This is a genomic window from Cupriavidus sp. KK10 (assembly GCF_018223725.1).
Classification (GTDB): Bacteria; Pseudomonadota; Gammaproteobacteria; order Burkholderiales; family Burkholderiaceae; genus Cupriavidus; species Cupriavidus necator.
Genome location: NZ_CP073677.1, coordinates 1006152 through 1062480 on the forward strand (window position 1 = coordinate 1006152; position 56329 = coordinate 1062480).

Annotated in this window: 50 protein-coding genes and 1 riboswitch (1 of these 51 running past the window's edge); of the genes, 22 read left to right on the top strand and 28 right to left on the bottom strand. The window is 66.3% G+C overall.

Going from position 1 to position 56329, the window contains the following annotated elements:
- Positions 1-119: 119 nt before the first annotated feature.
- The gene (locus KB879_RS04960) at positions 120-1136 is read right to left on the bottom strand and encodes a class 1 fructose-bisphosphatase (protein ID WP_013955968.1); all 1017 of its coding nucleotides are present in this window, start codon (positions 1134-1136) and stop codon (positions 120-122) included.
- 97 nt (positions 1137-1233) lie between these two features.
- Positions 1234-3930 (bottom strand): aminopeptidase N, encoded by a 2697-nt coding sequence (gene pepN, locus KB879_RS04965; RefSeq protein ID WP_211980855.1) that lies wholly within the window; start codon positions 3928-3930, stop codon positions 1234-1236.
- A gap of 270 nt (positions 3931-4200) precedes the next feature.
- Between pepN and KB879_RS04970 the strand changes: the two genes are divergently transcribed.
- The gene (locus KB879_RS04970; RefSeq protein WP_211982124.1) at positions 4201-4824 is read left to right on the top strand and encodes a DUF4136 domain-containing protein; all 624 of its coding nucleotides are present in this window, start codon (positions 4201-4203) and stop codon (positions 4822-4824) included.
- A gap of 342 nt (positions 4825-5166) precedes the next feature.
- Entirely contained in the window at positions 5167-7488 is a 2322-nt protein-coding gene (locus tag KB879_RS04975) for an NADP-dependent malic enzyme (RefSeq protein ID WP_013955971.1), read from the top strand.
- Positions 7489-7598: 110 nt separating this feature from the next.
- Here KB879_RS04975 and KB879_RS04980 read toward each other — a convergent pair whose 3' ends face one another.
- The 6 genes from KB879_RS04980 to KB879_RS05005 all read right to left on the bottom strand — a co-directional run bounded on the left by KB879_RS04980 (position 7599) and on the right by KB879_RS05005 (position 13283).
- Entirely contained in the window at positions 7599-7844 is a 246-nt protein-coding gene (locus KB879_RS04980) for a hypothetical protein (RefSeq protein ID WP_013955972.1), read from the bottom strand.
- A 240-nt stretch (positions 7845-8084) separates the two neighbouring features.
- Positions 8085-9152 carry a porin gene (locus tag KB879_RS04985; protein WP_153956841.1) on the bottom strand — a complete coding sequence of 356 codons (1068 nt, stop codon included), beginning with the start codon at positions 9150-9152 and terminating at the stop codon, positions 8085-8087.
- Positions 9153-9335: 183 nt separating this feature from the next.
- Positions 9336-9854 carry a 2-oxo-4-hydroxy-4-carboxy-5-ureidoimidazoline decarboxylase gene (gene uraD / locus KB879_RS04990; protein WP_211980856.1) on the bottom strand — a complete coding sequence of 173 codons (519 nt, stop codon included), beginning with the start codon at positions 9852-9854 and terminating at the stop codon, positions 9336-9338.
- On the bottom strand, positions 9851-10801 hold the full coding sequence (gene puuE / locus KB879_RS04995; protein WP_211980857.1) for an allantoinase PuuE: 951 nt from the start codon (positions 10799-10801) through the stop codon (positions 9851-9853). The genes uraD and puuE overlap by 4 nt, the downstream gene beginning before the upstream one ends.
- Positions 10802-10926: 125 nt before the next feature.
- The gene (locus tag KB879_RS05000; RefSeq protein WP_013955976.1) at positions 10927-12333 is read right to left on the bottom strand and encodes a nucleobase:cation symporter-2 family protein; all 1407 of its coding nucleotides are present in this window, start codon (positions 12331-12333) and stop codon (positions 10927-10929) included.
- Positions 12334-12512: 179 nt separating this feature from the next.
- Entirely contained in the window at positions 12513-13283 is a 771-nt protein-coding gene (locus KB879_RS05005) for a GntR family transcriptional regulator (protein WP_013955977.1), read from the bottom strand.
- Between the two features lie 297 nt (positions 13284-13580).
- Between KB879_RS05005 and uraH the strand changes: the two genes are divergently transcribed.
- Both uraH and KB879_RS05015 read left to right on the top strand, forming a co-directional pair.
- Positions 13581-13934 (top strand): hydroxyisourate hydrolase, encoded by a 354-nt coding sequence (uraH, locus tag KB879_RS05010; RefSeq protein ID WP_010809171.1) that lies wholly within the window; start codon positions 13581-13583, stop codon positions 13932-13934.
- Between the two features lie 31 nt (positions 13935-13965).
- Complete coding sequence (locus KB879_RS05015) at positions 13966-15177, top strand: urate hydroxylase PuuD (protein WP_211980858.1); 1212 nt, start codon at positions 13966-13968, stop codon at positions 15175-15177.
- A gap of 162 nt (positions 15178-15339) precedes the next feature.
- On the opposite strand, the gene KB879_RS05020 is transcribed toward KB879_RS05015, so the two are convergent.
- The 7 genes from KB879_RS05020 to xdhA form a co-directional block, all read right to left on the bottom strand.
- Positions 15340-15915 carry a TMEM165/GDT1 family protein gene (locus tag KB879_RS05020; RefSeq protein WP_035819898.1) on the bottom strand — a complete coding sequence of 192 codons (576 nt, stop codon included), beginning with the start codon at positions 15913-15915 and terminating at the stop codon, positions 15340-15342.
- Between the two features lie 65 nt (positions 15916-15980).
- A riboswitch (yybP-ykoY riboswitch) is annotated at positions 15981-16190 on the bottom strand.
- A gap of 49 nt (positions 16191-16239) precedes the next feature.
- Complete coding sequence (locus KB879_RS05025) at positions 16240-17415, bottom strand: fatty acid desaturase (RefSeq protein WP_211980859.1); 1176 nt, start codon at positions 17413-17415, stop codon at positions 16240-16242.
- Positions 17416-17600: 185 nt separating this feature from the next.
- On the bottom strand, positions 17601-18923 hold the full coding sequence (gene guaD / locus KB879_RS05030) for a guanine deaminase (RefSeq protein WP_153955085.1): 1323 nt from the start codon (positions 18921-18923) through the stop codon (positions 17601-17603).
- 76 nt (positions 18924-18999) lie between these two features.
- The gene (locus KB879_RS05035; protein ID WP_013955983.1) at positions 19000-20055 is read right to left on the bottom strand and encodes an adenosine deaminase; all 1056 of its coding nucleotides are present in this window, start codon (positions 20053-20055) and stop codon (positions 19000-19002) included.
- A gap of 55 nt (positions 20056-20110) precedes the next feature.
- Positions 20111-21100: a xanthine dehydrogenase accessory protein XdhC gene (xdhC, locus tag KB879_RS05040; RefSeq protein WP_153955108.1), complete on the bottom strand. Its 990-nt coding sequence runs from the start codon at positions 21098-21100 to the stop codon at positions 20111-20113.
- 181 nt (positions 21101-21281) lie between these two features.
- Positions 21282-23630 carry a xanthine dehydrogenase molybdopterin binding subunit gene (xdhB, locus tag KB879_RS05045; protein ID WP_211980860.1) on the bottom strand — a complete coding sequence of 783 codons (2349 nt, stop codon included), beginning with the start codon at positions 23628-23630 and terminating at the stop codon, positions 21282-21284.
- Between the two features lie 25 nt (positions 23631-23655).
- On the bottom strand, positions 23656-25158 hold the full coding sequence (gene xdhA / locus KB879_RS05050) for a xanthine dehydrogenase small subunit (RefSeq protein WP_211980861.1): 1503 nt from the start codon (positions 25156-25158) through the stop codon (positions 23656-23658).
- 232 nt (positions 25159-25390) lie between these two features.
- On the opposite strand from xdhA, the gene KB879_RS05055 reads away from it, so the two are divergent.
- Positions 25391-26338 (top strand): LysR substrate-binding domain-containing protein, encoded by a 948-nt coding sequence (locus KB879_RS05055; RefSeq protein ID WP_010809162.1) that lies wholly within the window; start codon positions 25391-25393, stop codon positions 26336-26338.
- Positions 26339-26364: 26 nt separating this feature from the next.
- On the opposite strand, the gene KB879_RS05060 is transcribed toward KB879_RS05055, so the two are convergent.
- On the bottom strand, positions 26365-27414 hold the full coding sequence (locus KB879_RS05060) for an RNA-guided endonuclease TnpB family protein (RefSeq protein ID WP_211982126.1): 1050 nt from the start codon (positions 27412-27414) through the stop codon (positions 26365-26367).
- Positions 27415-27503: 89 nt separating this feature from the next.
- On the opposite strand from KB879_RS05060, the gene KB879_RS05065 reads away from it, so the two are divergent.
- Positions 27504-28025, top strand: coding sequence for a GrpB family protein (locus tag KB879_RS05065; protein ID WP_211980862.1), 522 nt, complete (start codon positions 27504-27506; stop codon positions 28023-28025).
- A gap of 5 nt (positions 28026-28030) precedes the next feature.
- Here the strand turns inward: KB879_RS05065 and KB879_RS05070 are convergent, their stop codons facing one another.
- Positions 28031-28864, bottom strand: coding sequence for a substrate-binding domain-containing protein (locus KB879_RS05070; RefSeq protein WP_211980863.1), 834 nt, complete (start codon positions 28862-28864; stop codon positions 28031-28033).
- Between the two features lie 145 nt (positions 28865-29009).
- On the opposite strand from KB879_RS05070, the gene KB879_RS05075 reads away from it, so the two are divergent.
- The 5 genes from KB879_RS05075 (at position 29010) to KB879_RS05095 (ending at position 34595) form a co-directional block, all read left to right on the top strand.
- Positions 29010-30107, top strand: coding sequence for a substrate-binding domain-containing protein (locus KB879_RS05075; protein ID WP_211980864.1), 1098 nt, complete (start codon positions 29010-29012; stop codon positions 30105-30107).
- A gap of 121 nt (positions 30108-30228) precedes the next feature.
- Positions 30229-30831: a DUF4126 domain-containing protein gene (locus KB879_RS05080; RefSeq protein WP_013955989.1), complete on the top strand. Its 603-nt coding sequence runs from the start codon at positions 30229-30231 to the stop codon at positions 30829-30831.
- A 76-nt stretch (positions 30832-30907) separates the two neighbouring features.
- A complete protein-coding gene (locus KB879_RS05085) occupies positions 30908-33514 on the top strand; it encodes an ABC transporter permease (RefSeq protein WP_211980865.1) in 2607 nt (868 codons plus the stop codon).
- Between the two features lie 24 nt (positions 33515-33538).
- A complete protein-coding gene (locus tag KB879_RS05090; protein ID WP_010809157.1) occupies positions 33539-33955 on the top strand; it encodes a group II truncated hemoglobin in 417 nt (138 codons plus the stop codon).
- A gap of 43 nt (positions 33956-33998) precedes the next feature.
- Complete coding sequence (locus tag KB879_RS05095; RefSeq protein WP_211980866.1) at positions 33999-34595, top strand: DUF924 family protein; 597 nt, start codon at positions 33999-34001, stop codon at positions 34593-34595.
- Between the two features lie 24 nt (positions 34596-34619).
- Here the strand turns inward: KB879_RS05095 and KB879_RS05100 are convergent, their stop codons facing one another.
- The 10 genes from KB879_RS05100 to KB879_RS05145 all read right to left on the bottom strand — a co-directional run bounded on the left by KB879_RS05100 (position 34620) and on the right by KB879_RS05145 (position 42103).
- Positions 34620-35204, bottom strand: a complete 585-nt coding sequence (locus KB879_RS05100) for a TIGR00730 family Rossman fold protein (RefSeq protein WP_211980867.1) — start codon at positions 35202-35204, stop codon at positions 34620-34622.
- Positions 35201-35902: a TetR/AcrR family transcriptional regulator gene (locus KB879_RS05105; RefSeq protein WP_013955993.1), complete on the bottom strand. Its 702-nt coding sequence runs from the start codon at positions 35900-35902 to the stop codon at positions 35201-35203. Before KB879_RS05105 ends, KB879_RS05100 begins: the two co-directional genes overlap by 4 nt.
- Positions 35903-36004: 102 nt before the next feature.
- The gene (locus KB879_RS05110) at positions 36005-36490 is read right to left on the bottom strand and encodes a diacylglycerol kinase (protein WP_153955088.1); all 486 of its coding nucleotides are present in this window, start codon (positions 36488-36490) and stop codon (positions 36005-36007) included.
- Positions 36417-37538: a glycosyltransferase family 1 protein gene (locus tag KB879_RS05115; RefSeq protein WP_153955089.1), complete on the bottom strand. Its 1122-nt coding sequence runs from the start codon at positions 37536-37538 to the stop codon at positions 36417-36419. Before KB879_RS05115 ends, KB879_RS05110 begins: the two co-directional genes overlap by 74 nt.
- Before the next feature lie 61 nt (positions 37539-37599).
- Positions 37600-38577, bottom strand: a complete 978-nt coding sequence (locus tag KB879_RS05120; protein ID WP_153955090.1) for a UDP-2,3-diacylglucosamine diphosphatase — start codon at positions 38575-38577, stop codon at positions 37600-37602.
- Positions 38578-38690: 113 nt separating this feature from the next.
- Positions 38691-39671, bottom strand: a complete 981-nt coding sequence (locus tag KB879_RS05125) for a triacylglycerol lipase (protein WP_013955997.1) — start codon at positions 39669-39671, stop codon at positions 38691-38693.
- Positions 39668-40204: an RDD family protein gene (locus KB879_RS05130; RefSeq protein WP_153955091.1), complete on the bottom strand. Its 537-nt coding sequence runs from the start codon at positions 40202-40204 to the stop codon at positions 39668-39670. The genes KB879_RS05125 and KB879_RS05130 overlap by 4 nt, the downstream gene beginning before the upstream one ends.
- A 120-nt stretch (positions 40205-40324) precedes the next feature.
- Entirely contained in the window at positions 40325-41107 is a 783-nt protein-coding gene (locus KB879_RS05135; RefSeq protein WP_013955999.1) for a DUF3106 domain-containing protein, read from the bottom strand.
- A gap of 1 nt (position 41108) precedes the next feature.
- On the bottom strand, positions 41109-41540 hold the full coding sequence (locus KB879_RS05140; protein ID WP_013956000.1) for a DUF3619 family protein: 432 nt from the start codon (positions 41538-41540) through the stop codon (positions 41109-41111).
- On the bottom strand, positions 41537-42103 hold the full coding sequence (locus KB879_RS05145) for an RNA polymerase sigma factor (protein WP_013956001.1): 567 nt from the start codon (positions 42101-42103) through the stop codon (positions 41537-41539). The genes KB879_RS05140 and KB879_RS05145 overlap by 4 nt, the downstream gene beginning before the upstream one ends.
- A gap of 379 nt (positions 42104-42482) precedes the next feature.
- Here KB879_RS05145 and KB879_RS05150 point away from each other — a divergent pair, with 379 nt between their 5' ends.
- The 7 genes from KB879_RS05150 (at position 42483) to KB879_RS05180 (ending at position 50201) form a co-directional block, all read left to right on the top strand.
- Entirely contained in the window at positions 42483-44246 is a 1764-nt protein-coding gene (locus tag KB879_RS05150) for an acetolactate synthase 3 catalytic subunit (RefSeq protein WP_013956002.1), read from the top strand.
- The gene (gene ilvN, locus KB879_RS05155) at positions 44246-44737 is read left to right on the top strand and encodes an acetolactate synthase small subunit (protein ID WP_010809144.1); all 492 of its coding nucleotides are present in this window, start codon (positions 44246-44248) and stop codon (positions 44735-44737) included. The genes KB879_RS05150 and ilvN overlap by 1 nt, the downstream gene beginning before the upstream one ends.
- 123 nt (positions 44738-44860) lie before the next feature.
- Positions 44861-45877 (top strand): ketol-acid reductoisomerase, encoded by a 1017-nt coding sequence (ilvC, locus tag KB879_RS05160; RefSeq protein WP_013956003.1) that lies wholly within the window; start codon positions 44861-44863, stop codon positions 45875-45877.
- Between the two features lie 245 nt (positions 45878-46122).
- Positions 46123-46773, top strand: coding sequence for a phosphatidylserine decarboxylase (locus tag KB879_RS05165; protein WP_153955093.1), 651 nt, complete (start codon positions 46123-46125; stop codon positions 46771-46773).
- 25 nt (positions 46774-46798) lie between these two features.
- Complete coding sequence (gene pssA / locus KB879_RS05170; protein WP_013956005.1) at positions 46799-47698, top strand: CDP-diacylglycerol--serine O-phosphatidyltransferase; 900 nt, start codon at positions 46799-46801, stop codon at positions 47696-47698.
- A 124-nt stretch (positions 47699-47822) separates the two neighbouring features.
- Complete coding sequence (lysM, locus tag KB879_RS05175; RefSeq protein WP_010809140.1) at positions 47823-48326, top strand: peptidoglycan-binding protein LysM; 504 nt, start codon at positions 47823-47825, stop codon at positions 48324-48326.
- Between the two features lie 333 nt (positions 48327-48659).
- Complete coding sequence (locus KB879_RS05180; RefSeq protein ID WP_013956006.1) at positions 48660-50201, top strand: 2-isopropylmalate synthase; 1542 nt, start codon at positions 48660-48662, stop codon at positions 50199-50201.
- Positions 50202-50300: 99 nt separating this feature from the next.
- Here the strand turns inward: KB879_RS05180 and KB879_RS05185 are convergent, their stop codons facing one another.
- Positions 50301-50828 (bottom strand): hypothetical protein, encoded by a 528-nt coding sequence (locus KB879_RS05185; protein WP_013956007.1) that lies wholly within the window; start codon positions 50826-50828, stop codon positions 50301-50303.
- A 204-nt stretch (positions 50829-51032) separates the two neighbouring features.
- On the opposite strand from KB879_RS05185, the gene KB879_RS05190 reads away from it, so the two are divergent.
- From KB879_RS05190 to KB879_RS05205, 4 genes are all read left to right on the top strand, one after another.
- Positions 51033-52289: a branched-chain amino acid ABC transporter substrate-binding protein gene (locus KB879_RS05190; RefSeq protein ID WP_013956008.1), complete on the top strand. Its 1257-nt coding sequence runs from the start codon at positions 51033-51035 to the stop codon at positions 52287-52289.
- A gap of 173 nt (positions 52290-52462) precedes the next feature.
- Positions 52463-52732 (top strand): 30S ribosomal protein S15, encoded by a 270-nt coding sequence (gene rpsO, locus KB879_RS05195; protein WP_010809136.1) that lies wholly within the window; start codon positions 52463-52465, stop codon positions 52730-52732.
- 450 nt (positions 52733-53182) lie between these two features.
- A complete protein-coding gene (pnp, locus tag KB879_RS05200) occupies positions 53183-55354 on the top strand; it encodes a polyribonucleotide nucleotidyltransferase (RefSeq protein WP_013956009.1) in 2172 nt (723 codons plus the stop codon).
- A gap of 184 nt (positions 55355-55538) precedes the next feature.
- A protein-coding gene (locus tag KB879_RS05205; RefSeq protein WP_153955094.1) for an NAD(P)H-quinone oxidoreductase crosses the window boundary here: on the top strand, positions 55539-56329 show its 5' portion. 214 nt of this gene lie beyond the right edge of the window; the window shows 791 of its 1005 coding nt (coding positions 1-791); the start codon lies at positions 55539-55541; its stop codon lies off the right edge, out of view.

The following is a 56329-nucleotide window of genomic DNA, read 5'->3' on the forward strand; positions in this document are numbered from 1 at the left end:
ATAGTAGCAGCGTTTTTCCGCCTTGTGAACCCCTTTTGTGTCGCCCGTGCCATCCGGCCGGGGCCGAAAGAAAACGGGGCGCCACCTGGGCGCCCCGTCCTGTTGCCGCGCGGCCGGAATCAGGCCTTGCCTTCGGCTTCCAGGTGGTAGCGGGTGACGCGTTCCACTTCGTTCTTGGAGCCCAGGATCACGGAGACGCGCTGGTGCAGTTTTTCGGGCTGCACGTCCATGATGCGCTGGTGGCCGTTGGTGGCGGCGCCGCCGGCCTGTTCGACCAGCATGGCCATCGGGTTGGCTTCGTACATCAGGCGCAGCTTGCCCGGTTTTTCCGGCTCGCGCTTGTCCCACGGGTACATGAAGACGCCGCCGCGGGTCAGGATGCGGTGCACGTCCGCAACCATCGAGGCGACCCAGCGCATGTTGAAGTTCTTGCCGCGCGGGCCTTCTTCGCCGGCCAGGCATTCGTCGATATAGCGGCGCACGGGCGGGGCCCAGTGGCGCATGTTCGACATGTTGATGGCGAATTCCTTGGTGTCGTCCGGGATCGTCACGTTGGAGTGCGTCAGCACGAAGCTGCCTGCCTCGCGGTCGAGCGTGAACATGTGCACGCCGTTGCCGACGGTCAGCACCAGCGTGGTCTGCGGGCCGTATACGGCGTAGCCGGCGGCGACCTGGTGGGTGCCGGGCTGCATGAAGTCGGCCTCGGTCACGGTCTGGCCCGGCTTGGGCATGTGCAGCACCGAGAAGATGGTGCCGATCGAGACATTGACGTCAATGTTCGACGAGCCGTCCAGCGGGTCGAACATCAGCAGGTATTCGCCCTTCGGGTAGCGGTTGGGAATCTCGTAGAACGATTCCATTTCTTCCGACGCCATGGCGGCGAGGTGGCCGCCCCATTCGTTGGCGTCGAGCAGCACTTCATTGGCGATCACGTCCAGCTTCTGCTGGGTTTCGCCCTGGACGTTGCCGGTGCCGGCCGAGCCCAGCACGCCGGCGAGGGCGCCCTTGCTGACGGCGTTGGAAATGGCCTTGCAGGCGCGCGCGACCACTTCGATCAGCAGCCGCAGTTCGGGCTGGATCGTGTTGTGCTTGCGCTGCTCCTCGACCAGGTAGCGGGTGAGGCTGATGCGAGTCATGGTTGGTTCTCCTTGGATGGCCGCAATTCTACATGCCCGGCCGCGCTTGGCCGGGCAAAGGGGGCGTTGGCGGGCCTCCCTGTGTCGTTCCCGCCGCTCAGGCCGCGAGCGCCTTGCCGACGATCTCGCGCACGTCGCGCGACAGCGTGCTGCTGGCGGCGACGCGTTCCAGTTCGGCGCGCATGCGGTCGCGCAGCGCCAGTTCGTATTTCTGCCAGCGGTCCATCACCCGCGCCAGGCGCGCGGCCACTTGCGGGTTGATGGCATCGAGCGCCAGCACCTGGTCGGCCCAGAAACGGTAGCCCGAGCCGTCCTGGGCGTGGAACTGCGCCGGGTTGCCGGAGCAGAAGCTGAAGATGAGCGAACGCGCGCGGTTGGGGTTGCGCAGGTTGAAGGCGGGGTGCTCCATCAGCGCGAGCACGGTGTCGATGGTGCGCTTGCCGGCGTGCGGGCCGACTTCACCGCGCTGCATGCCTTGCAGCGAGAACCATTTGTCGATCACCAGCGGGTCGTCCTCGAAGCGCTCGTAGAAGTCCGCCAGCGCATGCTCGCGCCCGGGGGCGAAACTGTTGACCAGCGCCGACAGCGCGGCGAAGCGGTCAGTCATGTTGTCGGCGTTCTGGTACTGCTGCTCGGCCAGCGCCTGCATCGCGGCGTCGCCGCTGTCGGCCAGGTAGCCGAGCGCAAGGTTGCGCAGTGCGCGCCTGGCGGCGGATGTGGCATCGGGCGAGTAGTTGCCCGGCGTGGCGTTGCCCTCGTAGGCGGCGAGCCAGTCGGCCTGCAGCGCGCGCGCCAGGCCTTCGCGCATGAACTGGCGGGCGCGGTGGATGGCGGCGGGATCGGCCACGCCCATGCGCTCAGCCAGGTAGGCCTCGGCGGGCAGCACCAGCGCCTGTTCGCGGAAGGCGGGATTGAGCGTGTCGTCGGTCAGCACGGCGCCCATGGCCTGCACCAGCGCGGGCTCGAGCTTGAGCTCGCGCCCGGCCTGCACGTCTGCCACCATCTGCAGCAGCGCGCGCGTGGCCAGGCGCTGGCCGGCTTCCCAGCGGTTGAAGGCGTCGCTGTCGTGCGACAGCTGGAAGGTCAGCTGCGCGTCGGTGTACTCGGCATCGACGATCACCGGCGCCGAGAAGTTGCGCAGCAGCGAGGGCAGCGGGGCACTGGCGCCGCGCGGCAGGTTGATGAAGCGGAAGCGCTGCTCGGCCTGCGTGAAGTCGAGCACGCGCGTGGTCGCTCCGGGCGTGCTTTCGCCTTCGAGCTGCAGCGGCAGGTCCTTGCCGTCTGCGCCAAGCAGTCCGAGCGCGAACGGGATATGGAAGGGCTGCTTCTCGGGCGTGCCGGCGCGGGTCTCGATGCCGACCTTGGGGCAGCGCTGCGACAGCGTCAGCGTCAGGCTGCCGTCGTCGCCGTTCCAGTCCGTGCGCGCCGTCACCACCGGGGTGCCGGCCTGGCTGTACCACAGGCCGAACTGGCTCAGGTCGCGGCCGTTGGCATCGGCCATTGCCGCACGGAAGTCGTCGCAGGTGACGGCCTGGCCGTCATGGCGCTGGAAGTACAGGTCCATGCCCTTGCGGAAGCCCTCGCGGCCGAGCAGGGTCTGGTACATGCGCACGACTTCGGCGCCTTTCTCGTACACGGTGACCGTGTAGAAGTTGTTGATCTCTTCATAGCTGTCGGGGCGCACCGGGTGCGCCATCGGGCCGGCGTCCTCGGGGAACTGCACCTGGCGCAGCACGCGAACGTCCTCGATGCGCTTGACCGCGCGGCCGGATTCCGAGCCCATCATGTCGGCCGAGAACTCCTGGTCGCGGAACACCGTCAGGCCTTCCTTGAGCGAAAGCTGGAACCAGTCGCGGCAGGTCACGCGGTTGCCGGTCCAGTTGTGGAAGTACTCATGGCCGACCACCGCCTCGATATTGGCGAAGTCCGTGTCGGTGGCGGTCTGCGCGTTGGCCAGCACGTACTTGGTGTTGAAGATGTTCAGGCCCTTGTTCTCCATCGCGCCCATGTTGAAGTCGCCCACGGCGACGATCATGAAGCGATCCAGGTCAAGTTCCAGCCCGAAGCGGCGCTCGTCCCAGCGGATCGAATGGATCAGCGAATCCATAGCGTGGCGGGTCTTGTCGAGGTCGCGCGCCTCGACCCAGACCTGCAGCAGCTTGTCCTTGCCGGAGGCGGACTGGATCCGTTCCTCGATGCATTCGAGCTTGCCCGCGACCAGCGCGAACAGGTAGGCCGGCTTGCGGAAGGGGTCTTCCCACACGGCTTCGTGGCGGCCGTCGGGCAGTTCTCGCTGGCTCACCAGGTTGCCGTTGGACAGCAGCACCGGATAGGCGGCGCGGTCGGCGCGCAGCGTGACGCGGTAGGTCGCCATCACGTCGGGGCGGTCCAGGAAGTAGGTGATGCGGCGAAAGCCCTCGGCTTCGCACTGGGTGAAGAAGTTGCCGTTGGACACGTACAGGCCCGACAGCGTGGTATTGGCCGCGGGCTGGCACGCCGTGGTGATCTCCAGCGTGCCCTGCGCCGGCAGGCCGGGGATGGTCAGCGTGCCGGCATCCTGGGTCGCGTTGGCGACCGGCTTGCCCTCCAGGCTGACGCCGATCAGTTCGAGTTCCTCGCCGGCCAGCACCAGCGGTGCGTCGGGCGCGCCGGCCTGGCGCGCGAAGCGCAGCGTGCTGGTGACCACGGTGCGCTGGGGATCGAGGTCCAGCACCAGCTCGGCGTGGTCGATGGCGAACGGCGGCGGGGTATAGTCCTTGCGATAGACGGTAACGGGCGTGTCGGTGCGCAGCATGGAAAGATCCTGTCTTCGGAAGACCGTTAGGAAAGGGGGCGGGCCATGCGCGCGGCAGCGAAGCATGGCGCTGAAGTCCTCATTGTAGCCAAGGGGTCGGGGCGCGGCCCGGCGCAGCACGGCATCGGCATGCTGCGGGGAATTCCGCGCCGGCGGCGTGGTCTCAGAGACACGTGGGTATTCAGAGGAAAGCGAGGTAGCACTATGTGGCAGCGCGCAGGCGGTGTCGGCAATGCAGGAGCGGTGGGGCCGCGCAGGTGGTGGGGGGCGATGGCGTTGCTGGCGGCGCTGTTGCTGTCAGGGTGCGCCAGCACAGTGGTGACCGATGTCACGGCGTTCCGCCAGCCGGGCTGGCAGAACGATGCGCCGCGCACCTACAGCTTCGAGCGCAGCGCCGAGCAGGCGGCGCAGCTGGACCGCCAGACCTATGAGCAGTGGCTGGCCGCGGCGCTGGCGGGGATCGGCTTCGAGCAGGTGCCGGCGAAACAGGCGCGCTATCGCGTCAGCATGGACTTCGATGCCGCGCCCGGCATCGTGCGCGTGGCCGAGACCGTCTACTCGGACCCGTGGTACGGCCCGTGGGGCCCTTACTGGGGGCCCGGCTACTACCGCCCCTACGGGCCCTGGGGTCCGTGGGGCCCATGGGGGCCGGGCTACTGGCCGCCGCAGACCGTGGTGCGCGACGTGCCGGTGACGTTCTCCAGCCTGCGGGTGTATTTCAGGGATGCGGCCAGCGGCAAGCGGATCTACCAGGTCACCGCGCAGAACCAGACCGAAAACGGCAGCCTGCCGGCGGTCATGCCCTACCTGATCCGCAGCGCCTTTACCGACTTCCCGGCCGAGAGCGGCCGTCCGCGCAGGGTGACGCTGGAGGTCGAGAAAAACTCAAAGTAGGGCAGCCGGGGGCCGGCCGCGCGGTCCTGGCCAGGCGATGCGTGCGGATGCATGCAGGGGCATGCGTCTGCACCCGCATTGCATACGCAATGGTAAAAGCTGTTTAACTGGAATAATCCACTCAAAAAACGGCCTGCAGGCGGGCTGTGGTGGTACTTTGCGCGGACACGTGGGCTAGAATGGTTGCTCGATTTTTCCGGCCTGTCTGCCGGAATCGCCAGTTTCGCTGCCAGGCGTTGTCATTCGCTGCCGGCCCGTATCCTGAGACTTCTCGATCGGGCCCGAGCCGGTTCTTGGCGGGAGAGGGGCGCTTCCGGTCCGGGCCATTTTCCGGACGAGCCAATGAGCAGCAAGATTAGCGGTGATGCACCGCAACATGCCCCGAACAGTCCTGAAGCGCAGCTGCGCCTCGCTGCGCTGGAATACCACCGCAGCCCCACCAAGGGAAAGATCCAGGTAACCGCGACCAAGGCGCTGTCCAACCAGCGCGACCTGTCGCTGGCCTACTCGCCGGGCGTGGCCTATGCCTGCGAGGAAATCGCCAAGGACCCCGCCACCGCCGCCGAGTACACCTCGCGCGCCAACCTGGTGGCCGTGATCACCAACGGCACCGCCGTGCTGGGCCTGGGCGATATCGGCCCGCTGGCCGGCAAGCCGGTGATGGAGGGCAAGGGCTGCCTGTTCAAGAAGTTCGCCGGCATCGACGTGTTCGACATCGAGCTCGACGCGCGCGACCCGGACAAGATCGTCGAGATCGTTGCCGCGCTCGAGCCCACGCTGGGCGGCGTGAACCTGGAAGACATCAAGGCGCCGGAATGCTTCTACATCGAGCAGAAGCTGCGCGAGCGCATGAACATCCCCGTCTTCCACGACGACCAGCACGGCACCGCCATCATTTCGACCGCGGCGCTGCTCAATGGCCTGAAGGTGGTCGGCAAGGACGTCGGCAAGGTGAAACTGGCCGTGTCCGGCGCCGGCGCGGCTGCCATTGCCTGTCTGGACACCATGGTCAGCCTGGGCGTGAAGCGCGAGAACATCTCGGTGGTGGACTCCAAGGGCGTAATCTACGTTGGCCGCGACGTCAACATGGAAGCCAACAAGGCGCGCTACGCACAGGACACCTCGGCGCGCACGCTGGCTGACATCGTCAAGGACGCCGACGTCTTCCTGGGTTGCTCGACCGCCGGCGTGCTGACCGCCGAGATGGTCAAGACCATGGCCGACAAGCCCATCATCCTGGCGCTGGCCAACCCCGAGCCGGAAATCCGCCCGGAAGTGGCCAAGGCCGCGCGCCCGGACTGCATCATCGCCACCGGCCGTTCGGACTACCCGAACCAGGTCAACAACGTGCTGTGCTTCCCGTACATCTTCCGCGGCGCACTGGATTGCGGCGCGACCAAGATCACGGAAGCGATGAAACTGGCCTGCGTCAAGGCCATCGCCGAGCTGGCCGAGGCCGAGCTGAACGACGCCGTTGCCGCCGCCTACGGCGGCCGTGAGCTGAAGTTTGGCCCGGACTACATCATCCCGACCCCGTTCGACCAGCGCCTGATCGAGAAGATCGCGCCGGCGGTGGCCAAGGCCGCGGAGGAATCCGGCGTGGCCACGCGCCCGATCAAGGACCTCGAAGCGTATCGCCAGCAGCTGTCCACCTATGTCTATCACACCGGCCTGATCATGAAGCCGGTGTTCTCGGCCGCCAAGGCCGCGCCCAAGCGCGTGGCCTACGCCGAGGGCGAGGAAGAGCGCGTGCTGCGTGCCGTGCAGACCGTGGTGGACGAAGGGCTGGCGCGCCCCACCCTGATCGGCCGCCCGCACGTGATCCAGATGCGCATCGAGAAGGCCGGCCTGCGCCTCAAGGCCGGGGTGGACTTCGACCTGGTCAATCCGGAAGAAGACCCGCGCTACCGCGCCTACCACGAGGCCTACCACGCGCTGCGCGGTCGCGACGGCGTGACGCCGGACATGGCCAAGGTGGCGCTGCGCCGCTCCAACACGCTGATCGGCACGATGCTGATGCACATGGGCGATGCCGATGCGCTGCTGTGCGGCACGGTCGGCCGCTTCGAGGCTCACCTCGAGCACGTGCGTGACGTGATCGGCCTGGCGCCTGGCGCCAAGGTGTTCGCCGCGATGAACGCGCTGATGTTGGAGAAGCACACGCTGTTTATCACTGACACCTTCGTCAATGACGATCCCTCCGCCGAGGAACTGGCCGCGATCGCACAACTGGCCGCTGAGGAAATCGCGCGTTTCGGCCTGGTCCCCAAGGCCGCGTTGATGTCGCATTCGATGTTCGGTTCCTCGACCCGTCCGTCGGCGCGCAAGATGCGCGAGGCTGCGGCTATCCTGGCCAAGGTGGCACCGCACCTGGAAGTGGAAGGCGAGATGCAGGGCGACGCCGCACTGGACGAAGACGTGCGCCGCCACTTCCTGCCGTCGACCAAGCTGGCCGGCAGCGCCAACCTGCTGGTGATGCCGACGCTGGACGCGGCCAATATCGCCTTCAACCTGCTCAAGATCACGGGCGGGCAGGGCGTGACGGTGGGCCCGATCCTGCTGGGCGCGGCCAGGCCGGTGCACATCCTGAACCCGCAGGCGACCACACGCCGTATCGTCAACATGACGGCGGTGGCCGTGGCGGAGAGCGGCGCGGTGCGCTGATGCGCTGAAAACGAAGTCACCAAGAATGCAAAAAGCCGGGTCGTCTGACCCGGCTTTTTGTTTGATGCTGCCCCGCGGCAATCGCGGGGGGAAGGCACTTGACGTGGTTGCTATTGCAGCACGTTGTACTGCTCGCGCATCACGACGATGATCGACTTGGCCGCGGCCAACTGCGTGTCGAGGTTTTCAACATATTCCTGCGGGAAATCGACCTCGGCGCTCCAGTTGCATCCGGTATGGTCAGGCTGGTGCATTCGCACCGCGTGCAGTTCGCATTCGCCGCACTCGGGGTTGTTGTCGAGGCACTGGTTCAGGATGGCCATCAATTCGGAACGGGTCTTCGGGTAGCGCCGCATGAATCACCTCTCTCAATGTCGTTTTGAGGGTCCGGAACACCAATCTAGGAAGCGTGAAGGGGGGCTTCCAATTGAATCCATCTATGAAATGCTAGCTTTCGATCCGTATTGCCGGACGGCATGCGATGGCGCGGCGCAGCATTGCGGTGGCAGATTTCCGCGCAGTGTGATGCGAACGCGGCAATGAAAAAGCCCGCCGGAAGGGCGGGCTGCAGGACTGCCGGTGAGACGGTTACGTCATCAGAACTTGTGACGCACGCCCACGCCGAAGGTATCGCCGTGCTCGATGCCGGTGATCTTGTCGTAGTAGTAGGCGGCGTACACGTCGGTGCGCTTGGACAGGTTGTAGTCGTAGGCGACGGCAAACGTGTTGCGCTTGAAGTCACCGATTGCGTTCTCGGTCTTGCCATAGGCGTAGGACGCCAGCACGTTGCCGGCACCGATCGGCACCGAGGCCCCGACCTGACCGTTGGTGTGCTTGATGTCGCCGCTGGCGGCCGTGCTGGCCTTGGTCTTGATGTACTGGCCCTGGGCGAACAGCTTGACCACCTTGAAGTCGTATGTGATGCCGCCCAGGACGGCGTCCTGGCGGCTGAAGCCCGCGCTCGACAGGTCGTCGGGAACCGCGTTGAAGCGGACCTGCTGGTACGCGACGGTCGCGGCGAACGGCCCGTTGAAATACATCAGGTTGCCGCCCCACTTGTTCTGGCCCGCGGCACCTGCCTTCTCGCCTGCCGAGTAGATCAGGTTCGCGCTCAGGCCGCCGAAGTTCGGGGTGGAGTACAGCACCGAGTTGTTCCAGCCCGAGTCGCCGATGATGCCCGGGTCCACCACGCCATTGCTGGCGGCACCGAAGTAGGTGTGGAAGATGGTCGGCGAGAACACGTACGAGTCGACCAGCGGGTTGAACAGGATGGTCGAGATGAAGTACGGGGTCGTGTTGCGGCCCAGCTTCAACGTACCCAGCTTGTCATTCTGCAGGCCGACGTACGCATTGCGGCTGAACATCGAATCCCCGTTGAAGCGGCCGCTGTTGCCGCTGTCCGTGCGGAAGAACCCGTTCAGATCGAAGATGGCCTTGGTGCCGCCGCCCAGGTCTTCGGTGCCCTTGATGCCCCAGTAGGACGTCTGCATACCGCCCGAGTTGGCCACCCATGCGCGCTCGCCCGAACCCGGGCTCTTGACGCCGCCGACGAACATGTCAGCCTGGCCGTACAGCGTGACGCTGGACTGGGCCATGGCCGCGCCGGAAAAAAGGGTAGCCGCTACCACCGCCAGCTTTAGTGCCGGCTTGTACTGCTTCTGCATTGTTAGACCTCCGTGGTTTGATCGATCCTGCTTGGAACGTTGTGTACTGGGTCCCTGTCGGGTTCTTCTAATGTCTTGGTGCTTTTATTCGTGCCGCCTGGCCTGGCTCGGTGGTGGGTGGTACATGGGGTGCCGGCGGCATCGGGTACAGCGTTTTTTGTTATACAGGTGACGCTTTTTTGCTCAGGCGGATACTAAGTCGTCAAGCCGGAACTGCGCAATGCGATGGATCTGGTTGATGCAAGTTTGCAACTCGTGCTGCGGCGTGTTTTCCAGGCGGCGCGCGAACTCCGCGATGATCCCGTGGCGGTCGTAGCCGCGCACGGCCAGGATGAACGGGAAGCCGAATTTCTGGTTGTAGGCCGCGTTGAGCGACTGCAGGCGGTCGAACTCCTCGGGCGTGCACAGGTTCAGGCCGGCGCCGCTTTGCTCGCGCGTGGACTCGGCGGTCAGCTCGCCGCGCACGGCGGCCTTGCCGGCCAGCTCCGGGTGAGCGCGCACCAGCTTGAGCTGGGCCGCCTCGCCGGCTTCATCGACGGCCTTGCGCAGTGCCTGCGCCAGCGCGGCACCGTCGGCGAAGGGCCGTTGCGCGGCAGCGGCCTCGGCAAACCACGGCGAATGTTCGTAGATGCCGCCCAGCACCTGCACGAACTCCGCGACAGGCATGGTGTTGAGTTGGGCGATGGTGTAGGTCTGGCTCATGCTTGGTTCCGGGGGGTGTAGGGGTGGGTATCGGCCCAGTGGCGGGCGATGTCGACACGGCGGCAGATCCACACCTTGTCGTGTCCCTGCACATAGTCGAGGAAGCGCTGCAGCGCGCGGAAGCGGCCCGGGCGGCCGAGCAGGCGGCAGTGCATGCCGACCGACAGCATCTTGGGGCTGTCCTGTCCGCTCGGGTCGCCTTCCTCGTACAGCACGTCGAACGCGTCCTTGAGGTACTGGAAGAATTGTTCGCCGGTATTGAAGCCCTGCGGCGTGGCAAAGCGCATGTCGTTGGAGTCGAGCGTGTACGGCACCACCAGGTGCGGCTTCTTCTCGCCGCCGGTGACTTCGACTTCGGTCCAGAAGGGCAGGTCGTCGCCGTAGTAGTCCGAGTCGTACAGGAGGCCGCCGTGCTCCACCACCAGGCGGCGCGTGTTGGGGCTGTCGCGGCCGGTGTACCAGCCCAGCGGCAACTCGCCGGTCAGGTCCTTGATGATCTGCATGCCGATGCGCATGTGCTCGCGCTCGGTGGCTTCGTCGATGCCCTGGTAGTGGATCCAGCGCCAGCCGTGGCAGGCGATCTCATGGCCCAGTTCGACAAAGGCGCGGGTCAGTTCAGGATGGCGCTGCAGCGCCATCGACACGCCGAAGATGGTCAGCGGCAGGCCACGCTTCTCGAACTCGCGCAGCAGGCGCCAGACGCCGGCACGCGAGCCGTATTCGTAGATGCCCTCCATGCTCATGTGGCGGTCGGGGTAGGCCGCGGCGCCGACGATCTCGGAGAGGAACTGCTCGGAGGCGGCGTCGCCGTGTAGCACGCAGTTTTCGCCGCCTTCTTCGTAGTTGAGGACGAACTGCACCGCAACGCGCGCGCCGCCCGGCCAGCGGGCGTGCGGCGGCCGGGCACCGTATCCGATGAGATCGCGTGGATAGTTATCTTTGGTCATGTGTCTTTGCTTGCTTCAGGAAAACTTCCGGCACCGCCGCGCCGCCCGCAAGCGCCGACCATCACGCAATGTACGTGCCAGTCGTGCCGGCGGCGGTGCCGGATACTTCGATACCGTTGCTTCGGTTACTCGGTGCCGTGCGAGTTGGCGGCGGCGTTGCGCATGGCCTCCTCGCGCGACTGGATGCCGTTGTAGAACAGGTTCAGCGCCACGGCCACGATGGTGCCCAGCACGATGCCGCTGTGGGTGAACGGACCGGTCCACTTCGGCAGGTACTGGAAGAAGGTCGGTGCCAGCGTCGGGATCATGCCGGCGCCGATTGAGATGGCGACGATGAACAGGTTGTAACGGTTGCGGTTGAAATCGCACGAGCCCAGGATGCGGATGCCGGTGGCGGCCACCATGCCGAACATCACGATGCCGGCGCCGCCCAGCACGAACTGCGGCACCGAGGCCACCACGTGGGCCATCTTGGGGAACAGGCCGAACGCGATCAGGATGATGCCGCCGGCAGCCGCCACGTAGCGCGAGCGCACGCCGGTCACTGTCACCAGGCCTACGTTCTGCGAGAACGAGGTGTACGGGAAGGTGTTGAAGATGCCGCCGATCACGGTGCCCAGGCCGTCGGCGCGCAGGCCGCGGGTCAGGTCCTCGTTGCTCAGCTTCTTGCCGGTGATGTCCGACAGCGCCAGGAACATGCCGGTGGATTCCACCAGCGTGATCAGCATGACGATGCACATCGACAGGATGGCGGTCACTTCGAAGGTCGGGATGCCGAAGTGCAGCGGCGTGATGACAGCCATGAAGCTGGCTTCATCCAGGCCTTCGAAAGACACCTTGCCCATCGCCATCGCCACCAGCGTGCCGGCGATGATGCCCAGCAGCACTGCGCAGTTGGCCACCAGGCCGCGGCCGTACTTGGTCAGCAGCAGGATGATCAGCAGCGTCAGGCCGGCAATGCCGAGGTTGGCCAGGTCACCGTAGGCGAGGTTGGGCACCTCCTTGACCACGCCGTCGATCACGGCACGGGTGGTGGGCTGGCCGCCGGCCGCCCAGTTGATGCCCACGCGCATCAGCGACACGCCGATCAGCGTGATCACCGTCCCGGTCACCACCGGCGGGAACAGCCCCAGCATGCGCCCCATCATCGGCGCAATCAGGATGCCGAAAATCCCCGACGCAATCACCGCGCCATAGATGCCGAGCAGGCCGACATTGGGATCGGTGCCGATGGCGATCATCGGCGCCACCGAGGCGAAGGTCACGCCCATCATCACCGGCAGGCGGATGCCGAACTTCCAGAAACCAAAGGCCTGGATCAGCGTGGCCAGGCCCGCGGCGAACAGGTCGGCGTTGATCAGGAACGCCAGCTGGTCCTTGGGCAGCTTGAGCGCGCCACCCACGATCAGGGGCACGGCAACCGTGCCGGCGTACATCACCAGAACGTGCTGCAACCCGAGCGCGAGCAGGCGCCCGGAAGGCAAACGCTCGTTGGTGAGGTCCGTCGGGACCGTGGTGCTTGCGGAATTCATGGGTGCGTCTCCTCTCCTTTGGTTTGATGGGAACACCACTGCCATGGCCCCGGTTCTGGATCCCGGAAGGTCTCCGGACCGTTATCTGCCGGTCGTGTCAGCACTCTCGTCGGTGAGCCGGGTGCTGTTTGCCGACCGGGTCTGGCCTTGTATTTGGGGGCAGCGGCGGGAACACCGTGCTAGGTGGAGCGGCCTAGCACGCTGCGAAGATCAAAGTTGCCCGGCTCGTCCGGCTGCACGCGGTCGGCGCAGGCGCCAAGGTGGTGCGCCATGCGCGACTGGGCCAGCGCGGCATTGCCCTGTTCGAGTGCGTCGAGGATCTCTTCGTGTTCATCGAACGAGCAGGCGTTGTTGCCCGGGGCTTCCACGCTGGCGATCATCAGCGTGGTGCGCGACACCAGCCGGCGCATCATGTTGACGAGCAGCGCGTTGCCCGACAGTTCCGCCAGGGCCGTATGGAACTCGGCGGACAGGCGGATCCATTTGGGCCGGTCATGCGTGAGGAAGGCCTGGCGCTCGCTGGCCACCATCTGGCGCAGCGGCGCGATCACGGTCTTGACGTCGGGCATGCCGGCAAGCTTTTCCAGCACCGCGCGTTCCAGCATCTGGCGCAGCTCGAACATGTCGTGCGCTTCGTCGGTGGAGGGGCTGGCGATAAAGGCGCCGCGGTTGGGTTCGAGATCGACCATGCCGTCGGCGGCCAGGTGCGACAGCACCTTGCGCACCGTGTGTCGCGCGGTGGCATAGATCTCGCAAAGGGAATGCTCGGTCAGCTTGGTGCGCGGCGGCAGCCGGTGCTCCATGATCGCGTCGTAGATCTCGTGATACATGCGCTCTTCGACCGAGCCCTTGCGTGCGGGCTTGGCGGGCTTGCCCGCCTGGATTTCGGTCGGCTCGGCGTCGGCCTTGGTTTCGGCGTTGGCGGCAATCAGCTTCAGGCTCTTGGACATCGTGGCACCAGCAGTCAGGCGGGGCACCGCAAATCCTGGACATCAGGCAGCGGTGATCCAAAAATTGTTGACAATTATTTGGTTGCTGCTTCAATATTGTCAACAAAACCGACTCAGGTTTTCGACAACTCAGGGAAATCCCTGAATTGCCAACCGGGTAGTGCAGGCGCATTGTCGCCACGCACCACCCAGCGCCGGGATGCGTTACCAGACGTACCGAGCGGGCACCATTCCCACAAATGGTGCTAGTGAAGGCAGCGGCGCCCCTCACAACCCAATCGCCTAAGGAAAAACACGATGGGACGCTTGACCACACACGTACTCGACACCGCTGCCGGCACGCCCGGCAAGGGCATGTCGGTTACGCTTCATAAGATTGTCGACAATCGTCGCGAAACCCTGAAGACAGTCGTGACCAACCACGACGGCCGTTGCGACCAGCCGCTACTGGAAGGCGCGGACTTCGCCGTTGGCGTGTATGAGCTGGAATTCGCTGCGGGCGACTACTTCCGCGCGCAAGGCACGCAGCTGCCCGAGCCGGCTTTCCTGGACGTGGTGCCCCTGCGCTTCGGTATTGCCGATGTCAACGCGCACTACCACGTGCCCCTCCTGGTTTCGCCCTGGTCGTACTCGACCTACCGCGGCAGCTGAAGCGGTGGCATAGGGAAACAGGAGACAAGACATGGAAGGCTACATTCTCGACTGGGCCAATCTGCTGCTGCGCTGGGTGCACGTCATCACGGCGATCGCGTGGATCGGCTCCTCGTTTTATTTCGTCTGGCTTGACAACAGCCTGACCCGTCCCACCGATCCTGACCTGCAGGAGAAGGGTGTCGGCGGCGAGCTGTGGGCCGTGCACGGCGGCGGTTTCTACAACCCGCAGAAATACCTGACCGCGCCCAAGACGCTGCCTGAGAACCTGCACTGGTTCTACTGGGAGTCGTATTCCACCTGGATGACCGGCTTCGGCCTGCTGGTGGTGCTGTACCTGTTCAACGCCAGCACGTTCCTGATCGACAAGAACGTCTACGACATGTCGCCTGGCGCGGCGGTCGGCCTGGCGCTGTCCTACCTGGCCGCGGGCTGGGTGGTCTATGACGTGATCTGCCGCGTGTTCGGCAAGAGCGACAAGACCGTGGGCGTGCTGGTGGCGATCTACGTGGCCGTGGCTGCCTACGTGGCGTGCCACCTGTTCTCGGGCCGTGCGGCGTTCCTGCTGACCGGTGCGATGATCGCCACCATCATGAGCGCCAACGTGCTGGTATGGATCATCCCGGGCCAGCGCAAGGTGGTTGCCGCGCTGCGCGCAGGCCAGCCGGTCGATCCGGTCCATGGCAAGAACGCCAAGCAGCGCAGCGTGCACAACACGTACTTCACGCTGCCGGTGCTGTTCGCGATGCTGTCGAACCACTACAGCATGACCTACAGCTACAAGTACAACTGGGCCGCGCTGATCCTGATCATGCTGGCCGGTGTGCTGATCCGCCAGTTCTTCATCCTCAAGCACAAGGGCAAGATCAACGTGGCCTGGCCCGCAGCCGGCGTTGCCGTGCTGGCCGTGGTCGCCGTGCTGATCGCGCCGCAACCGCGCCCGGCCGTGGCCAAGGCAGAAGGCGGTGACGCCGCCGTTGCCACCGTCAGCTTTGCCAAGGTGCAGGAAGTGCTGAACGCGCGCTGCGTGCAGTGCCACGCCGCGCAGCCGAAGTTGATGCCGACCGCAGCCAAGGGCATCAAGCTCGACACCGCGGAAGACATCAAGGCCCACGCCCAGCTGATCTACCAGCAGGCCGTGCAGCAGAAGGCGATGCCGCTGGGCAACGTGACGCAGATCACCGACGACGAACGCGCCCTGCTGGGCCAGTGGTTCGAAGGCGGTGCCAAGACCACTAACTAAGGGTGGCTTGATCTGAAAAGCATCAGGGCCGGCGCGTGCAGCCGGCTCGCGAAATCCGAGCATCGGTGATCGACGGTCCGGAGGGTTGTGCAGTTGGCAACCGTCAGTACCGGACCGGCGAGGGTTTGAACGGGGCCTTGCGCCCCGTTTTTTTTCGACGACTTATCCGCCGATATTTAGCAACGCCAACACCCCCAGCACCAGGAAAATCCCTGCCGCGATCTTGTGCACCAGCGCGATCGGCATCTTGTTGGCAAACTTGTCACCAAGCAGGACCGCCGGCGCATTGGCGACCATCATGCCGAAGGTGGTGCCGGCCACCACGGCAATCACCGCATCGCTGAAGCGCGCGGCCAGCGCCACGGTGGCGATCTGGGTCTTGTCGCCCATCTCGGCAAAGAAGAACGCCACGATGGTGGTGCCGAGGATGCCGAGGGCGCCCTTGACCGGCTTGGCCTGTTCGGCGTCGTCGAGCTTGTCGGGGATCAGCATCCATCCCGCCATCGCGATAAAGCCCAGGCCCAGGATCCAGCGCAGCAGGCTTTCGCCCAGCACATGCGTGATCCAGCCGCCGAGCGCGCCGGCAAAGCCATGGTTGAACAGCGTGGCGATCAGGATGCCAAGGATGATGGGAACGGGCTTGCGGTAGCGCGCGGCCAGCACCAGCGACAGCAATTGCGTCTTGTCGCCCATTTCAGCGAGGGCGACGATGCCTGTGGAGACGAGGAAGGCTTCCATATTGGTCTTGTGGGGTAACCGGGCCGCAATGCATCGCGAGATGCCAATGACGCACACCTTTCCCGGCCCGGCCAGAAAGGTATGGTCATCGGTCTCGCCAGGCTGGACGCTGCCGGGTCCGTATCAGTACACGGCCGGGCGGGTCCGGAGCTGCGCACGCCATAACCGCAAGCGGTCAAGTCTGTTGACGTGCGCCCCTGTCCCCCGGAATCCGCATTGCGCGGCGCGGTAAGAGCAGGGCGGCTACTCCCCAATGGAAGCGCCAATTATAACGGCAGCGGGGGGCAGGCGTCCACCTGCCCCCCCGCCACATGGCCTGTATCCTCAGGCGGGTACAGGCGCGTTGTCGCTGGTCTGGCGGCCGCGGAAATCGGTCCAGCACAGGGCCTTGAAGTCATAGAGTTTGCAGCGGCGCGCGGTGTCGAAATACCAGCGCCAGGAGAAGTTCTCGATGATGATGCGGCCTGGCAGCGCATGCTCCAGCAGCGCCTGGGCGCGCTTGAGGCGGTACAGCGGCACGCTCATGTCGACGTGGTGCGCGGTGTGTTCCATGATGTGGTGCAGCGCGGCGCCGATGCCGTGGCGGAAGCGCAGGTGCACGGTGGTCGAAACAAAGGGCTGCGCCTTGGCCCACATGGCCTTGGTGTCATACCAGGCCACGCTGGTATGGGTGTGGTGCACGTACAGCACGAAGCCGACGGTGACGTTCCAGACCAGGAAGGGCAGCACGAAGCCGGCACCGATGAGCATCCAGACGGACTGGTCCGTGGCCAGTGCCAGGCCAGCCAGCGCGCCGATCCAGGCCAGCCCGAAGGCGGCTACCAGCACACAGTCGCCGGTGAAGATCGGGCGGCGCGTGGCCATCTGGCGCTTGCTCGGGAAGAACATCTTGCACCACCAGATTTCCACCAGGTAGTACAGGCCCGGGCCGAAGCCGGTGCGGTAGATGCGCTCCATCACGCGGCGCCAGCGCGGCAGCGCGTTGAATTCTTCCAGCGAGTAGGGCGCCCAGACGAAGTCGAAGCCCTTCAGGTTGGTGTAGCCGTGGTGCACCACGTTGTGGCCGACTTCCCACAGGCTGTAGGGCGTCAGCGAGGGCAGGAAGGTGAGCCGGCCCAGCCACTTGTTCAGGCCGCGGCGCGGGGTCAGGCTCTGGTGGCAGGCATCGTGGCCGATGATAAACAGGCGCGCGATGATCAGCCCGGCCAGCACGCCCAGCGCCAGCTTGGCGGCCCAGTGCTGCGCCAGCACCACGCCGGCCAGCACGGCGCCGAACAGCAGGTAGTCGAAGGCGAACAGCAGCAGTGCGCGCGGGGTACTGCGCTGGCCCAGCGGGATCAGCCAGCCGCGGATGATCTTGCGCGAGGGCAGCGGGGCGTCCGGTGCGATCGGCGCCGGAAGCGGGGCGTGGTTGGGCGCACCCTTGCGCGCGGCATAGGGCACGTCATGCGGGCCATGGGCGCGCTCAGGGGCGTGAGCGGCGGATTGGGATGCGGTCATGCAGAACCTTCTGATTGCGGTCGGATGGGTATGGGCGCACGGCACGCAGAACGGCCGCGGCGGAACCGCAAGGTTAGAAGGCTTTGTCGGAGACGGTCTTGACGCTCGTCAAGCCGGAGGCGGGGGCGAAGCGGTAAAAGCGCGCCCGCCGCATGGCGGCGGGCGGCTGCTGGCCAGGTGACGGATCAGGCGGCCGGCACGTGGGCGGCCTCGCCCATCACATAGACGCTGTCGATGAGGCGGTCGTCGCCCAGCATGGCAAAGGCGAACAGCTCCTCTTCCAGCGTTTCCGAGCGGTTGCTGCGGCGGGCGATCAGCGGCGTGGCCTTGGGGTCCAGCACGATGAAGTCGGCCTCGCAGCCAACGCCAAAGCTGCCGACGCGGTCGGTCCAGCCCAGCGCCTCGGCCGCGGCGCGCGTGGCCAGGTAGAACATGCGCAGGGCGGTCAGGTAGTAGCCGCCCATGCGCGCCACCTTGTGCGCGGCGTTCATGGTGCGGAACATCGAGAACGAAGTGCCGCCGCCGACGTCGGTGGCCAGCGTCACATTCAGGCGGTTGGCGTCGGACTGGTGGAAGTCATAGAAGCCGCTGCCCAGGAACAGGTTGGAGGTGGGGCAATGCGCCACCGCGGCACCGCTGTCGGCCAGGCGCCGGCGGTCGTCCTGGTCCAGGTAGATGGCGTGGCCGTACATCGCGCCCGGGCGCAGCAGGCCGTAGCGGTCGTACACGTCCAGGTAGCTGCGCGCGTCCGGGAACAGCTCGGCGACCCATTTGACCTCGTCGCGGTTCTCGGCCACGTGGGTCTGGATAAAGGCGTCCGGGTAGGCGCGCGCCAGCTCGCCGCAGGCGGCCAGCTGCGCCTCGGTCGAGGTCGGGGCAAAGCGCGGCGTGATGGCGTAGGCCAGGCGTCCCTTGTTATGCCAGCGCGACAGCAGGTCGGCGGAGTCCCGGGCTCCGGTCTCGGCCGTATCGCGCAGGAATTCCGGGCAGTTGCGGTCCATCATCACCTTGCCCGTGACCATGCGCAGGTTGCGCGCCTCGCTTTCGGCAAAGAGGGCCTCGGCCGAGGCCTTGTGCACCGTGCTCCAGACCACCGCGCTGGTGGTGCCGTTGCGCAGCAGTTCCTCGGTGAAGAAGCCGGCCACGCCGCGCGCGTAGTCGGGGTCGGCAAAGCGGCGCTCTTCGGGGAAGGTGTAGGTGTCGAGCCAGTGCAGCAGGCCCGGCGACGGCGACGCGATCATGTCAGTCTGCGGGTAGTGCACGTGGGTGTCGATAAAGCCGGGCACGATCAGCTTGCCGCGGTGGTCGACGATCTCGGCGTCGGCCGGAATGCGCGCAGCCAGCTGCGTGTAGTCGCCTGCGGCGGCGATGCGCCCGTTGGTGACGATCAGCACCCCGTCGTCCCAATACTGATACGCATCCTCATGGAATTGCGGATCGCGCAGGAAATGCAGCACGCGGCCGCGAATGGCACGGGTGAGGGAGTCAGTCTTGGGGTTGGTCGTCATGGTTTGTCTCTTGTGGCCGGCCCGCGCGGAACGGCATGGTTCAAGCAGCGGGCCGGGCTATTGGCATGCGCCGCGCTCAGGCCGCTGGGGCCGTTGCGGGCGGGGACTTGGGCGGGCTCGACCAGAATTGGTCGACTTCCGCCAGGAATTCGGCCTTCTGCATGGCAGGCAGGAAGGCCGCTTCAAAGCTGTTGCGGGCAAGCTTGTGGGCATCGGCCGCGTCCAGCGGCAGCGCGTCGAAGGTGGCTTCCCAGTTGGCGTTCATATAGCCGCCGAAGTAGGCCGGATCGTCCGAATGCAGCGTGATCACCACGCCGGCATCGAGCATGCGCTTGAGCGGGTGGTCGCGCAGGTCCGGGTAGACCTTGAGCTTGACGTTGGACAGCGGGCACACGGTCAGCGCCACGCGCTCGCGCGCCAGGCGTTCCACCAGCGCCGGATCGTCGATGGCGCGCACGCCGTGGTCGATGCGCTGCACCTTGAGGATGTCGAGGGCGTCGGTGACGTATTGCGCCGGACCTTCCTCGCCCGCGTGGGCCACCAGGTGCAGGCCCAGCTCGCGCGCCTTGGCGAATACGCGCGCGAACTTCTCGGGCGGATTGCCTTGCTCGGACGAATCCAGGCCCACGCCGACAAAGCGGTCGCGGTAGGGCAGCGCCGCTTCCAGCGTGGCGAAGGCGTCTTCCTCCGGCAGATGGCGCAGGAAGCACAGGATCAGGCTGCTGGAGAAGTCATATTCGGTGCGCGCCTGGGCCAGGGCATCGGCGATGCCGTCGATCACCACGCCGATGGGAACGCCGCGCGCGGTATGGGTCTGCGGATCGAAGAAGATCTCGGCGTGGCGGACGTTGTCGGCGACGGCGCGCTTGACGTAGTCCATGGTCATGTCGAAGAAATCTTCCTCGGTCAGCAGCACGCTGGCGCCGGCGTAGTAGATGTCCAGGAACGACTGCAGGTCGGTAAAGGCGTAGGCGGCGCGCAGCGCCTCGACGCTGGGGTAGGGCAGCGCCACCTGGTTGCGCTGCGCCAGCCGGAAGATCAGTTCCGGTTCAAGCGTGCCTTCGATATGCACATGCAGTTCGGCCTTGGGAGTGCGGCGGATCTGTTCCGCGAGCGCGGCATCGATGGTCATGGGGGCCTCGTTTCTGGGCATTTCTGTGCCTGCCGGCGGGGCCGGCGGCACGGGTTCAGGGATGCACCGCCTCCGGGCGGCCCAGACGCAGCGCGGCAAGGCGCTGTTCGCGGACCTGGAGCAGCTGGGCGACGATGGCTACCGCAATCATAGCCGGAGCCTTGTCGGTAATCCCGGGAACCCCCATGGGGCATGTCATTTCCGCAAACCGGGCCGGGTCGATGCCGTGCTCGGCCATGCGGTGTTCAAAGCGCGCGCGCTTGGTCTTGGAACCGATCAGCCCGAAGTAGGCGAAGTCGGTGCGCTTGAGGATTTCCTCGCACAGGGTCTGGTCCAGCGCGTGGCTGTGCGTCATGACCAGGAAGTAGCTGCCCGCGGGCGCCTGCGCCACTACCGCCTCGGGCGTGTCGCTGGCCTCGGCCTCGACATTGTCGGGCAGCCCGCCGGGGAAGAGCGTGTCGCGCTCGTCGACCCAGTGCACGCGGCACGGCAGCGTGGCCAGCACCTTGACCAGCGCATGACCGACATGGCCGGCGCCGAACAGCACCACGTGCATGGTGTCGGGCACCAGCGTATCGGTCCAGCTGCCGTCGGCGTGCAGCGTTACGCCGGGGATCATGGCATGGCTGTCGCCATGGGTGATCGCGCCGCTGGCCGGCACCTGCCGTTGCAGTGCCTTGCCGGCAGTGAAGTTGCGTTGGACCGCGTCAAGCCAGTGCAGGTCGGCTTTGCCAAGGACCTCGAACGCCAGCTGCACCACGCCGCCGCAGCACTGGCCCAGCGCCGGCCCGAGCGGAATGCGCTCGATCCGGCGTTGTTCACCGCGCACCAGCATCTCGCGCCCGATATCCATGCCGCGCCACTCCAGGTGGCCGCCGCCGATGGTGCCGACCAGGTCGTCGGCGCTGACCAGCATGCGGATGCCGGCCTCGCGCGGGGCCGAGCCCTTGACCTCGACGATGGTGACCATTGCCACCGGCACGCCGGCGCGCACCATGCGGGCGGCGTCGGCGAAGCGGAAGGGTTTGAGCGGTGCGTCCTGCATGTCGGGGGCCTTGTCGGTATTGCCTGGTTGCTGCTTGATGCTGTGGTGCTGCCTGCGCCATGTCATCGCAAGGGTGGCGCGCGCCTGCTTCTTCCACCGGCCCCTTGCCCGTCAATGCGGGCAAGGGGGGAAAGTCCGGGGGCGCCAGCAGGCGCGCGCTTCCTGCGATCGTTCAGCCAGCTCAGGCTGGCTGTGCCGCGGCTTCGCGCACGGCGTCGACGGCATCCAGGATCGCCTCGCTGGTGGCCGGGGCCTTCAGCGGCGGGTTGATGCGGTAGTCGCCAACGGCAGCCACGGCGTCGCGGATCGCGAAGAACACCGAGAACGGCAGCAGCAGCGGCGGCTCGCCCACGGCCTTGGAGCGGTGGATGCTGTCCTCGACGTTGCGGTTCTGGAACAGGCGCACGTTGAATTCCTCCGGGCAGTCGTTGACCGTCGGGATCTTGTACGTGGACGGGGCGTACGTCATCAGCTTGCCGTCCTTGTTCCACCACAGTTCCTCGGTGGTCAGCCAGCCCATTCCCTGGATAAAGGCGCCTTCGACCTGGCCGATGTCGATCGCCGGGTTCAGCGAGCGGCCGGCGTCGTGCAGCGCGTCGGCGCGCAGCAGCTTCCATTCGCCGGTGAGCGTGTCGACCAGCACCTCGGAGCACGCGGCACCGTAGGCGAAGTAGTAGAACGGGCGGCCTTGCAGCTTGCTCTGGTCCCAGTGCAGCTTGGGCGTGGTGTAGAAGCCGTCGGACCACAGCTGCACGCGCGCCACGTAGGCTTCGCGCGCCAGCTCGCCGAACGCCAGGCGCAGCTCGCCGGCGCTGACCAGGTCATCGTTGAAGCGCACCTCGGACGGCTCCACGCCGGCCTTGCGCGCGGCAAACACGGCCAGGCGCTCGCGGATCTGGCGGGCGGCGTCCTGCGCGGCCTTGCCGTTCAGGTCGGCACCGGTGGAAGCTGCGGTGGCCGAGGTATTGGCCACCTTGCTGGTATCGGTCGCGGTCACGCGCACGCGTTCCATGCGGATGCCCAGCTCATGCGCCACCACCATCGCCACCTTGGTGTTCAGGCCCTGGCCCATCTCGGTGCCGCCGTGGTTCACCAGCACCGAGCCGTCGTTGTAGACGTGCACCAGCGCGCCGGCCTGGTTGAAGTGGGCCACGTTGAACGAGATGCCGAACTTCACCGGGGTGATGGCGATGCCCTTCTTCAGTACCGGGCTGGTGGCGTTGAAGGCGCGCGTGGCTTCGCGGCGGGAGCGGTATTCGCTGCTGGCCACCAGTTCGTCGATCAGCTCGTGGATGACGTTGTCTTCAACGGTCTGGCCGTAGGGCGTGACGTTGTTCTCGGTCTTGCCGTAGAAATTGGCGCGGCGCACGTCGAGCGAATCCTTGCCGACCGTGCGGGCGACATTGTCCAGGATGTACTCGACCGCGAACGCGCCCTGCGGGCCGCCGAAGCCGCGGAAGGCGGTGTTGCTCTGCGTGTTGGTCTTGCCGCAGTAGCCGTCGATCTGCACGTTCGGCAGCCAGTAGGCATTGTCGAAGTGGCAGATGGCGCGGGTCATCACTGGGCCCGACAGGTCGGCCGAGAAGCCGGCGCGCGACACCATTTCGACCTTCACGCCCTCGATGTGGCCTTCGTCGTCGTGGCCCACGGTGTAGTCGAACACGAAGTCATGGCGCTTGCCGGTGATCATCATGTCGTCGTCTCGATCCGGGCGCAGCTTGACCGGGCACATCAGCTTCCAGGCGGCCAGCGCGGCGCAGCAGGCGAACAGCGCCGACTGCGACTCCTTGCCGCCGAAGCCGCCGCCCATGCGGCGGCATTCGACCAGCACCTGGTGCGCTTGCCAGCCGAGCATATGGCACACCGCGTGCTGCATCTCGGTCGGGTGCTGGGTCGAGCACCACACTTGCATGCCGTCGTTCTCGCGCGGTGCGGCGTACGAGATCTGGCCTTCCAGGTAGAACTGCTCCTGGCCGCCCAGGTGGATCTTGCCGCTGTCCTGGTGGGCCGCGCCGGCGATGCGCGCGGCGGGCTCGCCGCGCGTCAGGTGCATCGGCGGCAGCACATAGCTGCCGGCCTCGTGCGCCGCTTGCGGCGACAGCACCGGGGGCAGGTCTTCGTAGTCGATCGCGCCCAGGCGGGCTGCGCGGCGGGCGGCGTCATGCGAGGTCGCCACCACGATAAATATCGGCTGGCCGATGAACTGGACCACGTCGCGCGCCAGGATCGGGTCGTCGTGGATGATCGGGCCGCAGTCGTTGGTGCCCGGGATGTCGTCCACCGTCAGCACGTCGACCACGCCAGGCGCGGCGCGCACCTTGTCGAGCGAGACCGACTTGATGCGGGCGTGCGCGCGGGTGCTCATGCCGAGCGCGGCGTGCAGCGTGCCGGCCAGCTCGGGGATGTCATCCGTGTAGGTGGCGGTGCCGGCCACGTGCAGGTGGGCGGATTCATGCGGACGCGAGATGCCGACCTGCGGGACCTGTTCGGCGGTGGCGTCGAGCAGGAAGGGTTCGGTTTGCTTGTTCATGCCGATGCTTTCCTTTTTCTCTGGCTCAGGCCGTGGCGGTTTCAGTGGCGCCGGCGCCGATGGCGCGGACGTTGACGGCTGCCGCGGGTAGCGCTTCGGCGCGGGTCTCCAGCCAGAAGCGGTACAGCAGGTTGGCGGCACCGCGGCTGCGGTACGACGCGGTCGCGCGCATGTCGGACAGCGGCGTGTAGTCCTGCGCCAGCGCGGCCATGCCGGCGCGGGCGGTGGCTTCATTCCACGGCTGGCCGGTCAGGGCCGCCTCAGTGGCGGCGGCGCGCTTGGGCGTGGCGGCCATGCCGCCGAAGGCGATGCGGGCCTGCGTGACAATGCCGTCCTGCACGGTGATGCCGAATGCGGCACACACGGCGGAAATATCCTCATCAAAGCGTTTGGACAGCTTGTAGGTGCGGAAGTGCTGCGGGCCGGCCACCGGCACGCGCAGCGCGGCGACGAATTCGCCCGGCTGCATCGAGGTCTTCTGGTAGGCCAGGTACAGGTCTTCCAGCGGCAGCGTGCGGCGCGTTTCGCCGTGCTGCAGCACCACTTCCGTGCCCAGCGCGATCAGCGCCGGCATCGAATCGCCGATCGGCGAACCGTTGGCGATATTGCCGCCCAGCGTGCCGGCATTGCGGATCGGTAGCGAGGCAAAGCGCTTCCACATCTCTTCCAGCTCGGGGTGCGCGGTGTTGAGTGCGGCGTAGGCCTTTTCCAGCGTCACGGCGGCGCCAATCTCGACCATGCCGTCGCGCTCCTCAATGTGGTTCAGGTCTTCCACCTGGCCCACGTAGAGCAGGTTGCCCAGCTCGCGGAACTGCTTGGTCACCCACAGGCCCACGTCGGTGCTGCCGGCCAGGATACGGATATCGGGCTGTGCCGCCTTGATCGCGCCGAACTCGGCCGCGGTGCGCGGGGCAAAGAATTCCTGGCCCTGGGCGCGGTATCGGAAGGTCTCGCCGCGCTTGAGGTTGCGCAGGGTGTCGGCGATCTGCTTCGGGTTGAGCTTGTCCGCGGTGGGGGCGGGCAGGGCCATCATGCGCTCGCCGGCGTCGATGATCGGGCGATAGCCGGTGCAGCGGCACAGGTTGCCGGTCAGCGCGTCACAGATGGTCTGGCGCGGGGGCGCTTCGCCGCCCGGGGTGTGCTGCTGGTACAGGGCCCACAGCGACATCACGAAGCCGGGGGTGCAGAAGCCGCACTGCGAGCCGTGGCACTCGACCATGGCTTCCTGCACCGGGTGCAGGTTGCCGTCGGCCTGGCGCAGGTCTTCGACCGTGATCAGGGCCTTGCCGTCGAGCGTGGGCAGGAACTGGATGCAGGCGTTGACTGCCTTGAATTCGACATCGCCGCCGTCCTGCAGCTCGCCGACCACGACGGTGCAGGCGCCGCAGTCGCCTTCGGCGCAGCCTTCCTTGGTGCCGGTGCAGCGCGCGTCTTCACGCAGGTACTGCAGCACGGTGCGGGTAATGGGGGCGTCGGATACTTCCGTGACCTGGCCGCGGTGGAAAAAGCGGATGGTTTGCGTCTCCATGGTCTTCTCTCTTTTGGTGATGGCGGAAACATAGCACCCTGGGCTTTCATGCAATATTCGGCCCAGGTGATATGCCCCATCAGCGCGCGGCCCCGATTGGTGCCCCGCCGCACCGGCGGGCGCCCCCCTAGAGGAGGTGATTTGACCGTTTGTGGGGCGCCTGTCATACACTATGCGCCGTTCCCATCCCCCACGCCACCCATCCGGCCCCCGCCGGAGGGCCGCCATCGCCATGCACGGACGCGACCATCTCGATACTTATTTGCTGCGGGTGCTTCACACCCTGCTGACCGAGCAGAGCGTGACCCGCACGGCCGTGCGTTTAGGCCAGTCCCAGCCCGCCATCAGCAATACCCTGAAGCGCCTGCGGGAGATCACCGGCGATGCCATTTTGGTGCGGGGCAAAAACGGCATGGTGCCGACCGAGCGCGGCCGCGAACTGCTGGCGCTGGCCGAGCAGAGCCTGGCGGCGATGGACCGCATCGCGCGCCCGCCGCAGCAGTTCGACCCGGCCACCACTACACGCACCTTCCACCTGGGCGCGCCGGACTACCTGGATGCCTTCTTCCTGCCCAATATCGTCGAGCGCGTGCGCCGGCTGGCGCCGGGCGCCAAGCTGTTCGTGCATCCGATGACGTCGTCGTCGGACTTCCTGGACGACCTGGAGCAGGGGCAGCTGGATATCGTGGTCGGCAACTGGCTGTCGCCGCCGGAGCACCTGCATATCTCGCCGCTCTTCGACGACGAGGTGGTGTGCATGCTGGGCGCGCAGCATCCGCTGGCGCGCAAGGGGCTAACGCTCAAGCATTACCTGGAGATGCCGCACCTGGCCCCGGCGCCCTATGCGTCGATGCAGCGCAGCATGATCGACCAGGCGCTGGCCGAGCAGGGCTATAAGCGCAATATCCAGGTCACGCTGCCGTATTTCGGCTTGGTGCCGTATGTGCTGATGAAGACCGATATGGTCTTTACCACCGGCCGGCAGTTTGCCGCGCACTACGCGCAGTACCTGCCGATCCGCATGGTGCCGTCGCCGGTGTCGTTCCCGCGCATGCGCTTCTACCAGCTGTGGCATGAGCGCTGCCACGCGGCGCCGGATGTGATGTGGATCCGGCGGATGATCGCCGAGGTGGCGGCGGATCTGCCGCAGCTGCCACGGCTGGAGGCAGAGGCAGGGTGAGGCAACGCCTTTGACATCTCCCCTCCCTAAAGGGAGGAGATTCCCTCTGCAGGCGATCGATGTCCCGATCGGGCAAGGATATTTAACGCAGCGTTCACATCGCGATCATGTACGGCACCGCATTCACTGCATACCCACTGCCTTATTCCGAGGTCTGCGATACCTTTCGGCCTCCCCGGCGGCATCGCGTCGCACGAAGAACAAACCTGGGTGGTGAAACGTTCGTCGACTTCCTCATACCACGCGCCATGCGCAATCGCCTTGTACGCGAGCATTGTGCGGAAGGTCGACCAGCCCGCATCGAGGACGGACTTCGCCATGCTGGTTTTGGCGAGGCCGGCGGCGTTCACATGCCCCACCGCGATGTAGTCAAAGTCCCGCACGATGCGATGCGAGAGCTTGTGCAGGAAGTCACGCCTTGCGTTGGTGATGCGGGCGTGAAGGTTCGTCGCCTGTCGCCGCTTGCGCGCACGCTGCGCTTTGGCCAGCGCTTGCTCGAGTCGGCCAAGGTGGCGCGGATTCTCGACCTTCTCGCCGGTGGACAGCGTGGCAATGTCCTTCAAGCCCAGATCGATGCCGACGCCGCGTTCCGGGCAGCGGGCCTGGGTGTCGGCAACTTCAATCACGATGTTCAGGAACCAGTTGCCTCGCGCATCGCAGGAGAAATTTGTGCCGTCCTTGATCTTGCCTTCGGGAAAGGGGCGGGAGCTGAACACGCGAAACGTGTTGCCGGCAAAGCGGAATGCGTCGCCCGAGCGCTTGAGATCCCGGCCCTTGAGCGGCACCCAGCCAAGCGACTTGCGGCCGCGATAGCGCAGGTACGGCCGGCGGTGCTGGCTACGCGACTTGGCGTACTGCTCGCAAACCGCGTTGACGGTGCCGGAATGGATGCGCAGTTCCTTGCTGCTGCCGGTGGTCAACACGTTCAGATCGAAACCCGTGGGCCATTTCTTGCCCCACTTGAGTGCGTGCTTCTGCGTGTCGTTGCAGAAGTTCCAGACGTAGTTCACCGCGCGGCTCTGCTGATTGAGCAGGCCGTTCAGCGACTTCACCCGGTAGCGATAGACCAGAAGCATGCCGGTCATTCTAATATGGGATTGCTTGCTGCCGGCAGCACTCCTTTCACTCCCCGCCCTGAAGGGCGAGGTTTCTCGGAGCAAGTCTGATGAAGGATGGCACCACGGAGCGACTGGAACTCGCCTCCCCTGAACATGCAGTGGGGGCGGCGGAGCGCATGTTCCAGACGCTCCGGGCCGAGCTTGCCGCGATTCTGCCGTCCGATGCTGTCATTGAGCACGTGGGTGCTACGGCGGTCAGCGGATGCCTGACGAAAGGGGACCTCGACATTTCTGTCCAGGTAAGCCCGGAGGCATTTGCGGCAGCGGATCGGGCGTTGTCCAGGGTATTCGAGCGAAACCTGGGGTCGGTATGCACAGACCGCTTTTCCGCCTTCAAACGCGATCACATCCAGCCGCCGATCGGAGTCCAGTTAGTGGTGCGAGGTGCCCCGCTGGATGTATTCGTCCGATTCCGGGACCGTCTGCGGGAGGACCCGAAGCTGACCGAGCGATACAACGCCCTCAAGCGCTCTCATGAAGGCGCGGAAATGAATACGTATCGAGCTGCGAAATCAGCGTTCATTGCCTCGGTATTGGGCCTGCCTGGCGACGAGCCCGGCGCGGAATAGGCGTCTCACTTCGCCTTGTAGTCCGGGAAGAACAACTGTTCTCCCTCCACCTTGTACCCGGCAATCGCGTCCTGCCCTTCCTTTGACGTGATCCACTCCACCAGCTTCATCGCATCCGTATGGTTGATGCCCGGATGCCTGGCGGGGTTGACCGCGATGATCCCGTACGGGTTGAACATCTTCGGGTCGCCTTCGATGGCGATAGCCAGACCGGTCTTGGCGCGATACGCGCCGTAGGTGGCTCGGTCCGACAGCGTATAGGCCGGCATCTGCGCGGCCATGGTCAGCACCTCGCCCATACCCAGGCCGGCGTTGACGTACCACGGCTGCCCCTTGGGCTCGATGCCGAGCTGCTTCCAGTAGTCCTTCTCCATCACGTCGGTGCCGGAATTGTCGCCGCGCGAGATGAACTTGCTGCCGCTGCCGGCGAGCTTGCGAAACCCCGCCAGCACGTCCTTGCCGCCTTTGACACCTGCCGGGTCGCTGGCCGGGCCGACCACGATGAAGTCGTTGTACATCACGTCGCGGCGGTTCACGCCGTAGCCGGCCGCGACAAAAGCGTCTTCCATCTTGCGCGCGTGCACCAGCAGCACGTCGACGTCGCCCATCTCGCCCATCTTCATGGCCTTGCCCGAGCCGACCGCGATCACCTTGACGCTGACGCCTGCCTTTTGCTCGAAGCGCGGCAGCAGGTACTTCAGCAGGCCCGAGTTCTCGGTGCTGGTGGTGGTGGCCAGCTTCAGTTCCCCGCCATGGGCCGCCGACAGCAGGCCTACGCAGGCAATCGCGACGAGATGGCGCACAGGGCGGCGCAGACGTTGGGCAAGGCGAGGCGACATGCAGTGGGCTCCTTTGTATTATGTTCTGTTGGACATAATTGCTTTTGCCTTTGGATCTCATGGAGAATGCGGCAAAAGAACATAAAAATGGGGTATTCATTGTGGTCCAGCCGAGATCGACAAGTAAATATGCTGCGGAGGACATATGACCTTCCGCTTTGATCTGTTTCCCGTGATCGCGCCTGACGACAATCCGCGCGCCAACGGGAAGGTCTTCCAGTTGCTCAAGGCCGTGCGCGAGACCGGCTCGCTGCACCGCGCGGCGCGCGAGATCGGCCTGTCGTACCGGCACGCCTGGGGCGTGATGCGGACCTGGGAGGAAATGCTCGGGCGCAGCATGCTCGATATGGAGCGCGGCCGCGGCGCCTCGCTGACGCGCTTTGGCGAACGCCTGCTGCGCGCCGAACTGCGCCTGCGCGAATCGGTCGAGCCGGTGGTGCAGAAGGCCATGGCGGATTTCATTGCCGAGCTGGACGATGCCCAGCAGCCGCAGTCGCAAGTGCATTTCACCGGCAGCCATGACCCCGCGGTGGAGGTGCTGGCCGCCGCGCTGGGCGAGGCAAGAACTTCGCTGCAGCTCGATACGGTGTTTTGCGGCAGCGTGGAGGGGCTGATCTGCCTGCAGGAGCGGCAGTCGGAATTGGCCGGCTTCTATGTCTCGCCGGTGCAGACCGCGGGCTCGGTCGCGCATGTGACGCTGCGCAAGTGGCTGCGGCCGGCCGCGGTGCGGCTGCTGCGGCTGGCCTGGCGCGAGCAGGGCCTGATCCTGGCGCCGGAGGTGGCGCGCGAGGTGCATGACCTGCGCGACCTGGCGCGCACCCAGGCGCGCTTCGTCAACCGGCAGCGCAGTTCGGGCACGCGCATGCTGTTCGACCAGCTGCTGGCCGCGCAGGGCCTGTACCCGGACCAGATCGCCGGCTACGACGAGACCGAGTTCAGCAACGAGAAGGTGGCCGAGGCCGTGCACGGCGGCCGCGCTCAGGTGGGCTTCGGGCTGCGCATGAATGCCGAGGCCCACGGGCTCGCCTTCGTGCCGCTGACGCGCGAGGCCTACTATCTGGCGCTGCGCAAGAACGACCAGACCGCCGGCTGGATGGCAGCGCTGCTGGCGCTGCTGGCCGACCCGGCCTTTGCCCGACGCATCGAGGCGCTGCCCGGCTACACCATGGCCGAGCCGGCCGGCATCCTGACGCCGCAGGAGGCGTTGCCGTGGTTCGGGCCGGACGGCAAGGAAGACAACTGAGGGCGAGCCAGGCGGCATGACGCCGACGGGCGCGCGGCTGCGCGGCCCGGTCCGTATTACACTCCCTGCCAGGCGCGCCGTGGTTTGCATCGGCTTGCGCCAGACTCTTGCAAGGAGCGCCATGCTGGAAACCGCCGCGCTGGCCGCGGGCATGTCCTGGGCCAGCGGCTTTCGCCTCTACCTTGCGGTGCTGGCCGCCGGCGTGCTGGCGCGCCTGGGCTGGCTTGACCTGCCGCCCGGGCTGCAGCCGCTGGAATCCTGGTGGGTCATCGGCGTGGCCGCCGTGCTGGCCGTGGCCGAATTCGTCGCCGACAAGGTGCCCGCATTCGATACCGTCTGGGACGGCATCCATACCTTCATCCGCATTCCCGCGGGCGCGATCCTGGCCGCCGCCGCCTTCGGCCAGCTGGATCCGCAGTGGATGGTGGCGGCAGGGCTGATCGGCGGCACGCTGGCCGGCACCGCGCATGCGGTCAAGGCCGGCACGCGCGCGCTGATCAATGTCTCGCCGGAACCGTTCTCCAATTGGACGGCCTCATTCACGGAAGACGTGACCGCGACCGGCAGCCTGCTGCTGGCGTTTTTCCTGCCGGTGGTGTTCCTGGTGCTGCTGGTGGTCTTCCTGCTGGTGTCGGTGTGGCTGCTGCCGAAATTGTGGCGCGGCGTGCGCCGGCTGCATGCGAGCCTGCGCGGCAGGACTGAGCGGCCTGGCACACCCCGCTAGCTTCCCGGCAATTCCTGCTTTGCTTTCGACTGACCCGAGGCGCGCCGCCGCCAGAAACCAGGAACCAAACCAACCGATGCCTCCCGAGTCCGCCATCGAAGCCCCGGCCACGGCCGCCAACCCCGCGGGCACGCGCCCCGCGCACGGCGGCCGCTTCTCCGCCTGGCGCCAGGCGCTGCGCATGGCGCGGCGCGACTGGATTGCCGGCGAGCTCTACTTGCTGCTTTTTGCGCTGGTGCTGGCCGTGGCCGCGCTGACCAGCGTGGGCTTCATGGCCGACCGCATGCGGCTGGGCCTGGAGCGCGACGCGCGCCAGATGATCGCGTCCGACGTGCTGCTGGTGGCTGACCAGCCCTTCGATGCCGCCTTTGCGCAGCGTGCGCAAGCGGCCGGGCTGGCCGTGGCGCAGACCGTCACCTTCCCGAGCATGGCTACCGCCAATGGCAAGGCGCCGTCCGGCGGTGACGCCCCCAGCCAGCTGGCCGCGCTCAAGGCGGTGACCGACGGCTACCCGCTGCGGGGCAAGCTCAAGGTGGCCAGTGCGGCGGGGGCACCGGATGCGCCCGCCGAAGGCATTCCCGCGCCGGGCACCGTTTGGGTCGACGAGGCGCTGCTGGGCGCACTGGGGGTTGCCGTGGGCGACACCCTGCAACTGGGCAGCCGCAGCTTCCGCATCGACCGCATCATCACGCAGGAGCTTGATCGCGGCACCGGCTTTATGAACTTCGCGCCGCGCGTGCTGATGCCGCTGTCAGACCTGGACAGCACCGGGCTGATCGGCTGGGGCAGCCGCGTGACCTACCGGCTGCTGGTGGCCGGCCCCGACGCCGCCGGCGCTGCCTTTCAGAAATGGGCGCAGGACGAGATCGGTCGCCGCAAGCTGCGCAATACCCGGGTCGAGTCGCTGGAATCGGGCCAACCACAGATGCGCGCCACGCTGGACCGCGCCGAGCGCTTCCTGTCGCTGGTGGCGGTGCTGTCGTCGATGATCGCGGCGGTGGCCATTGCCATGTCGGCGCGCCGCTATATGCAGCGCCACACCGATGCCTGCGCGGTCTACAAGTGCCTGGGGCTGTCGCGCGGGCAGATCCTGCGCACCTTCGGCCTGGAGTTCCTGGTGGTGGGGGCGGCGGGCGCGCTCGTCGGGGTGCTGCTCGGGTACCTGGCGCACTATGGCCTGCTGCTGTCGCTGGGCGGGCTGCTGCGGGTGTCGCTGCCGCAGCCGTCGTTGCTGCCGGCACTGGTGGGCGTGCTGGCCGGGCTGGTGCTGCTGGCCGGGTTTGCGCTGCCGCCGCTGCTGGCGCTGACACGGGTGGCGCCGCTGCGGGTGCTGCGCCGCGATATCGGGCTGCCGCCGGTGTCGGCCTGGGTGGCCTATGCGCTGGGCCTGGGCGCCTTTGTCGCGCTGCTGCTGGTGGCGGCGCGCGACCTGCGGCTGGGGCTGACCACGGCGGGCGGCTTTGTCGCCGCGGGCGTGGTCTTCGCGGTGCTGGCGCTGGGGCTACTGACGCTGCTGTCGCGCCTGCTGCGGGGGCGCCTGCGCGGGCGCGCGGCGATGGGCTGGCGCTTTGCGCTGGCGGTGCTGGAACGTCGCCGGGCGGTCACGGTGCTGCAGACCGTGGCGCTGGCGGTGGGGCTGATGGCGCTGCTGCTGCTCGGCATGACCCGCAACGACCTGGTCGATTCTTGGCGCAAAGCCACGCCGGCTGATGCGCCCAACCGCTTCATCATCAATATCCAGCCGGACCAGCGCGAGCCGCTGCGCCAGATGCTGGCCGGCGCCGGCATCAACGACCTGCTCTACCCGATGGTGCGCGGGCGCCTGACCCATATCGGCGAGCGCGCCATCCGCGGCGACAGCTTCGAGGACGGGCGCGCGCGCAACCTGGTCGAGCGCGAATTCAACCTGTCCTATACCGATGCGCTGCCCGAGGGCAACCGCGTGATTGCCGGGCGCTGGTCCAACGGCCCGGACGCCGGCGCTTCGGTGGAAGAGGGCATCGCCAAGACGCTAGGCATCCGGCTTGGCGACACGCTGCGCTTTGACGTGGCCGGCCAGGCGGTGCAGGCCCGCGTGACCTCGCTGCGCAAGCTGGACTGGGGCTCGATGCGCGTCAATTTCTTCGTGATCCTGCCGCCGCAGGCGATGCAGGGGCTGCCGGAGACCTACATCACGTCGTTCCACCTGCCGCCCGCCAGCGCGGCGCTGGGCAACCGGCTGATCGCGGCCTTCCCCAACATCACCGTGGTCAATACCGACCTGATCCTGCGCCAGATCCAGGACATCCTGGACCAGGTGATCGCGGCGGTGGAGTTCCTCTTTGTGTTCACGCTGGCCGCCGGCGTGACCGTGCTGTACGCGGCGCTGTCCGGCGCGCGTGACGAGCGCATGCGCGACGCGGGCCTGCTCAAGGCGCTGGGCGCCTCGGCCGCGCTGGTGCGCCAGACCCAGTACGCCGAGTTCCTGGTGGTGGGCGGCCTGGCCGGATTCCTGGCCAGCCTGGGCGCGATCGCGGTGGGCTGGGGCCTGTCGCAGTTCGTCTTCGATTTCCCGTACCGCTTCAATGCCTGGATCGTGCCGGTGGGCGTGGTTTCTGGCATGCTGTGCGCTTTTGCCGGCGGCTGGCTGGGCCTGCGCGAAGTGCTGCGCCAGCCCGCGCTGGCGACTTTGCGTGATGCCTGAGTGGCTACGCTGTTTGAGTGTGTGATGAGTACTGAATCCAACGACAAGCCCGGCACGGCCGAGGTGACTGCATTTGAACTGGTGGGCGGCGAAGCGCGCGTGCGCGAGCTGGTCGACCGCTTCTACGACCTGATGGACCTGGAGACCCAGTTCGCCGGGCTGCGCGCGCTGCACCCGCCCTCGCTGGAGGGCTCGCGCGACAAGCTGTTCTGGTTCCTGTGCGGCTGGCTGGGCGGCCCCAACCACTTTATCGAGCGCTTCGGCCATCCGCGCCTGCGCGCGCGCCATATGCCGTTCGAGATCGGCGTGAGCGAGCGCGACCAGTGGATGCGCTGCATGGCGCTGGCGATGCAGGATATCGGCCTGTCCGAAGACCTGCAGCTGCGCCTGATGCAGGCCTTCTTCCAGACCGCCGACTGGATGCGCAACGTGGCGCGCTGAGGCGCCGCTGCTCCTTTCCTTCCACCGAAAGGTTTTCCAGCCCATGACAGACCAACTGCCTGAAGACGCCCTGCGCTTGCTCGATTTCTGGTTCGGACAGCCCGGTTCCGCCGCCTGGAATACCGAGCGCCCGCAATGGTTCACCAAGTCGGACACATTCGATGCGCAGATCCGCACGAACTTCCTGTCCGACTGGCAGGTCGCCTGCGACGGGGCCCCGGACGACTGGTCGGTCACGCCCGAAGGCGCCTGCGCGCGCGTGGTGCTGCTGGACCAGTTCCCGCGCAACATGTTCCGCAACGATCCGCGCAGCTTTGGCAGCGATGCGCTGGCGCTGGCACTGGCCAGGCGCATCGTCGCCACCGGCATGGACCGCAAGCTGCCGACGGACTACCACCGCATGTTCTGCTACATGCCGTTCGAGCATTCCGAGGCGCTGGAGGACCAGGATGAGGCGGTGCGCCTGATGACGCAGCTGCGCGAGGCCAGCGGCGGGGTGGTGGATGTGGTGGAGTGGGCCGGGAAGCACCGCGCGATCATCGCGCGCTTTGGCCGCTTCCCGCACCGCAATGCGGTGCTGGGCAGGCAGAGCACTGAGCAGGAACTGGCGTTCCTGCGGCAGCCGGGCTCGTCGTTCTGAACCAGGCCGGCAGCAGGGGCGCGCTCAGGTCTTGTCGCGCGCCTCTTGCCACTTGTCGACGCGCACGCGCGGCGCGGCCGCCAACTGGCCGAGCAGGCCGGCGGGCGTGTCTGCCACATGCAGCAGGTCGGCATGCACCTGCTTCATGAAGCCTTCCTGCACCGCGTGCGCAAGGAAACCCAGCAGGCCGTCGTAGAACCCGGCGACATTCAGCAGGCCCACCGGCTTGTCGTGGTAGCCCAGCTGCAGCCAGGTGAAAGTCTCGAACAGCTCTTCGAAGGTGCCCACGCCGCCCGGCATGGCGATAAAGGCATCGGCACGGTCGGCCATCATCTGCTTGCGCTCGTGCATGTTGCGCACCACGTGCAGCTCGGTCAGGCCGCGGTGGCCGACTTCCTTCTGCATCAGCGCGTCGGGGATGATGCCGATGGCGCTGCCGCCGTGTTCCATCACGGCGTCGGCGACGATGCCCATCAGGCCCACCTTGCCGCCGCCGTACACCAGCGCCAGGCCGCTTTCGGCCAGGGTGCGGCCGAGCAGGCGCGCGCCTTCGGCGTATTCAGGACGGTTGCCGGGGCTGGACCCGCAATACACGCAGACAGATTTCACTTTGCTTCCTTTGCCGCGTCGGCTGCGGCCTTGGCTGCCGCGTAGTCGCGCGCCAGCTGGTCGAATGCATCCCGGGCCCGGCCGCGCAGGTAGGGCGCCAGGATCGAGAAGATGTGGTAGCTCGATCCGTGCAGGTAACCGCGGATCTGCTCGGGGTCGTTGTACTGGCGCGGATGCTGCACGAACTGGAACGACAGCCAGTAGGTGGCGATCACCACCATGTTGGTGCAGATGGCCTCGACCTGATCGGGCGTGGCTTCCATCTCGCCGTCTTCGATGAACTGCCGGCAGATCTCGTGCGCAAAGCGCTTCTTCTGCTCGACGATGCGCTTGAAGTTGGTCTCCAGCATCCGGTTGCGCGCCAGCAGGTCGTTGATGTCGCGGTACAGGAAGCGGTAGTTCCACAGGAACTCGGACATGTACTGCAGGTAGCCCCAGCTTTCGTCCAGCGTGGCCTTGTGGTCGTCCGGCATCTTCAGGCGCCGCTCCATCTCCTGCTCGAAGCGCACGAAGATGGAGTTGATGATGTCGTCCTTGTTGCGGAAGTGGTAGTAGAGATTGCCGGGGCTGATCTCCATGGCTTCCGCAATCGTCGTGGTGGTGACGTTGGGTTCGCCGACTTCGTTGAACAGGCGCAGCGAGACGTCGAGGATGCGGTCCCTGGTGCGGCGGGGGCCGGTTTGCGGTTTCGGTTCCATGGGCGTCCGGGCGATCGGTGCGATCGGTAAGTCGGGGGGCAGGGTAGCGATTATAAGCAATCGGCCCGGCCACCCCGTCCGGCATCCCCGGCGAGTGACGGATCAGCCCGCCAGCGTCCGCACCCAGTGCACCACGTGCGGCCCGGCGATGGCGGCCCAGGTGCCGCCGCACAGCACCAGCGCCAGCATCACCGCGGCGCTGCCGAAATCCTTGGCGCGCTTGGACAGGCTGTGCCGCTCCAGCGAAATGCGGTCGATCGCCGCCTCGACGCTGGAGTTGAGCAGCTCCACGATCAGCACCACCAGCAGCGTGGCCAGCAGCAGGATGCGCTCGACCACCCCCACCGGCAGCAGGAACGCCCACGGCGCCAGGATTGCCACCAGCGTCAGCTCCTGGCGGAATGCGCTTTCCTCGAGCACCGCATAGCGCAGGCCCGACAGCGAATTGATGGCCGCATGCCAGGCGCGCGTCAGGCCGCGATTGCCCTTGTGGGGATTCTGCTCGATCGAATACTCAGCGCTCTGGACTGCCTGCGGCGGCCTCTGCAGAGGCGGGTCGGACGGCAGTTCCGGATGGGGTTTGGACATGGTTTTGCGGGGCGGATTGGGCCGCTGCGCTGTCCCGGCCTGGATTGCCGGGAGCGAACGGCCGAAGATGGGCCAGGAACTGCTCGGAGGCGGCGCGCCAGGAGAACCGCTCGGCGTGGGCACGGGCCGTGGCGCGGTCGATGCGCAGCGCTTCCAGGCAGGCTTCGCGCAGGTCTTCGTGCATCACGCCGGCGGGGCTGTCGCCCAGCACATCGATCGGGCCGGTGACCGGATAGGCGGCCACGGGCAGCCCGCTGGCCAGCGCTTCCAGCAGCACCAGCCCGAAGGTGTCGGTGCGGCTCGGGAACACGAACACATCAGCCGAAGCATACACCCGGGCCAGTTCGGGCTGGCTCAGCACGCCCAGGTAGTTGGCGCCCGGATAGCGCGCGCGCAGCCCCGACAGCGCCGGGCCGTCGCCGACCACCCACTTGGAGCCGGGCAGGTCCAGCGCCAGGAAGGCCTCGACGTTCTTTTCCACCGCCACGCGGCCCACGTAGAGGAAGATCGGGTGGGCGGTGTTGAGCACATTGGGACGCTGCAGCGTGAACACGTCTAGGTCCACGCCGCGCGTCCACAGCACGGCGTTGGTGATGCCATAGTGCCGCAGGTCGTCCAGCACCACCGGGGTGGGCGCCATCACCGCCCGGGCCGGGCCGTGGAACCAGCGCAGGAAGCGGTACGTCCATGCCAGCGGGATGCCGAAGCGTGCCTGCACGTATTCCGGAAAGCGCGTGTGGTAGGCCGTGGTGAAGGGCAGCCGGCGGCGGATCGCGTGGCGCCGCGCGGCCAGGCCCAGCGGCCCTTCGGTGGCGATATGCAGGGCGTCCGGAGCGAAGGCTTCGATGCGGCGCTGCACGCGCGCCGCCGGCAACAGCGACAGGCGGATCTCGGGGTAGGTCGGGCACGGCACGGTGCGGAATTCCAGCGGCGTGATCATGTCGACCGTGTGGCCCATGGCCTCCAGTTCGCGACGGGTGGACTTGAGCGTGCGCACCACGCCGTTGACCTGCGGTTCCCAGGCATCGGTGACGATCAGGATCTTCATGCAGCCTCCTCGGGCGCGGTGGAAGGGCAATGCGGATGGGGCAAAGGGTGGCAGGCCGGAATCAGCCCGCCACAGCGGCGCGGCGACGGCGGCGCGTGGCCGGGGCCGGCGCGTCCAGCAGCGTGGTCCAGTAGACGATCTTCAGCTCGCCTTCGATGGTCTCGACGAGCGCCGACAGGCTTTCGACCCAGTCGCCGTCGTTGCAGTAGAGCTGGCCGTTGACCTCGCGGATCTCGGCCTTGTGGATATGGCCGCAGACCACGCCGTCGCAGCCGCGGCGGCGCGCTTCATCGACCATCGCGCTCTCGAAGGCGCCGATGTAGTTGACCGCGTTCTTGACCTGGTGCTTGAGGAACTGCGACAGCGACCAGTACGGGAAGCCCAGGCGCGCGCGCAGCCGGTTGAAGTGGCGGTTCAACGCCAGGATCACCGTGTACAGCGAATCGCCCAGGTAGGCCAGCCAGCGCGCGTGCTGCACCACGCCGTCGAACAGGTCGCCGTGCACCACCCACAGCCGGCGCCCGGTGGCGGTGACGTGCACCGCTTCTTCGCGCACGGTGATGTCGCCGAAGGCCATGCCGTCGAACTGGCGCGCGGCCTCGTCGTGGTTGCCGGGCACGTAGATCACTTCAGTGCCCTTGCGCGCCTTGCGCAGCAGCTTCTGCACCACGTCGTTGTGGCTTTGCGGCCAGTACCAGCCGCGGCGCAGCTGCCAGCCGTCGATGATGTCGCCGACCAGGTAGAGCTGCTCGGACTCGTTGTGCTTGAGGAAGTCCAGCAGGTAGTTGGCCTGGCATCCGGGCGTGCCCAGGTGGATGTCCGACAGCCAGATGGCGCGGTAGCGCTGGATCGGGTGCGGCTCGGGCGGGTAGGTCTGCTGCTGTTCGCGCTGGGGCGCCAGCGCGGCGGCATCGAGGGCCGGCGCCATGAAGGCGGTCAGCGGCGCGGCGCTGTCGCTCTCAGGGCTGCGGCGCAGCCATTGCGTCAGTTGCGCGGTCTTCGACAGATACCCGCGGGCAGATCGGATTGCTTGCACCATGGCAGTCCCGGTTGCGGCGATGGCTGCATTCAGCCAGCCTGCGATGACGGTGCCGTGACGGAAACATGACTGACATATGAATCGTGGCGGAAGTGGAACAGCCCGGGCTAGTGTCAGTGCCCGCGGGCGGACAGCTCTGCGAGGGCGTCGAGTACCGCACGCACGGCCGCGGGATGGCGCAGCAGCGTGACGTGGCCAATGCCGGCCAGCGGGATATGCCCGGCGCCGTCGAGCCAGCCGGTGCAGGGCGGCCCGGCGATCGAGTCATGCCAGCTGAAGATCGAGATCATGCGCGCGCGGCGGCGCGGGGTTTCCGCGGCGGCGAGCGCGCGCAGCCAGGCGCTGCCGCAACGCATCTGGCGCGCATTGGGGCCGCCGCCAAAGCGCGCCAGCGCGCTGCCGTGGTGGGGGCTGCCCAGCGTCACCACGCCGGCGCAGACGTCTTCGTCGCCCGCCAGCTGCAGCGCGGCGCGCGCGGCCAGGCCGCCCATGCTGTGGCAGACCAGCAGCGGCGGGCGCCCGGCTTCGGCTGTGATGCGCCGCATGGCGGCCAGCAGCGCGCGTGCGTAGTCGTCGATATCGCCGAACACCGGCTTGAGCTCGATCCCTTCGCAGCGGTAGCCGGCGGCGGCCAGCGCCGGCTGCATGTCGAGCCAGATGGCCTGCCCGCAGGCGTAGCCATGCACCAGCAGCACCGGCGGGGCGTCGCGGCCAGGCAGGGCGTCAAGCGGTGCGGCAAAGGGTGCGTGCGCGCGGAATGGCTGCAGCCAGTCGAACATGCGCAGCACGGCCACGCACTCGGCCGCAAAGCAGCGCAACGCCTCAGGCAGGCGCAGCGGCCGGCGCGTGGCGGCGAGTTCAACCGGTGGTGCGGGCGGGTGATTGCCGCGCCCGACCCACAGGCCGCGCCCGCTCAGGGCGAAAGCGAAGGCAATGCCGCAGGCGAAGCTGCCGAGGATGGCCGCCACGCCGGCGGCGACCGCGCCGGGCCATGGCCAGCCGCCCAGCCGCACCAGCCCGGCGGCGATGCCCAGCGCGGCGGCTGCCTGCAAGGTCACCGCAAGGCGGCGGATGCCGGCAGCCGACAGGCTCATGGCTTGGGCGGGCGCAGGTCGGTCAGCCGCGTGCCGGCCAGGCGGTCGTGCAGGAACTGGCGGCGCGGATCCAGCCACGCCAGCAGGACCCAGACCAGCAGGCCGGCGCACAGCACCCCTACGAACGGCCCCTTGACCAGCCCCAGCAGATGGCCGACCGCCGCCGATGGCGGCAGCCACAGCCATGCCAGCACGTAGCGCAGCGCCGCCTGTGGCCAGCGCGGCGGCACGCCGGCAGCGTTTTCGACGCGCATGCGCCAGGTCTGCATGGCCAGGGTCTGGCCGTTGCGTTGCCAGAACCAGGTGAAATACAGGCCCATCACCAGGAAGCTCCACACCTGGATCACGAGCGGCCCGTCCACGCCAAGCTTCTGCAGCAGCGGCCGCACCAGCAGGTAGGCCGCGGTCGAGGCGCTCAGCACGCCGAACAGCAGCACGCCTTCATAGAGCATGCAGGCGATGCGGCGGCGCAAGGGCGGGGCGGCGGGGCGGGCGGCTGCGGCGTGCTTGGGATCGAGGGTGGCAGCGGGCATGGAAGGCGAAGAAAGCTGGGCTGGCGCACGGGGGCATGGTGGTGCTGGCGCTGGTCAGTCGGGGCCGGCCTTGCTTCGCTGGCCGGCGTGAGACGGCCATTATGCCAAATGACTTGGGGATTACTGGCGCATGGTGGGGTCAGAAGCCGCGGCTGCCGCTTCGGTGGCGACCTCGGCTGCGGAGGCGGGCACGCCGAGCGCCGCAGGCGCCGAGGCGGCCGGGGCCGGGGCGGCGGTCACGGCAGCGGGCGCGGAGGCAGGTTGCGCCTGGGCTTCGCTGGCGGGCTTGCCGGCAGTGTGGCCACTGTGGCCCGCTGCGGCGCTGGCCGTTTTCGGCTCGCGGTGGAGCTGGCGGCTGGTGTCGCTGGGCAGGCGCTTGCCGCTGGGCAGCGCACTGACAGCGCCAGGCCGGCGCGGCACGTGATCGGTGGCGGCCAGCTTCTTTTTCTGCTCTTCAGGCAGCTGCTGGTACTTGTCCCAGGCCTCGGCCTTTTTCTCGGCCGGCAGCGAGCGGGTGATCTGGTAGTTCTCGCGCGCCAGCCGGCGTTGTTGCGGGGTCATCTTGACCCATTCCGACATGCGCGCCTGCAGCCGGGCCTGCTCGGCCGGGGAGAACTTCGGGTAGCGCTCGGCGATGCGCAGCCATTTGTGGCGGTTCAGCTCCGGCAGGCTGTCCCACAGCGGCTGCAGCGGGGCCAGGATGCGCTGGTTGACCGGGCTCAGGTCGGCCCAGGCTGGCCGGGCATTGGTTGCCTGCGCGGCGGCAGGCGCTGTCACCGCGGAAGCCCCCTGCGCATGCGCCGCGGGCGGCAGCAGGCCCCAGCAGGCGGCTGCGCCGGCGCCGGCCAGCAGCGCGGCCAGCCGGCGGCGCAAGGCGTCGGGGTGGAACATTGCGCGCGCCATGCTATTGCCCGCGCTTCAGGAATACGTGGAAGCCCTCGTCGGCGTAGGCCGTGGGCGGCAGGTCGTCGAGCAGCATGGCGGCGTCGATATCGGCCAGTTCCTCGATGCGCTTCTGCTCCTGCCAGTGATAGATGCCCATCAGGCCGGCGGCCAGCGCCACCAGCGTCCAGATCAGGCTAAGGCGGCGCAGCCAGGCGCCGGCACGGTGCAGCGGCGAGCTGTCTTCATCGAACAGCGGGGCGTGCATGCCAGGCATGGCCAGCTGCGGGACCAGCACGGGTGCCTCGGCCTTCTTGCGGGCGACCGCCATCCGGCGCGCAGCGGCGAGCCGTTCGGTGATGTCGGTCGGCAGGTCGTCGGTGCCGGCATCAAGTGCCGCCCGAATCTCATGGGCAAACCGGCGTTCGTGGATTTCTTTGTCGTTTCTGCTCATAGTCGGACCCCCCGTGCGCGCAGGGCCTGCGCAAGGGTATGCGTGGCACGGGAACAGTGCGTCTTGACGCTGCCTTCGGAGCAGCCCATTACGGCGGCGGTTTCGGCGACGTCCATATCTTCCCAGTAACGCATCAGGAACGCCTCGCGTTGACGCGTCGGCAGGCGCTGGATTTCCTGCTCGATGATATGCATGACCTGGGCGCGCTCGACCTTGTCGGCGCTGCTTTCGGCCGATTCAGAGCCGGCCTGTGCCTCCAGCGTCTCCAGCAGGTCATTGTCGTCGCCGTCGCGGTCGGTGCGCAGGCTGGAAAACAGCGAGACCCAGGTGTTGCGCACCTTCTGGCGGCGGAACCAGTCGTGGATAGTGTTCTGCAGGATGCGCTGGAACAGCGGCGCCAGCTCGGCGGCGCCTTTGTCGCCGTACTTCTCGGCCAGCTTGATCATGGCGTCCTGGACAATATCCAGCGCGGCCTCGTCGTCGCGGACCGCAAATACGGCCTGCTTGAAGGCGCGGCGCTCGACGCTGGTAAGAAAATCGGACAGTTCCTGGTCGGTGGCCATTCAGGCGGTTGCGGCTCGTTGCTGCGGGACAAATGCCCGGTTCTGGTGAATGTGCTGCGTACGGCCCGTGGCGCATTCAATGTGCTGCGATGCTAGCAAAAAAACGACCCCCTGTACCACCTTGTATTGCAGCAAATACATTGAGGCGCGCAAAAGACCCGCCGCAACTCCGGAAAATCCCTTACGCGCAGGCCAAAAACAACCGTAGACCGCGCTGGTGCATTGCAGTATCATCGCCGGTTCACACGACATCAGTGGTTGTCTCATCCGGCCGCTTATGAGGCGGTCTTCCATGCAGACGCGCAACGCTTGAACCCGTGCCACAAGCCCGGCAGAGAGCATCCAAACAATTTTTTGCCGAAAATTGCAAAGGACTGAAATGAACATGCCCAGCGCGGAATTCTCCCACGCAGACAGCAATTCATCTGCCGCACCCGAAATGATCGGGGCGGAGATTCTCGTTCACGCACTTGCCGAAGAAGGCGTCGAGTACGTCTGGGGCTACCCCGGCGGCGCAGTGCTGTATATCTACGACGAGCTCCACAAGCAAACCAAGTTCGAGCACATCCTGGTGCGCCACGAGCAGGCCGCGGTCCATGCCGCAGACGGCTATGCACGGGCAACCGGCAAGGTGGGCGTGGCGCTGGTGACCTCCGGTCCCGGCGTGACCAATGCCGTCACCGGCATTGCCACCGCGTACCTTGACTCGATCCCGATGGTGGTGATCACCGGCAACGTGCCGACCCACGCCATTGGCCAGGACGCCTTCCAGGAGTGCGACACCGTCGGCATTACCCGCCCGATCGTCAAGCACAACTTCCTGGTGAAGGACGTGCGCGACCTCGCCGCGACCATCAAGAAGGCGTTCTTCATTGCCTCGACCGGCCGTCCGGGCCCGGTGGTGGTGGACATCCCCAAGGATGTCTCGCGCAATGCCTGCAAGTACGAGTACCCCAAGTCGATCGACATGCGCTCGTACAACCCGGTGAACAAGGGTCACTCGGGCCAGATCCGCAAGGCCGTGGCGCTGCTGCAGGGCGCCGAGCGTCCGTACATCTACAGCGGCGGCGGCGTGGTGCTGGCCAATGCCAGCGATGAGCTGCGCCAGCTGGCGGCGCTGACCGGCCACCCGGTGACCAACACGCTGATGGGCCTGGGCGCGTTCCCCGGCACCAGCAAGCAGTTCGTCGGCATGCTTGGCATGCACGGCACGTATGAAGCCAATATGGCCATGCAGAACTGCGACGTGCTGATCGCCATCGGTGCCCGTTTCGACGACCGCGTGATCGGCAACCCGGCGCACTTCACCTCGCAGGCGCGCAAGATCATCCATATCGATATCGACCCGTCGTCGATCTCGAAGCGCGTCAAGGTCGACATCCCCATCGTCGGCAACGTCAAGGACGTGCTGCAGGAACTGATCGCCCAGATCAAGGCCAGCGACGTCAAGCCCAAGCGCGAGGCGCTTGCCAAATGGTGGGAGCAGATCGAGCAATGGCGCTCGGTGGACTGCCTGAAGTACGACCGCAGCTCCGAGATCATCAAGCCGCAGTACGTGGTGGAAAAGATCTGGGAACTGACTCACGGCGATGCCTTCATCTGCTCCGATGTCGGCCAGCACCAGATGTGGGCCGCGCAGTTCTACAAGTTCGACGAGCCGCGCCGCTGGATCAACTCCGGCGGCCTGGGCACGATGGGCGTGGGCCTGCCGTACGCAATGGGCATCAAGAAGGCGTTCCCGGAGAAGGAAGTCGTCACCATCACCGGTGAAGGCTCGATCCAGATGTGCATCCAGGAACTGTCGACCTGCCTGCAGTACGACACCCCGGTGAAGATCTGCTCGCTGAACAATGGCTACCTGGGCATGGTGCGCCAGTGGCAGGAGATCGAGTACGACAACCGCTACTCGCACTCCTACATGGACGCGCTGCCCGATTTCGTCAAGCTGGCCGAGGCCTACGGGCACATCGGCATGCGCGTCGAGAAGACGGCCGACGTCGAGCCGGCGCTGCGCGAAGCGTTCCGCCTGAAGGACCGTACCGTGTTCCTGGACTTCCAGACCGATCCCACCGAAAACGTCTGGCCGATGGTCCAGGCGGGCAAGGGCATTTCGGAAATGCTGCTCGGCGCGGAGGACCTGTAATGCGACACATCATTTCGGTCCTGCTGGAAAACGAACCGGGCGCGCTGTCGCGCGTGGTGGGCCTGTTCTCGGCCCGCGGCTATAACATCGAGACGCTGACCGTGGCACCCACCGAGGATGCCTCGCTGTCGCGCATGACCATTGTCACCTCCGGCTCGGATGACGTGATCGAACAGATCACCAAGCACCTGAACCGCCTGGTGGAAGTGGTCAAGGTGGTCGACCTGACCGAAGGCGCGCACATCGAACGCGAGCTGATGCTCGTCAAGGTGCGCGCGGTGGGCAAGGAGCGCGAGGAAATGAAGCGCACCGCCGACATCTTCCGCGGCCGCATCATCGATGTTACCGAGAAGACCTACACCATCGAGCTGACCGGCAATGGCGTCAAGCTCGATGCGTTCCTGGACGCCATCGACCGCACCGCCATCCTGGAGACCGTCCGTACCGGCGGCTCGGGCATCGGCCGCGGCGAGCGCATCCTGAAGGTCTGACCGGGCCCCGGTTCACCCGCACGGCTTCACGCAGTATCCCCGGGGCGGCGCGATCCGGGCGCACACGATGCGTCCGAGGATGCCGCCCCCCTCATACAAAAGACAGAGATTGAAGGAATCATCATGAAAGTGTTTTACGACAAGGACGCCGACCTCTCCCTGATCAAGGGCAAGAACGTCACCATCATCGGCTATGGCTCGCAGGGCCATGCCCACGCGCTGAACCTGAAGGATTCGGGCGTCAATGTGACGGTCGGCCTGCGCAAGAGCGGCGCGTCGTGGAACAAGGCCGTCAACGCCGGCCTGCAAGTGAAGGAAGTGGCCGAGGCCGTCAAGGGTGCGGACGTGGTCATGATCCTGCTGCCGGACGAGCAGATCGCCGACGTGTACAACAACGAAGTGCACGCCAACATCAAGGAAGGCGCAGCGCTGGCCTTTGCCCACGGCTTCAACGTGCACTACGGTGCCGTGATCCCGCGCGCCGACCTGGACGTGATCATGATCGCGCCGAAGGCCCCGGGCCACACCGTGCGCGCCACGTACGCACAAGGCGGCGGCGTGCCGCACCTGATCGCCGTGCACCAGAACAAGTCCGGCGCTGCCCGTGACATCGCGCTGTCGTACGCCACTGCCAACGGCGGCGGCCGTGCCGGCATCATCGAGACCAACTTCCGCGAAGAAACCGAAACCGACCTGTTCGGCGAGCAGGCCGTGCTGTGCGGCGGTACCGTCGAGCTGATCAAGGCTGGCTTCGAAACCCTGGTGGAAGCCGGCTACGCGCCGGAAATGGCCTACTTCGAGTGCCTGCACGAACTGAAGCTGATCGTCGACCTGATCTACGAAGGCGGCATCGCCAACATGAACTACTCGATCTCCAATAACGCGGAATATGGTGAGTACGTCACCGGCCCGCGCGTGGTGACCGAAGAGACCAAGAAGGCGATGAAGCAGTGCCTGACCGACATCCAGACTGGCGAATACGCCAAGAGCTTCCTGCTGGAAAACAAGGCCGGCGCCCCGACGCTGATCTCGCGCCGCCGCCTCACGGCCGAGCACCAGATCGAGGAAGTGGGTGCCAAGCTGCGCGCAATGATGCCGTGGATCGCCAAGAACAAGATGGTCGACCAGTCGAAGAACTAAGCTGCATCGCTGTCTGATGGCCCGCGCCGCACGGCGGCGGGCCGAGGCCGTTCAGCGTTCCGTGCCACGCCCTTCTATCATCAGAGGGGAGGCGCGGGACCTGAACGGCTTTTTGTTATGCTTGTCAGACTTTGGGCAAGGCGTGCATTATCCTGCTCCGCGACCACGGGGCGCCGCCCGATGGTGGCTATCGCCGCCGCCGCGCTGCCTTGCCATGGTCTTGTATCCACCGACACCTGTACTGCATGAACTATCCTCATCCGCTGATCGCCCGTGAAGGCTGGCCATTCCTGGCCGGCGCCTTTGTCATCTCGCTGCTGGTGCACGCCAGCGCGGGCTTCTGGTGGGCGTTGCCGTTGTGGATCATCACGGTATTCGTGCTCCAGTTCTTCCGCGATCCGCCGCGCCCGATCCCGTCGCAGCCCAACGCGGTGCTGGCCCCCGCAGACGGCCGCATCGTCGTGGTCGAGAAGACCCAGGATCCGTACGCCGGCCGCGAGGCGCTGAAGATCAGCGTCTTCATGAACGTCTTCAACGTGCACTCGAACCGTGTCTCGGTCGATGGCGCGGTCGAGAAGGTCGAATATTTCCCCGGCAAGTTCGTCAACGCCGACCTGGACAAGGCCTCGGTCGAGAACGAGCGCAACGCCGTGCTGATCCGGCGTGCTGCGGACGGCCAGCTGGTGACGCTGGTGCAGGTGGCCGGCCTGGTGGCCCGCCGCATCCTGTGCTACACCAAGGTGGGCGACAACCTCTCGCGCGGCCAGCGCTACGGCTTTATCCGCTTCGGCTCGCGCGTGGACGTCTACCTGCCGCTCGATGCGCGCCCGCGCGTGACCATCGGCGAGAAGGTATCGGCCTCGTCGACCATCCTCGCCGAACTCGACGTGAAGTGAGCGACAGCCTGACCGGAGGACTGTGATGGTTGCCTTCCATCGACGTAACAAGCGCAGCAGCAACGGCAACGTGACCCACCTGCGGCCGTTCCGCCATAACCAGCTGCGCGGGGCCGACGACGACTTCGACGACGAAGCCACCGACGACCACGATATCGTCTACCAGCGTCCGCGCCGGCGCGGCATCTACCTGCTGCCCAACGCATTCACCACCGCGGCGCTGTTTGCGGGTTTCTTCGCCATCGTCCAGGCCATGAACATGCGCTTCGACGCGGCGGCCATCGCCATCTTCGCGGCGATGGTGCTGGACGGCATGGACGGGCGCGTGGCGCGTATTACCAATACGCAGAGTGCGTTTGGCGAGCAGTATGACTCGCTGTCGGACATGACCTCGTTTGGCGTTGCGCCGGCGCTGGTGATGTATGAGTGGATCCTGCATGACCTGGGCAAGTGGGGCTGGATAGCAGCCTTTGTCTACTGCACCTGCGCAGCGCTGCGCCTGGCGCGCTTCAATGCCAATATTGGCGTTGTCGACAAACGCTTCTTCCAGGGCCTGCCCAGCCCGGCCGCCGCCGCGCTGGTCGCAGGCTTCGTCTGGCTGGTGATCGACAACAAGCTGCCGGTCAAGGAGCTGTGGATGCCGTGGGTGGCGTTCGGCATTACGCTGTACGCCGGCCTGTCGATGGTGTCCAACGCGCCGTTCTACAGCGGCAAGGCGCTGGACGTGCGCTACCGCGTGCCGTTCGGCATGATGGTGCTGGTCCTGGTGCTGTTCGTGGTGGTGTCCACCGATCCGCCGGTGGCGCTGTTCGGGCTGTTCGTGGCCTATGCGATCTCGGGCTATGTGCTATGGGCCTGGCGGGCGATGCACGGCAAGCCGGCCATCGAGAAGAAGCAGCGCGAGAACGGCGGCAAGGCTTCGTAGACGTTTCAGGCAGAAGGGCGCTCAGGCGCCCTTCATGCTTTTCCGGATTCACAATTGTTTTCATGCCGCGGCCATCAAGCCGTGGCACTCTGCAGTGTTTTCCACTCACCGTCAGGAGGATGTCATGGGCATGTTCGACTTCATCAAGGAAGCGGGAGAAAAGCTGTTCGGCACTGGCGAGGCCAAGGCCGCGCAAGAGGCCGCCGCCGCCGATGCGTCGGCGGAGAAGGTCGATGCCGCCAATCGCGCCGCGGGCGATGCGATCGAGGGCTACATCAGGAAGATGGGCCTTGATGCCACCGGGCTGATGGTGCAGGTGGACGGCTCGCAGGGGCTGGTCACCGTGTTTGGCGTGGCGCCGGACCAGGCCACGCGCGAGAAGATCATCCTGTGCGCCGGCAACGTCGAGGGCGTGGACAAGGTCGAGGACAAGATGTCCGTCAACGTCGAGTCCGCGGAATCGAGCTGGCATACCGTGGTCAAGGGCGACACGCTGTGGGCGATCTCCCAGGCTGCTTACGGCAACGGCGCCGAATACAACAAGATCTTCGAGGCCAACAAGCCGATGCTGAGCCACCCGGACAAGATCTACCCGGGCCAGAAACTGCGCATTCCGCCCAAGGGCTGATCCGCTGCTGGCGCGTCCGGGCAAAATGGGCTAAACCCTGTATTGCATGGGCGCGCCAACTCGGCTATAGTCGGTGCCATGATTTCGCGCCAAGTCCTATTCGCCCGCACCACCCTAGGTGGCCTACTAGGCCATCAGGTCGGGACGCGCGCGCGCTAAGGACGGACTCACCCCTTAGCGCGAAATCCGCAAGGAATTTTTCCAACGCCCCGGCCTGCTCCATGCACGCCGGGGCGTTTTGCATTCCACAGCCGTGGAGCGCGGAACAGGCGGTAGGCCCCGGACGCAGCATGCCGGGGACAGCACACGATAAGCAATCAGGAGCTCCACAAAATGTCTGACAAACTCATCATTTTCGACACCACCTTGCGTGACGGCGAGCAGTCGCCCGGCGCCTCGATGACCCGCGAGGAAAAGATCCGCATCGCACGCCAGCTGGAACGCCTGAAGGTCGATGTGATCGAGGCCGGTTTCGCGGCGAGCTCCAACGGCGACTTCGAGGCGATCCGCTCGATCGCGCAGGTAGTCAAGGACTCGACCATCTGCTCGCTGGCTCGTGCCAATGACAAGGACATTGCCCGCGCCGCCGAGGCGCTCAAGCCTGCCAATTCGTTCCGCATCCACACCTTCATCGCCACGTCCGCGCTGCACATGGAGAAGAAACTGCGCATGACGCCGGACGAGGTGTATCAGCAGGCCCGCCTGGCGGTGCGCTTTGCGCGCCAGTTCACCGACGATATCGAGTTCTCGCCGGAAGACGGCAGCCGCTCGGACATGGACTTCCTGTGCCGCGTGCTGGAAGGCGTGATTGCCGAGGGCGCGACCACCATCAACCTGCCGGATACCGTGGGCTATGCGGTGCCGGAAGGCTACGCCGCACTGATCCGCTCGGTGCGCGAGCGCATTCCCAACTCGGACAAGGCGATCTGGTCGGTGCACTGCCACAACGACCTGGGCATGGCCGTGGCCAACTCGCTCGCCGCGGTCAAGATGGCCGGCGCGCGCCAGATCGAATGCACCATCAATGGCCTGGGCGAGCGCGCCGGCAACACCAGCCTGGAAGAAGTGGTGATGGCGGTGAAGACCCGCCGCGACTATTTCGACCTGGATGTCGGCGTGGATACCACCCAGATCGTGCCGGCCTCGAAGTTGGTGTCGCAGATCACCGGTTTCGTGGTGCAGCCGAACAAGGCCGTGGTGGGCGCCAACGCCTTCGCGCATGCCTCGGGCATCCACCAGGATGGCGTGCTCAAGGCGCGCGACACCTACGAGATCATGCGTGCGGAAGACGTGGGCTGGAGCGCCAACAAGATCGTGCTGGGCAAGCTGTCGGGCCGCAATGCCTTCAAGCAGCGCCTGCAGGAACTGGGCATCGAGCTCGAGAGCGAGACCGAAGTCAATGCCGCCTTCACCCGCTTCAAGGAACTGGCCGACCAGAAGGCCGAGATCTTCGACGAGGACATCGTCGCCATCGTCTCGAACGAAGCCCAGCACGATGCCAACGAGCACTTCCGCTTTATCTCGCTGTCGCAGCGCTCCGAGACCGGCGAGCGCCCGCACGCGCGCGTGGTGTTCAGCATGGACGGCCAGGAGCAGAGCGGCGAGGGCGAGGGCAACGGCCCAGTCGACGCCACCCTGCATGCGATTGAATCGCGCGTGTCCAGCGGCGCCGAGATGGTGCTCTATTCGGTGAACGCCATCACCGGCGGCACCGAGGCCCAGGGCGAAGTCACCGTGCGCCTGTCCAAGGCCGGCCGCATCGTCAACGGCGTGGGCACCGACCCGGATATCGTCGCCGCCTCGGCCAAGGCCTACCTGGCCGCGCTGAACAAGCTGCACGACAAGGCTGTGCAAAAGATCAATCCGCAGATCTGACCCAGGCCTCTGCGTAGACGGCGGAAGGCTTACCCGGCCTGAGCGTACGGACCAAGCCCGCCATTCCCGACCCGGGGATGGCGGGCTTTTTTTTATGGCTCAGTGGCGGCGATCGTCGGGATCGTACATCGGGTCGGGCGTGATCTGGGTCTGGCGCAGGATGCCGGTGTCGTCGAAATAGAAGTTGTACAACGATGGCCACACGTCTTCATGGCGGAAGCGGTAGGACCAGACCTCGCGCCGCATCAGCGGGTAGTACTCGACCGGCAGGCGCGTCCTGCCAAAATGCTCGGCCACATCCTGCCTGGTCCAGGTGCCGACCTGCGCCTTGTACAGTTCCGGCGTAGACAGCACATTGCTGAAGCGGGTCAGGTTGCCGTTGCGGTCGAAGTCCGCGCCATAGGCATACTGGCCCAGCGGCTGCTTGGTGTAGATCCAGCGCGAGGTGCCGTCGCGCAACTGGAACACATCGGTGGGCGGCCCGAACGCGGCCTGTACCGCGGCCTGCGGCTGGCCCACCAGCTTGGTGCCTTCCTGTACCGGCATCAGCGTGGTGCAGGCAGACAGCATGGCGACGCCCAGCGCCAGCATTAGCCGGCGCGCGCCGTTGGCGATGACAGGATTCATGGCAGACCTCGGTCGATGCGTGGATAGTGGATACCGCAAGTGTAGTGCGGCCTCCGGCCTTGTGTGCGCCGGGCGCTGCTTATTGACGGATCTTCCAGCAACCTGGCGGTTTCCTCGCGGAACTGGCGGCCTATGATCGTGCCCCGGTGGCATTTGCCCGCAACCGGTCGCTGCCGTACTATCCAGCGCTTTCCGGGAGAGAACATGAAGGTTGCAGCACGGTGGCGTGGATGGCTGGGCGGGTTGTTGCTGGTGGCAGCGGCGGGCGCGTCGGCACAAGAGCCGATCCGGCTGGGCATGATCGACGGGCTGTCCGGCCCGTTTGCCAACGCGGGCGAAGCCGTGACGCGCAACCTGCGCCTGGCGATCGAGCGCATCAACGCGCGCGGCGGCGTAAAGACCGCAGAGGGCGCACGGCCCATGGAGCTGGTCACCTTCGACAGCAAGGGCAATGTCGACGAGAGCCTGATCCAGTTGCGGGCCCTGACCGACAAGCGCATTCCCTTTGTCCTGCAGGGCAACAGTTCGGCCGTGGCCGGCGCGCTGGTGTCGGCCATCAACCGCCACAACGCGCGCCAGCCCGACGCGCGCGTGCTGTTCCTGAACTACTCGGCGGTCGATCCCAGCCTGACCAACGAGAATTGCAGCTTCTGGCATTTCCGCTTCGACGCCAGCGCCGACATGCGCATGCAGGCGCTGACCGAGGTGATCCGTCAGGACCAGGCGGTGCGCCGCGTCTACCTGATCGACCAGGACTACAGCTTCGGCCACCAGGTGTCGCGCTCGGCGCGCGAGATGCTGGCGGCGCGCCGGCCGGATATCCAGATCGTGGGCGATGAGTTCCACCCGATCGGCAAGATCAAGGACTTTGCGCCCTATATCGCCAAGATCAAGGCGAGCGGGGCGGACGCGGTCATCACCGGCAACTGGGGCAACGACCTGACGCTGATGGTCAAGGCCGCGCGCGAAGGCGGCCTGCAGGCCAAGTTCTACACCTTCTACGGCAATGGCCTGGGCGCGCCCGCGGCGATGGGCGATGCCGGCGTGGGCCGCGTGCTGGCGGTGGCCGAGTGGCACCCGAACGTGGGCGGGGCGGCATCGGACGCCTTCTACCAGCAGTTCCGCGCGCGCTATCCGGAGCCGAAGGACGACTACGTGCACCTGCGCATGCAGATGATGGTGGAAATGCTGGCGCGCGCGATCGAGCAGGCCGGTTCCACCGATGCGGTCAAGGTGGCGCGCGCGCTGGAGAACATGCGCTACGTCAACCAGTTCCATGAGGCCACCGTGCGTGCCGACGACCACCAGGTGCTGCAGCCGCTATACGTGTCGGTGATGGAGCGCCAGGGCGGGGCAGTGCGCTTCGACAACGAGGGCTCGGGTTATGGCTTCCGTACCGTGCGCAGGCTCAAGGCCGCGCAGACCACGCTGCCGACCACATGCCGGATGGAGCGCCCCTGAGCGCCAGCGCGCTCGCACGGGCCCCGTGGTACTCCTGCCGCGGCTTTTCGGCTATAATCCGCGGCTGTCGTTGTCTGGCCGTTGGTCGGGCGGCGGCGGTAGCCAGTCAAAACATGGCACGACGCATGCGGCGCATCCCGCGCTGTAGCGTTCGCAAGTGAAAGGAAATCATCATGGCAGTTGCCGATATCAACAAGTCCGAAGTCATCAAGCAGTTCGCACGTGGCGCCAACGACACTGGCAGCCCCGAAGTGCAAGTGGCCCTGCTGACCACCCGCATCAACGAACTGACCCCGCACTTCAAGGCCAACATGAAGGATCACCACAGCCGCCGCGGTCTGCTGCGCATGGTGAGCCGCCGTCGCCGCCTGCTGGACTACCTCAAGTCCAACGACGCCGACCGTTACCGCGCCCTGATCGAAAAGCTGGGCCTGCGCAAGTAAGGTTGCGCCCGATGGCAGCGCGATTCCAGGGTTTGCACGGTTTCGCGTGAGGCCTCGATGCCTGCTTCAGCAATGCTGGGGCAGGCATTTTGCATTTCTGGCGGGGTGAATCCGCTTTGCCCAGGGATGCAGGCAGTTGATGGAGTGATTTTCGCTTCACGCCGTCCGGCGGACATTCTGATTCCCGGGCGCCCGTTGCAGCAAGCTGCGCAACGGAGTAAGTTGTTCTTTTTTCTGTTTTCAATACCCCGGACCGGCCAAGGAAACAGGGCTTTGTGTCATTCCAGCGCGGCATCGGCAACGCCAGTGCCGCGCTGGAATGGCATAGCACTTCCCTGCGACTGCGACCGGCAACCCGGCAGTTTGCCTGCGGCTGAGAACGCAGGCGTCGCAGGCCGTGCGCGTGTTATTGCGTGATGGCGCGGCCTGCACGCAAGCCAAGGAATGCACATGTCCATGTTCAACAAGATCGTCAAGGAATTCCAGTGGGGCCAGCACACGGTCCGCATGGAAACCGGCGAAATCGCCCGCCAGGCCGGCGGTGCCGTGCTGGTCGATGTGGAAGACACCGTGGTGCTGGCGACCGTGGTCGCCGCCAAGAGCCCGAAGCCGGGCCAGGACTTCTTCCCGCTGACCGTCGACTACATCGAGAAGACCTACGCGGCCGGCAAGATCCCCGGCGGCTTCTTCAAGCGTGAAGGCCGTCCGTCGGAAAACGAGACCCTGACCTCGCGCCTGATCGACCGTCCGCTGCGCCCGCTGTTCCCGGAAGGCTTCTACAACGACGTCCAGGTGGTGATCCACGTGGTGTCGCTGAACCCGGAAGTGCCCGCTGACATTCCCGCGCTGATCGGCGCGTCGGCCGCGCTGGCCGTGTCGGGCATCCCGTTCAACGGCCCGGTTGGCGCCGCGCGCGTGGGCTACAAGGATGGCCAGTACCTGCTGAACCCGACCCGCTCGCAGCTCGCCACCTCGGACCTGGACCTGGTGGTCGCCGGCACCGAGCGCGCCGTGCTGATGGTGGAATCGGAAGCCAACCAGCTGTCGGAAGAAGTGATGCTGGGCGCCGTGGTCTATGGCCACGAGCAAATGCAGATCGCGATCAACGCCATCCATGAGCTGGTGCGCGAAGGCGGCAAGCCCGAGTGGGACTGGGCCCCGGCCGCCAAGAACGAGCCGTTGATCGGCAAGGTCACCGAAGTGGCACTGCCGCTGCTGCAGGAAGCTTATCAACTGCGCCAGAAGTCGGCCCGCAGCCAGAAGCTGAAGGAAGTGAACGCCAACGTGGCGGCCGCACTGGCAGCCGCCGGCGTGGAAGCCGACAAGGTGGAAGTCGGCAACATCATGTTCGACCTCGAAGCCAAGATCGTGCGCGGCCAGGTGCTGGCTGGCGAGCCGCGTATCGACGGCCGCGACACCCGCACGGTGCGCCCGATCGAGATCCGTTCGTCGGTGCTGCCGCGCGCGCACGGCTCGGCGCTGTTCACCCGTGGTGAAACGCAGGCGCTGGTGGTGGCCACGCTCGGCACCAAGAGCGACGAGCAGATCATCGACGCGCTGGCCGGCGAATACCGCGACCGCTTCATGCTCCACTACAACATGCCCCCGTTCGCCACCGGTGAAACCGGCCGCGTGGGCAGCCCGAAGCGCCGCGAAATCGGCCACGGCCGCCTGGCCAAGCGCGCACTGATCCCGGTGCTGCCGAAGGACGATGAATTCGCCTACACCATCCGCCTGGTTTCGGAAATCACCGAGTCCAACGGCTCGTCGTCGATGGCTTCGGTCTGCGGCGGCTGCCTGGCTCTGATGGACGCCGGCGTTCCGGTCAAGGCGCACGTGGCCGGCGTGGCCATGGGCCTGATCCTGGAAGGCAACAAGTTCGCCGTGCTGACCGACATCCTGGGCGATGAAGATCACCTGGGCGACATGGACTTCAAGGTGGCGGGTACCGACAACGGCATCACCGCGCTGCAGATGGACATCAAGGTCCAGGGCATCACCAAGGAGATCATGCAGGTTGCGCTGGCGCAGGCCCGTGAAGGCCGCCTGCACATCCTGCACAAGATGCAGGAAGCGATGGGCCACGCACGCACCGAGCTGTCGGCGCACGCACCGCGCATGATCACCATGAAGATCCATCCGGACAAGATCCGCGAAGTGATCGGCAAGGGCGGCTCGACCATCCAGGCGCTGACCAAGGAAACCGGCACCACCATCGACATCCAGGAAGACGGCACGATCACGATCGCGTCGACCTCGACCGACGGCATGGCCGAAGCCAAGCGCCGCATCGAGGGCATCACCGCGGAAGCCGAAGTGGGCAAGATCTACGCCGGTACCGTGCTGAAGCTGCTGGACTTCGGCGCCATCGTCAACATCCTGCCGGGCAAGGATGGCCTGCTGCACATCTCGGAAATCGTCAACGAGCGTGTCAAGGACATCAAGGACTGGCTGAAGGAAGGCCAGCATGTCCGCGTCAAGCTGATCCAGGCTGACGAGAAGGGCCGCCTGCGCCTGTCGCTGAAGGCCGCGCTGGCCGAAGAGGGCGGCAGCATCAGCCCGATCAACGCTGGCGAAGCCGCCGCGCCGGCCGCTCCGGCCGAAGGCTCGGAACAGCAGTAAAGTCAGCGGGGCCGGATTGCCCGCAGGTGCCGCCGCAAGGTGGCGCCGCCGAAAAAACGGCTGGACGATGTCCAGCCGTTTTTTTGTTTACACTGCCGGCAACCCTATCGAGCCACGGCTCACACCGACCCTGGCGCGACGCATCGTCGAGCCGCGCCAAGACAAGTACAAGGAGCAGAGCAGCATGCAAGCCATCGAGATCCGCGAATACGGTGCCCCCGAAGTCCTCCAGCTGGCCGAGCGTCCCGATCCGGTCGCGGGTGCGGGCGAGGTCCTGATCCGCGTGGCTGCGGCCGGCGTCAACCGTCCGGACGTATTCCAGCGCACCGGCAACTACCCGGTGCCGCCGGGCGCTTCGGACCTGCCCGGCCTGGAAGTGGCGGGCGTGGTGGTGGGCGGCGACCTGTCGCATGCCGACAACCGCTTCGGCCTGAAGGTGGGCGACCGCGTCTGCGCGCTGGTGCAGGGCGGCGGTTACGCACAGCTGTGCACGGCGCCGCTGGCGCAGGTCCTGCCCGCGCCGCAAGGCCTGAGCGATGTCGAGGCCGCCGCGCTGCCGGAGACCTTCTTCACCGTCTGGAGCAATGTGTTCGACCGCGGCTACCTGGGCCAAGGCCCGCGCGGCAAGGATGAGACCCTGCTGATCCAGGGCGGCTCCAGCGGCATCGGCACGACCGCGATCCAGATCGCCAAGGCGCTGGGCTACAAGGTGTTCGTCACCGCCGGGACCGATGAGAAATGCAAGGCCTGCGAAGACCTGGGCGCGGATCGCGCGATCAACTACAAGACGCAGGACTTCGTCGCCGAGGTGGCCGCGCTGACCGGCGGCAAGGGTGTCGACGTGATTCTCGACATGGTTGCCGGCCCGTACCTGGCGCGCGAGCTGAAGTGCATTGCCGACGATGGCCGCATCGTCATCATTGCGCTGCTGGGCGGCGCCAAGGCCGAGATCCCGCTGGGCGATATCCTGCGCCG

Excerpts from the sequence above, each read along its gene's own strand:
- KB879_RS04960 (WP_013955968.1), bottom strand. The coding sequence starts at position 1,136 with ATGACTCGCATCAGCCTCACCCGCTACCTGGTCGAGGAGCAGCGCAAG.
- pepN (WP_211980855.1), bottom strand. The coding sequence starts at position 3,930 with ATGCTGCGCACCGACACGCCCGTTACCGTCTATCGCAAGGACTATACC.
- KB879_RS04970 (WP_211982124.1), top strand. The coding sequence starts at position 4,201 with ATGGCGTTGCTGGCGGCGCTGTTGCTGTCAGGGTGCGCCAGCACAGTG.
- KB879_RS04975 (WP_013955971.1), top strand. The coding sequence starts at position 5,167 with ATGAGCAGCAAGATTAGCGGTGATGCACCGCAACATGCCCCGAACAGT.
- KB879_RS04980 (WP_013955972.1), bottom strand. The coding sequence starts at position 7,844 with ATGCGGCGCTACCCGAAGACCCGTTCCGAATTGATGGCCATCCTGAAC.
- KB879_RS04985 (WP_153956841.1), bottom strand. The coding sequence starts at position 9,152 with ATGCAGAAGCAGTACAAGCCGGCACTAAAGCTGGCGGTGGTAGCGGCT.
- uraD (WP_211980856.1), bottom strand. The coding sequence starts at position 9,854 with ATGAGCCAGACCTACACCATCGCCCAACTCAACACCATGCCTGTCGCG.
- puuE (WP_211980857.1), bottom strand. The coding sequence starts at position 10,801 with ATGACCAAAGATAACTATCCACGCGATCTCATCGGATACGGTGCCCGG.
- KB879_RS05000 (WP_013955976.1), bottom strand. The coding sequence starts at position 12,333 with ATGAATTCCGCAAGCACCACGGTCCCGACGGACCTCACCAACGAGCGT.
- KB879_RS05005 (WP_013955977.1), bottom strand. The coding sequence starts at position 13,283 with ATGTCCAAGAGCCTGAAGCTGATTGCCGCCAACGCCGAAACCAAGGCC.
- uraH (WP_010809171.1), top strand. The coding sequence starts at position 13,581 with ATGGGACGCTTGACCACACACGTACTCGACACCGCTGCCGGCACGCCC.
- KB879_RS05015 (WP_211980858.1), top strand. The coding sequence starts at position 13,966 with ATGGAAGGCTACATTCTCGACTGGGCCAATCTGCTGCTGCGCTGGGTG.
- KB879_RS05020 (WP_035819898.1), bottom strand. The coding sequence starts at position 15,915 with ATGGAAGCCTTCCTCGTCTCCACAGGCATCGTCGCCCTCGCTGAAATG.
- KB879_RS05025 (WP_211980859.1), bottom strand. The coding sequence starts at position 17,415 with ATGACCGCATCCCAATCCGCCGCTCACGCCCCTGAGCGCGCCCATGGC.
- guaD (WP_153955085.1), bottom strand. The coding sequence starts at position 18,923 with ATGACGACCAACCCCAAGACTGACTCCCTCACCCGTGCCATTCGCGGC.
- KB879_RS05035 (WP_013955983.1), bottom strand. The coding sequence starts at position 20,055 with ATGACCATCGATGCCGCGCTCGCGGAACAGATCCGCCGCACTCCCAAG.
- xdhC (WP_153955108.1), bottom strand. The coding sequence starts at position 21,100 with ATGCAGGACGCACCGCTCAAACCCTTCCGCTTCGCCGACGCCGCCCGC.
- xdhB (WP_211980860.1), bottom strand. The coding sequence starts at position 23,630 with ATGAACAAGCAAACCGAACCCTTCCTGCTCGACGCCACCGCCGAACAG.
- xdhA (WP_211980861.1), bottom strand. The coding sequence starts at position 25,158 with ATGGAGACGCAAACCATCCGCTTTTTCCACCGCGGCCAGGTCACGGAA.
- KB879_RS05055 (WP_010809162.1), top strand. The coding sequence starts at position 25,391 with ATGCACGGACGCGACCATCTCGATACTTATTTGCTGCGGGTGCTTCAC.
- KB879_RS05060 (WP_211982126.1), bottom strand. The coding sequence starts at position 27,414 with ATGCTTCTGGTCTATCGCTACCGGGTGAAGTCGCTGAACGGCCTGCTC.
- KB879_RS05065 (WP_211980862.1), top strand. The coding sequence starts at position 27,504 with ATGAAGGATGGCACCACGGAGCGACTGGAACTCGCCTCCCCTGAACAT.
- KB879_RS05070 (WP_211980863.1), bottom strand. The coding sequence starts at position 28,864 with ATGTCGCCTCGCCTTGCCCAACGTCTGCGCCGCCCTGTGCGCCATCTC.
- KB879_RS05075 (WP_211980864.1), top strand. The coding sequence starts at position 29,010 with ATGACCTTCCGCTTTGATCTGTTTCCCGTGATCGCGCCTGACGACAAT.
- KB879_RS05080 (WP_013955989.1), top strand. The coding sequence starts at position 30,229 with ATGCTGGAAACCGCCGCGCTGGCCGCGGGCATGTCCTGGGCCAGCGGC.
- KB879_RS05085 (WP_211980865.1), top strand. The coding sequence starts at position 30,908 with ATGCCTCCCGAGTCCGCCATCGAAGCCCCGGCCACGGCCGCCAACCCC.
- KB879_RS05090 (WP_010809157.1), top strand. The coding sequence starts at position 33,539 with ATGAGTACTGAATCCAACGACAAGCCCGGCACGGCCGAGGTGACTGCA.
- KB879_RS05095 (WP_211980866.1), top strand. The coding sequence starts at position 33,999 with ATGACAGACCAACTGCCTGAAGACGCCCTGCGCTTGCTCGATTTCTGG.
- KB879_RS05105 (WP_013955993.1), bottom strand. The coding sequence starts at position 35,902 with ATGGAACCGAAACCGCAAACCGGCCCCCGCCGCACCAGGGACCGCATC.
- KB879_RS05110 (WP_153955088.1), bottom strand. The coding sequence starts at position 36,490 with ATGTCCAAACCCCATCCGGAACTGCCGTCCGACCCGCCTCTGCAGAGG.
- KB879_RS05115 (WP_153955089.1), bottom strand. The coding sequence starts at position 37,538 with ATGAAGATCCTGATCGTCACCGATGCCTGGGAACCGCAGGTCAACGGC.
- KB879_RS05120 (WP_153955090.1), bottom strand. The coding sequence starts at position 38,577 with ATGGTGCAAGCAATCCGATCTGCCCGCGGGTATCTGTCGAAGACCGCG.
- KB879_RS05125 (WP_013955997.1), bottom strand. The coding sequence starts at position 39,671 with ATGAGCCTGTCGGCTGCCGGCATCCGCCGCCTTGCGGTGACCTTGCAG.
- KB879_RS05130 (WP_153955091.1), bottom strand. The coding sequence starts at position 40,204 with ATGCCCGCTGCCACCCTCGATCCCAAGCACGCCGCAGCCGCCCGCCCC.
- KB879_RS05135 (WP_013955999.1), bottom strand. The coding sequence starts at position 41,107 with ATGGCGCGCGCAATGTTCCACCCCGACGCCTTGCGCCGCCGGCTGGCC.
- KB879_RS05140 (WP_013956000.1), bottom strand. The coding sequence starts at position 41,540 with ATGAGCAGAAACGACAAAGAAATCCACGAACGCCGGTTTGCCCATGAG.
- KB879_RS05145 (WP_013956001.1), bottom strand. The coding sequence starts at position 42,103 with ATGGCCACCGACCAGGAACTGTCCGATTTTCTTACCAGCGTCGAGCGC.
- KB879_RS05150 (WP_013956002.1), top strand. The coding sequence starts at position 42,483 with ATGAACATGCCCAGCGCGGAATTCTCCCACGCAGACAGCAATTCATCT.
- ilvN (WP_010809144.1), top strand. The coding sequence starts at position 44,246 with ATGCGACACATCATTTCGGTCCTGCTGGAAAACGAACCGGGCGCGCTG.
- ilvC (WP_013956003.1), top strand. The coding sequence starts at position 44,861 with ATGAAAGTGTTTTACGACAAGGACGCCGACCTCTCCCTGATCAAGGGC.
- KB879_RS05165 (WP_153955093.1), top strand. The coding sequence starts at position 46,123 with ATGAACTATCCTCATCCGCTGATCGCCCGTGAAGGCTGGCCATTCCTG.
- pssA (WP_013956005.1), top strand. The coding sequence starts at position 46,799 with ATGGTTGCCTTCCATCGACGTAACAAGCGCAGCAGCAACGGCAACGTG.
- lysM (WP_010809140.1), top strand. The coding sequence starts at position 47,823 with ATGGGCATGTTCGACTTCATCAAGGAAGCGGGAGAAAAGCTGTTCGGC.
- KB879_RS05180 (WP_013956006.1), top strand. The coding sequence starts at position 48,660 with ATGTCTGACAAACTCATCATTTTCGACACCACCTTGCGTGACGGCGAG.
- KB879_RS05185 (WP_013956007.1), bottom strand. The coding sequence starts at position 50,828 with ATGAATCCTGTCATCGCCAACGGCGCGCGCCGGCTAATGCTGGCGCTG.
- KB879_RS05190 (WP_013956008.1), top strand. The coding sequence starts at position 51,033 with ATGAAGGTTGCAGCACGGTGGCGTGGATGGCTGGGCGGGTTGTTGCTG.
- rpsO (WP_010809136.1), top strand. The coding sequence starts at position 52,463 with ATGGCAGTTGCCGATATCAACAAGTCCGAAGTCATCAAGCAGTTCGCA.
- pnp (WP_013956009.1), top strand. The coding sequence starts at position 53,183 with ATGTCCATGTTCAACAAGATCGTCAAGGAATTCCAGTGGGGCCAGCAC.